The organism is Saccharothrix sp. HUAS TT1, assembly GCF_040744945.1.
Taxonomy (GTDB): domain Bacteria; phylum Actinomycetota; class Actinomycetes; order Mycobacteriales; family Pseudonocardiaceae; genus Actinosynnema.
Genome location: NZ_CP160453.1, coordinates 3,113,847 through 3,168,957, shown reverse-complemented (window position 1 = coordinate 3,168,957; position 55,111 = coordinate 3,113,847). Strand labels below are relative to the sequence as shown.

Here is a 55,111-nt window from a genome sequence, read left to right as displayed (position 1 = left end):
CGGACCCGGGACCGCCGTCGGGCTGTTCGCGCACGATGACCTCGCGGTCGCCCTTCTTCGCGGCGAGCACGAAGTAGACGAGCGCGCCGAGGAACACGACGGCGGACGTGATGACGTTGATCCGCAGCCCGAACACCTCGGTAGCCGGGTCGGTCCGCATCAGCTCGATCCAGAACCGGCCGGCCGTGTAGCCCGCGACGTACAGCGCGAACACCCGGCCGTGGCCCAGCCGGAACTTCCGGTCGGCCCACACGATGAGCAGCGCGACGCCGAGGTTCCACAGCAGTTCGTAGAGGAACGTCGGGTGCACGATCTCGATCGGGGTGTGGTCCAGCGCCACGCCGGCCAGGTCGTCCTTGAAGCCGGTCGCCGGGTCGACGCGCTCGTAGATCTCCAGGCCCCACGGCAGCGTGGTGGGACCGCCGTAGAGCTCCTGGTTGAAGTAGTTGCCGAGGCGGCCGACCGCCTGCGCCGCGACGATGCCGGGCGCCAGGGCGTCCGCCATCGCGGGCAGCGGGATGCCCTTGCGCCGGCACGCGATCCACGCGCCCACGCCGCCCAGCGCGATGGCGCCCCAGATGCCGAGGCCGCCGTTCCAGATGGCGAGCGCTCCGAGAGGGTTGCGGCCCTCCCCGAAGTACTTGTGGTAGTCCGTCGCGACGTGGTAGAGCCGCCCGCCAATCAGGCCGAACGGGACCGCGAAGACGGCGATGTCGGTGACCTCGCCCTTCAGCCCGCCCCGGGCGACCCAGCGGCGCTCGCCCCACCAGATGGCCAGCACGATGCCGAGGATGATGCAGAGCGCGTAGGCGCGGAGCGGGATCGGCCCCAGCTGCCAGACACCCTGGTCCGGGCTCGGGATCGTCGCGAGGTAAGTCGTCACCACGGCCCCCACCGTAGCGGGTGGTCCGATCGGGCCTACCTCGACAGCTCGATTGTTACCGGGAAGGGTCTTTCGAGCTTCAGCACGCCACCTTCACTGCGCTCCACCTCCACGTACTCGCCCGCTGCCAACTCGAACATCGTCGCGGTGACCTCGACCTCCTTCGGGTCCACGACCAGGTAGAACGGGATACCGGCCTCGGCGTAGAGCTTCCGCTTCAGCACCAGGTCGTTGACCCTGTTGCTCGGTGAGAGCACTTCTCCCGCCACCACCAGGTCCGCCGCCGGGAGCAACAAGCCCTCCACGCCGGCCACGCTGACGGTGAAGTCGGGGATGAGCATGCGGCTGCCGGACAACTGGAGGTTGAGCCCCGGCAGCACCTCCAGGCCAGGTGGGCAGGCGTCCCGGAGGACCGTGGCGATGTCGAAGAGCAAGCGCTGGTGGCGGAGGTTGCCGATCGGGCTCATGAGCAGTGCCCCGTCGATGAGCTCGACCCGTTGCAGCGTGTCCTCGGGAAGCGCCATGACGTCTTCCAAGGTCCACGGTCCCTCGTGCGCCAACAACGGTCGCGAGTACTCGTAGTCCGCCGGCAGGGCCATGCGACATCACCTCCGGGGGGAGCCCGACGCGCTCCAGTGTCGCACGCCGGGTCGTGGATGGGCTTGATCACGAGCCCAGGATGCCGACGCGCACCGACGATTTCGGGGCCCGGGAGCCACCGAACGGACTACTTCACTCGAACGTGCGTACTACACGGCCGCTGCCGCCTGGCGCACCCCGTTGGCCAACTCCTCCGTCAGCGCCGCGACCGTGTCGTCCTGCACCGCCGACACGAACGCCGAGCCCACGATGACGCCGTCCGCGAACGCCGCCAGCTCCGCCGCCTGGGCGCCGTTGCGCACGCCCAGCCCGACCCCGATCGGCATGTCCGTGTGCTCGCGCACCCGCTCGACCAGCGCCGGGGCCGCCGACGACACCACGTCGCGCGCGCCCGTCACGCCCATCACGGAAGTCGCGTACAGGAACCCGCGCGACGACCGCGCGGTCAGGTCGATCCGCTCCTCCGTGGACGACGGCGCGACCAGGAAGATCCGGTCCAGGTCGTGCGCGTCAGTCGCCTCGATCCACGCCGAGCCCTCGTCCGGCACCAGGTCGGGCGTGATGACGCCCAGCCCGCCGGCCGCCGCGAGGTCGCGCGCGAACCGGTCCACCCCGTACGCGAGCACCGGGTTCCAGTACGTCATCACGACCGCGCGCCCGCCGGCCGCCGCCACCGACTCGACCACGCCGAACAGGTCCCGCACCCGGAACCCGCCGCGCAGCGCCTGCTCGGCCGCGCGCTGGATCGTCACGCCGTCCATCACCGGGTCGGAGAACGGCAGGCCGACCTCGACCAGGTCACACCCGGACGAGACCATCTCCCGCAGCACGTCCTTCGAGCCCTCGACGGTCGGGTAGCCGGCGGGCAGGTACCCGATCAGGGCCGCCCGCGACTCCGCCCGACAAGCCGAGAAGACCGGATCAAGCCTGCTCACGACTCCACCCCCAGCCCGAACCACTTGATCGCGGTGTCCATGTCCTTGTCGCCGCGCCCGGACAGGTTGACCAGGATCAGCCCCTCCGGCCCCAGCTCGCGGCCCAGCACCAGCGCGCCGGCCAGGGCGTGCGCCGACTCGACCGCCGGGATGATGCCCTCCTCCCGCGACAGCAGCGCGAACGCCTCCATCGCCTGGGCGTCGGTCACCGGCCGGTACTCGGCCCGCCCGCTGTCCTTGAGGAACGCGTGCTCGGGCCCGACGCCGGGGTAGTCCAGACCGGCCGAGATGGAGTGCGCCTCGGCGATCTGCCCGTCGGCGTCCTGGAGCACGTACGACATGGCGCCGTGCAGCGAGCCGGGCGTGCCCGCGGTCAGCGTCGCGCCGTGCCGGTCGGTGTCGATGCCGTCGCCGCCGGGCTCCAGGCCGACCAGCCGCACGGACGGGTCGTCGATGAAGCCGTGGAAGATGCCGATGGCGTTGGACCCGCCGCCGACGCACGCGGCCACCACGTCCGGCAGCCGGCCCGCCTTCTCCAGGATCTGCTCGCGCGCCTCGATGCCGATGATCCGGTGGAAGTCGCGCACGAGCACCGGGAACGGGTGCGGCCCGGCGGCCGTGCCGAGCAGGTAGTGGGTGTCGTCGACGTTGGCGACCCAGTCGCGCAGCGCCTCGTTGATGGCGTCCTTCAGCGTGCGCGAGCCGGTCTTGACCGGGATCACCTTCGCGCCGAGCAGGCGCATCCGGGCCACGTTGAGGGCCTGCCGCTCGGTGTCGACCTCGCCCATGTAGACGACGCAGTCCAGGCCCATCAACGCGCACGCGGTGGCGGTGGCCACGCCGTGCTGGCCCGCGCCGGTCTCGGCGATGACCCGCTTCTTGCCCATCCGCTTGGTGAGCAGCGCCTGGCCCAGCACGTTGTTGATCTTGTGCGAGCCGGTGTGGTTCAGGTCCTCGCGCTTGAGGAACACCCGCGCGCCGCCCGCGTGGGCGGCGAACTTCGGCGCCTCGGTGAGCAGCGACGGCCGCCCGGCGAAGTCGCGCAGCAGCCGGGCGAACTCGTCCAGGAACTCGGGGTCGACCCGCGCCTTCTCGTAGAACGCGGCCAGCTCGTCCACCGCGGCGATGAGCGCTTCCGGCATGAACCGGCCGCCCCACGGCCCGAAGTGGCCCCGCTCGTCCGGGTCGTGGGGTGTCGGAGCCAACTGGCCGCGCGACATGCGCTCTCCTTCTGCCGGGTACCGGGTGGTTCTACCGACTGGGCCGGGGGCACGCCGGGTGGGAACCCGCCGTCACCAGCTTGTTCACCGCGACCTTGGGGTCGCCGCTCGTCACCAGGCTCTCGCCGACCAGCACCGCGTCGGCGCCCGCGCCCGCGTACGCCATCAGGTCACCCGGTCCGGTGACGCCCGACTCAGCGATCTTGATGGTGTCGAAGGGCAGGCCGGGCGCGATCCGCCCGAACACGTCCTTGTCCACTTCCAGCGTGTGCAGGTTGCGCGCGTTCACGCCGATGACGCTCGCGCCGGCCTCCAGCGCGCGGTCGGCCTCCTCGGCCGTGTGCACCTCGACCAGGGCGGTCATGCCCAGCGACTCGACCCGGTCCAGCAAGGAGACCAGGGCGTTCTGCTCCAGCGCCGCCACGATCAGCAGCACCAGGTCCGCGCCGTGCAGGCGCGCCTCGTGCACCTGGTACGGGCTGACGATGAAGTCCTTGCGCAGCAGGGGCACGCCCACCGCCGCGCGCACCGCGTCGAAGTCCTCCAGCGAACCGCCGAAGCGGCGCTGCTCGGTCAGCACGCTGATCGCCCGCGCGCCGCCCAGCTCGTACTGCGCGGCGAGTTCCGCGGGCTCCGGGATGTCGGCCAGCTGCCCCTTGGACGGGCTGCGCCGCTTCACCTCGGCGATGACACCCACACCGGGCCCGCGCAGGATCGCCATCACGTCCTGCGGCGGCGCCACCTTCGCCGTCTTCTCCCTGAGCACGTCGAAGGGCAGTGCCGCCTCGCGCACGGCGAGGTCTTCGCGGACGCCTTCGATGATCGACTCGAGCACGGTCATCCGAGCACCTCGCTCGGTTCCGTCAGACCTTCCGGTTCAGTAGCAAGCTCCCGCACGTCATGCTCCCCTTCCCGCCACGAGGATGCTAACCCCGCCGCGCCCCCCGTCCGGCCACCGGGTAGTCCCGTTCACGCTGCTGATCGAGGCCCTTGCGAGCCGACGTGCGCAAACGTGCGGCACCGGCGCGCCGGCACCCGGTCAGTCCCGTTCCGTGGGATCGTCGCCGCGTTCCAGCGCGTTCCACAGCTCCCGCTCGGGATCGGCGGTCCGCTTGGCCGCGCCGGGCGTCTGGTAGCCGCCGCCCAGGCGGGGCATGGCCGAGCCGCGCAGCACGAGCAGCACGCCCGCCGCGACGACCAGCGCCGCAGCGGCCAGCACCAGGCCGCGGCCGAGCGCGGGCCCCTCCGCGTCCAGCCCCTGGAACGCCGCCGCCACGCCCGCCAGCAGCACGACCACGCCGAGCACCCGCCGCACCCAACCGCTCAGCGCCACCGCGGCGGCGATAGCGGCCAGGCACAGCAGCGCCAGCGGGGTCAGCGCGGGCACGACGTCGGCGCCGCTCCGGTCCGCCGAAGAGTCCCACGTCACCCCCGAGGCGCCCCACAGCGCCACCGCGCCGAGCAGCAGCAGCGCCACCACGATCCACAGTGGACGCCGGTCGGACCGGGCCCGCTCAGACACGGGCCGGGTCCACCGCCGGGGACATGGTCTGCGCGGTCGCGATCGCCGACAGCACCGCGCCCGCCTTATTCAGGGTCTCGTTGTCCTCGGCGACCGGGTCCGAGTCGGCCACGATGCCGCCGCCCGCCTGCACGTACGCCACGCCGTCGCGCACCAGGGCGGTCCGGATGGCGATCGCGGTGTCCGCGTCGCCCGCGAAGTCCAGGTAGCCGACGACGCCGCCGTACAGGCCGCGCCTGGTCGGCTCCAGCTCCTCGATCAGCTCCATCGCGCGCGGCTTCGGCGCGCCGGACAGCGTGCCCGCCGGGAAGCACGCCGCGACCGCGTCGAACGCCGTGCGGCCCTCGTCCAGCTCGCCGCTGACCGTGGACACGATGTGCATGACGTGGCTGTACCGCTCGACCTTGAAGAAGTCGACCACGGTCACCGAGCCGGGCTTGCACACCCGGCCCAGGTCGTTGCGGCCCAGGTCGACCAGCATCAGGTGCTCGGCGCGCTCCTTGTGGTCGGCCAGCAGGTCCTTCTCCAGCAGGGCGTCCTCCTCCTCGTCGACGCCCCTCCAACGGGTGCCCGCGATGGGGTGCGTGGTGGCCTTGCCGTCACGCACGGTCACCAGCGACTCCGGGCTGCACCCGACGATGTCGAAGTCCTCCAGCCGCAGCAGGTACATGTACGGGCTGGGGTTGGACGTGCGCAGCACGCGGTAGATGTCGAGCGGGTCGGCGGTGGTCGGCATCTCGAACCGCTGCGACACCACGACCTGGAACGCCTCGCCGGCGCGGATGGCCTCCTTGGCCTTCTCCACCGCGGCGTGGTGCTCCTGCCGGGTGCGGCGGCGGACGAACTCCGGCTTGGGCCGGGAGAACACCGCGGCCGTCGGCGGCGCGGGGCTCTGGAGGTCGCGCGTCATCGTGTCCAGGCGGGCCACCGCGTCGTCGTACGCCGCGTCGACGCGTTCGGGCGAGTCGTCCCAGTTGATGGCGTTGGCGATGAGCGTGACGGTGCCCTCGTGGTGGTCCAGCGCGGCCAGGTCGGTGGCCAGCAGCATGACCAGCTCCGGCACCTTGAGGTCGTCCTCGGCCAGCGACGGCAGCCGCTCCAGCCGCCGCACGGCGTCGTAGCCGATGTAGCCGACCATCCCGCCGGTCAGCGGCGGCAGGCCGGGCAGCGGGTCGGTGCGCAGCACCTCGATGGTCTCGCGCAGCGCCACCAGCGGGTCGCCGCCCTCGGGCAGGCCGACCGGGCGCGGCCCGAGCCAGAACGCCTCGCCGCCGGTCGCGGTGAGCGCGCCCGCGCTGCGCGCGCCGACGAACGACCAGCGCGACCAGGAGCGGCCGTTCTCGGCCGACTCGAACAGGAACGTGCCCGGCCGGTCGGCCGCGAGCTTGCGGTACAGCCCCACGGGCGTCTCCGCGTCCGCCAGCAGCCGCCGCACCACCGGGATGACCCGCCGCTGGGCGGCCAGCTCGCGGAACTCCTCGCGCGTCGGGCTGACCTCGCCCAGACCCGCACCTGCACCGATGACGCTCACCATGGCGACATTGTGCCGGTAGGGCCCGTGCGGCGGTTCGGCCGGGCTCCATTTCAACGCTTGTTGAAATAATGGGTGGGATCGCCCATCATGGTGACGTGAACCAAGGCCCGCGACAAACCGAACCCAAGCGCCGAGGCCGGCGGGCCGGTGGCGAGGACACCAAGGCCGCCCTGCTGGCCGCGGCGCGCGAGGTCTTCGTCGAGCGCGGCTACGAGGGCGCGACCGTCCGGTCCATCGCCGCGCGGGCCGGGGTCGACGCGGCGATGGTCAACCACTGGTTCGGCGGCAAGGAGGGGCTGTTCGCCAAGGCCGTGCTCCACGTGCCGGTCGACATCAACGCGCTGGTGGACCGGCTGCTCGACGGCCCGGACGAGGAGCTCGGCGAGCGGATCGTGCGCAACTTCATCGGCGTGTGGGACCCCATCGGCGGCGGGCCGTTCGCCGCGATGGTGCGCAGCGTGACGTCGCACGACCAGGTCGCCGACGTGCTGCGCGGCTTCTTCGTGCAGACCCTGCTCAAGCGGCTCGTCACGCACATGGGCTCCGCCGACGCCGAACTGCGGGCCACGCTGCTGGCCAGCCAGATCTTCGGCATGGGCATGGTGCGCTACGTGGTGCGGTTCGAGCCGTTCGCCTCGGCCGACGTCGAGACGATGGTCAAGGCCATCGCCCCCAACCTCCAGCGCTACCTGAGCGGCGACCTCGGCTGAGGCCCCGGGGTCAGCCGGGGTCGGCGGGGCCGAGCAGCACCGTCGAGTCGAAGCAGGTCGCGTCACCGGTGTGGCAGGCGGCGCCGACCTGGTCCACGACCAGCAGCAGGGCGTCGCCGTCGCAGTCCAGCCGCACCTCGTGCACGTGCTGCGCGTGCCCGGACGTCTCGCCCTTCACCCACAGCTGCTGCCTGCTGCGCGAGTAGTACGTGGCGCGGCGGGTGGTGAGCGTGCGGTGCAGCGCCTCGTCGTCCATCCACGCGACCATCAGCACCTCCCCGGTGCCGCGCCGCTGCACCACGGCGCACACCAGGCCGTCGGCCGTGCGCTTGAGCCGGGCGGCGATGGACGGGTCGAGCGCGGCGGTCAACGCTGTCCTCCGAGGAAGTGGACGCGGGCGGGGCGGGTGTTGAGCAGCACGACGGCGAAGACGTGCGCCGCGGAGAGCAGGCCGGACAGCACGCGGATCCACACCGGGCCCTGGTTGAGCACGGTGAGCAGGTGGACCAGCGCCGCCAGGCCGAACACGCAGGCGGCGACCAGCCGGGCCGGGCGCGGGCCGGCGACCAGGCCGACCACGGCCAGCAGCTCCAGCACCGCGATGATCACCGGGAACTTCACGTAGGCCGAGTCGCCGTGGACCTGCCACTGGATCACGCCCATGAGCACGAACGCCAGGGCGCCCGCCGCGCCGATGAGGGTCGCGGTGGACACCTCCACGGGGCTGTTTCCGCGCTTCGGCATCACCGGACCTCCACTCCCGCGTCGCGCAGGCCGGCCTTGACGTCGCCGATGCGCAGCGTGCCGAAGTGGAAGACGCTCGCCGCGAGCACCGCGTCCGCGCCCTCCGCCACGGCCGGCGGGAAGTGCTCGACCGCGCCCGCGCCGCCGCTGGCGATCAGCGGCACGTCCACCACCTCCCGCGTCAGCCGGATCAGCTCCAGGTCGAACCCGGCCTTGGTGCCGTCGGCGTCCATGGAGTTCAGCAGGATCTCGCCGACGCCCAGCTCCTGGCCGCGCACGGCCCACTCGACGGCGTCGATGCCGGTGCCCTTGCGCCCGCCGTGCGTGGTGACCTCGAACCCCGAAGGGGTGGGTTCCTCCCCCTCCGGCACGCGCCGCGCGTCCACCGACAGCACGATGCACTGCGCGCCGAAGCGGCGGGACAGGTCGCCGAGCAGTTCCGGGCGGGCGATCGCGGCTGTGTTCACGCTCACCTTGTCCGCGCCGGCGCGGAGCAGCTTGTCCACGTCCTCCGCGCTGCGCACGCCGCCGCCCACCGTGAGGGGGATGAACACCTGCTCCGCCGTGCGCCTGACCACGTCGAACGTGGTCTCGCGGTCGCTGGACGACGCGGTCACGTCGAGGAACGTCAGCTCGTCCGCGCCCTCCGCGTCGTAGGCCCGCGCCAGCTCGACCGGGTCGCCCGCGTCGACCAGGTTGGTGAAGTTCACGCCCTTCACCACCCGACCCCGGTCGACGTCCAGGCAGGGGATCACGCGCACCGCTACTGACATGGGTAAAAGCCTACGTGGAGGCCCTGAGCGGCCGACTCGCCGGTGCCCGAGCGCTCAACTCGGGTGTTCCAGGCGCAGGACTCTCGCGTGCTGGACGTAGGACTCTCGCGTCCTGAGCGTAGGACTCTCGCGGTAGGGACGTAGGACACGCGGAGTTGGAGGCGACGTGGCGGCGAAAGTGTGGTTCACTGGTGGAGGTCGAAAGTTTTGTGTTCGTGTCATCCACGCTCGCGAAACACGTTTGAGCGTGTGATTCCTCAGGGTCAGCGTTTGGACCGGCCTCAGCGGGTGCGTTCGCCCCGTTGGCAGCGGTATGAGGAGTTAAAAGATGGCGCAGGGCACCGTGAAGTGGTTCAACTCGGAGAAGGGCTTCGGCTTCATCTCCCCCGAGGATGGCGGCGCGGACGTGTTCGTGCACTACTCGGAGATCCAGAGCGGCGGCTACCGCAGCCTGGAGGAGAACCAGCGGGTGAGCTTCGACGTCGGCCAGGGCGCCAAGGGCCCGCAGGCGACGAACGTGACGGTCATCTGACCTGAGCGTGACCGGAAGAGCCCCGTTCCCCCCGTGGGAGCGGGGCTCTTCCGCATCCCGGGCACTAGCCTTGCCGGACATGGACCTCGCAGCCGGCAAGTACCTGTTGTTGACCACGTTCCGCAAGGACGGCACCGCCGTGCCGACGCCCGTCTGGGTGGCGGGCGGTGACGGCACGCTGTACGCGTGGTCGGCCGCCGACGCCGGCAAGGTCAAGCGCATCCGCCGCAGCGGCGACGTGCGGGTCGGGCCGTGCGACATCAAGGGCAAGCCCACCGGCGAGCAGGTCCCGGCCACCGCGCGGCTGCTGGACGCGGCGGGCACCGAGCGGGTCCGGTCGCTGATCGCCCGCAAGTACGGCGTCCTGGGCAGGCTCACGCTGCTCGGCAGCAGGCTCCGGCGCGGTCGCGAGGGCACGATCGGCATCGAGATCGTCCCCGCCTGAACGTCGTCAACCAGAGGTTGACGCACTTCTCCCCGTCAACCTACAGTTGACGGGTGATAGCGCCGCCCGTCCAGCTCACGGACCTCATCGTCACCGTCGCGTCGGAGCACACCGACGTGCTCGGCAGGCTGACCGCCGCCGTCGAGCTGAGCGGTCAGCTCGACGAGCTCGGCGACCACCTCATCGGCCACTTCGTGGACGAGGCGCGCCGCGCGGGCGCGAGCTGGACCGACATCGGCGAGAGCATCGGCGTCACCAAGCAGGCCGCGCAGAAGCGGTTCGTGCCCAAGGAGTCGCCGGAGCTGAAGCCGCGCTTCGACCGCTACACCGACCGGGCCCGCCGGGTCGTCGTGCTGGCCCGGCACCACGCCAGGTTCAGCGAGCGCATCGGCACCGAGCACCTGCTGCTCGGCCTGCTGGACGAGTCGCGCGGCCTGGCCGCCAGGACCATCGCCAAGCTGGAGGCGGCCGAGGGCACCACGCGGCTGGCCGTGCTCAACGAGCTGGACGGCGCGGTCCGGCAGCGGCCCGAGCCGCAACCGTTCACCGCGCACTGCAAGAAGGCGCTGGAGCTGGCCGTGCGGGCGTCGCTGCGCCACGGGCACACCTTCGTCGGCACCGAGCACCTGCTGCTCGGCCTGCTCGCCGAGGGCGAGGGCACCGCGGCCAGGGCCCTCGCCCGCACGGGCGTGACCGAGCAGGCCGCGGAGACCTACATCGTCGAGGAGATCGAGGACGCCATCAACCGCGGACAGCTGCCAGCGCCTCCGGGAGCGTGAACGCGCCCGCGTACAGCGCCTTGCCCACGATCGCGCCCTCGACGCCGTCGCGCGACAGGGCGGCCAGCGCGACCAGGTCGTCCACACTGGACACCCCGCCGGAGGCGATCACCGGCGCGTCCGTGCGGGCGCAGACCTCGCGCAGCAGGTCCGCGTTCGGGCCCTGGAGCGTGCCGTCCTTGCTCACGTCGGTCACCACGTAGCGGGCGCAGCCGTCGCGGTCCAGCCGCTCCAGCACCTCCCACAGGTCGCCGCCGTCCTTCGTCCAGCCGCGCGCGGCCACCCGGTGGCCCTGCTCGGTGATCCGCACGTCCAGGCCGACCGCGACCTTGTCGCCGTGCTCGGCGAGCACCTTCGCGCACCACATCGGGTCCTCCAGCGCGGCCGTGCCCAGGTTCACCCGCGCGCAGCCGGTGGCCAGCGCCGCGGCCAGCGACGCGTCGTCGCGGATGCCGCCGGACAGCTCCACCTTCACGTCCAGCTCGCCGACCACCCGGGCCAGCAGCTCGCGGTTCCCACCGCGGCCGAACGCGGCGTCGAGGTCGACCAGGTGCACCCACTCGGCGCCGTCGCGCTGCCACGCGAGGGCGGCGTCCAGCGGGTCGCCGTAGTTGGTCTCGGTGCCGGCCTCGCCCTGCACGAGCCGAACGGCAAGGCCATCGGCCACGTCAACAGCCGGGAGCAGCGTGAAAGTCACGCGAACAGCCTAGTTGAAGCTCTTGAGCCAGTTCTCCAGCAGGTGCGCGCCCGCGTCGCCGGACTTCTCCGGGTGGAACTGGGTCGCCCACAGAGGACCGTTCTCCACCGCCGCGACGAACTCGTCGCCGCCGTGCTCGGCCCACGTCACCAGTGGCGCCCGGAGCGCGTCCGACGCGTCCAGCTCCCACTCGCGCACGCCGTAGGAGTGGACGAAGTAGAACCGGGCGTCGTCGGCCATGCCCGCGAAGAGCTCGGTCCCCTCGGGCGCGCGGACCGTGTTCCAGCCCATGTGCGGCACGACCGGCGCTTCCAGCCGCTCCACCGTGCCCGGCCACTCACCGCAGCCCTCGGTGAGCACACCGTGCTCGATGCCGCGCTCGAACAGGACCTGCATGCCGACGCAGATGCCCAGGACCGGACGGCCGCCGGCGAGGCGCTGCCCGATCAGCCGACCGCCCCTGATCGAGTCCAGACCGGCCATGCAGGCGGCGAACGCGCCCACACCGGGCACCACCAGGCCGTCCGCGTCGAGCGCTGCCCGGTGGTCGGCGGTCACCTCCACCTCGGCGCCGACGCGCTGGAGGGCGCGCTCGGCGGAGCGGATGTTGCCGAATCCGTAGTCCAGCACGACGACCTTGGGCACCCCACCAGCCTACTAGGCCAACGGGGTGCCGCCCTGCGTCACCGGGATCACCGGCAGGACGGTGTTGATCGCCAGTCCCGCTCCGTCCGGCAGGGCGGTCACCCACGTGTCGGCGCGGCCCTCGTCCACCAGGGCCCGGACCTCGGCGACGTCGTCGGGCAGGTCGACGGGCAGCGGCCGGGCGTCCAGGCGCCACCAGCGGACCAGGCCGACCAGCCGCCGGGCCGAGCCGGTGGAGCCCGCGCGCTCGCCGTCGGTCCACACCTCGCAGCCCGGCCCCCACCGCAGCAGCAGCGCCGACCCGCCGGTCTCGCGGACCCGCTCGGCCAGCCCGGTGGCCGCCGGGAACTCGATCCGCCGGGGCGGCAGCAGCACCGTCCCGGACGTCACCGGCACCAGTGCCGCGGGGCCCGCGGCGGCGCGGTGCAGGTCCAGCTGCAACTGCGCGGTCGGCGCGGGTGTCCAGATCAGGGTTCTCGGCGCGCTCACAGGCGGAGATCATGCCGCAGCGGCCGGGTGGCCGAACATCCGACGCACGGCCGCGGCGACGCCGAGCACGTCGAGGTCGTGCGCCGAATCGTGGTCCTCGACGGTGCCGTAGGCGCGCAGCTCGGCGTCCCGCCGCACGCCGAGCGACCGCAGCCGGTGCGGCACGTCCGCCAGCGCCTCCGCCGCCCGGTGCGCCGACGTGCCCTCCAGGTACGGCTCGACCAGCAGCACGTCGGCCCGGTCGACCCGGCTCACGGCGGCCCGGAGGCAGGCCGCGTCGAACGGCCGCGCGGTCGTCGCGTAGAGGACGGTCACGTCCGCGTCCCCGGTGGCCTCCAGCACCGTGTCGAGCATCGGGCCCACCGCCAGCACCACGCCCCGGCGTCCGCGCCGCACCTCGGTGAACCCCTCGACCACCGGGCGCGGCGCGGCGTTCTGCCGCAGTGACAAGCGGATGTAGACGCGGTCGTCGCGCGCCAGGGCGTCGCGCACGACCGGCTCGACCTCGTCCGGGTGACCGGGCACGCGCACCGTCCAGCCCGGCAGGGTGTCGAACAGCGCCACGTCGCCGGGCGCCTGGTGCGTGCGGCCCCACACCGGGTCGTCGTAGGAGCCGCCGATGCTGACCAGCACGCCGCCGACGTCCTGGTGGCCGAAGTCCAGCTTGACCTGCTCGAACGGCCGCTCCACCAGGAACGGCGCGTAGCTGTGCACCACCGGCCGCAACCCGCTCAGCGCCAGCCCGGCGCCGACGCCGACCATCGCCTGCTCGCGGATGCCGACGTTGATCACCCGCTCCCGCGGTGCGAACGCGTCCCGCGAGATCTCCGCCAGCACGACCACGACCCTCGGGTCGTGCCGCATCACGTCCTCCACGGTGTCCACGAACACCTGGCGCATCGACGTCATCGCTCCCCCTCGTCGGTCTCGTCGGCCTTGTCGACCTCGGCCACCACGGCCAGCGGGCGGCCCGGGTGGTCCTGCGTGAGCGCGGCGTGCAGCGCGCCCTGATCGCGTCCGTCCACAGTGGAGGTCTGCCAGCCCTCGACCTCGAACCGGCGCGCCACGCCGCCGGGCCAGCCGTGCGTGCCGGACGCGTTGTCGACCACCACCGCCACCAGGCGGTCCAGGCCGAACCGGCCGGCCAGCGCGATCGCCTCGTGGTTGCTGCCCTCGTCCAGCTCCGCGTCGCCGACCAGCACGAACGTCCGCGCGGACCGCTGTCGCAGGCGCAGCCCGAGCGCGGTGCCGACGGCGATCGGCAGGCCGTGCCCGAGCGAACCGCTGCCGATCTCCACGCCGTTGACCAGCACGCGGTCCGGGTGCTGGCCCAGCGGCGAGTCCCACGCCGTCCACGTGTCCAATGTGGAGGGATCGAGGTAGCCCTTCGCGGCCAGCACGGCGTAGTACGCCATCGGGCCGTGCCCCTTGGACAGCAGGAACCGGTCGCGGTCCGGGTCGTCCACCCGGTCCGGCGAGACGTCCAGCACCCGGTCGTAGAGCACCCACAGCACGTCGAGCGTGGACGCCGCCGCCCACTCGTGCTTCTCGTCGCCTGTCATCCGCCGGAACAGCGCGGGGATCGCCGCGAATCCCGACTCGTCCGTGACTGCCATGGGTTCACTGAACAACTTCGACTTAGGTCGAGGTCAACCCATAGGATGCGCACGTGAGCAAGTTGCCGGAGATGTTGACCATCGGTCAGGTGGCCGAGCGCAGCGGCGTGCCGCACACCGCGCTGCGGTTCTACGAGGAGCGGGGGCTGATCGCGTCCGAGCGGACGGCGGGCAACCAGCGCCGGTACCCGCGGCACGTGCTGCGGCGGTTGGCGTTCATCCGCACCGCGCAGCGGGTCGGGCTGTCGCTGGAGGACGTGCACGCCGCGCTGGCGACGTTGCCGGACAACCGCACGCCGACCAAGTCCGACTGGAGCAGGCTGTCGGCCACCTGGCAGGTGGAGCTGGACGCCCGGATCGACGCGCTGCGGCGGCTGCGCGACCGGCTCACGTCGTGCATCGGGTGCGGCTGCCTGTCGCTGCGCAGCTGCTTCCTGCACAACTTCGACGACGAGCAGGCCGCCGACGGGCCCGGCGCGCCCAAGCTGAAGCCCGCCGTCGAGGGCGGCACCTGAAATCGGCTTGTGCCGCCGTGGTGCACTGGGGTTCGTGCAGGAGAAGGAAGTGATCCGCTTGTCGAAGCGGATGTCGAAGACGCTGCGCCACGACCCGCAACGGGTGGGGCTGACCCTGGACGCGGCGGGGTGGGTCGACTTCGAGGAGTTCGTGCGCGCCCTCGGCGTGAGCCGGGAGCAGGTGCTGGAAGTCGTGGAGCGCAACGACAAGAAGCGCTACGAGGTCGTCGGGGGACGCATCCGGGCCAGTCAGGGGCACACCGTGGCGGTGGAGCTGGACCTGCCGGTGGCCGAGCCGCCCGCGGTGCTGTTCCACGGGACGGTGGGGCGGGTGCTGCCGGACGTCCTGGCCGAGGGGCTGCGGCCGATGGCCAGGCACGACGTGCACCTGTCCGCGACCGTCGAGACGGCCGTCCGGGTCGGTGCGCGGCGGGGGAAGCCGGTGGTGCTCGCGGTCGACGCCGCGGCGATGGTCGCCGACGGGCACGAGTTCCGGGTGAGCGCGAACGGCGTGTGGCTGGTGGCCGCCGTGCCGCCTAGTTACCTGCGAGAACACGTCTTGTGAGCCAGTCCAGGCCCGCGGTCACCTCGTCCGGGCCGAGGCCGCGCACCTGTCTCTGGTACTGGTAGACCTCCGGCGCCAACGGCGCCATCAGGGCGTCCACGACGGCCGTCGGCGCGCCGTCCACCAGCGCGGCCACGTGCCGCCGCCAGAAGCCGTAGGCGCCGGCCCGGAACCGCGCGCCGCCCGTCTCGGCGCCCAGCACCAGGTGCAGGTGCCGTTCCAGCAGGCCGACCATGGTCCGGTAGAACGCGGCCAGCCGCTCGTCCGGCGGCGCGCCCGGCCCCAGCGGCGGCGGGCCGGTGAGGATGAGCTCCTGGATGCCGGCCTCGTGCTCGTCCAGCAGCGCCTGCGCGATCGACGTCGTGTCCGGGTAGCGCCGGTAGAGCGTCGCCCGACCGACGCCGGCGGCCCGCGCGATGTCCTCCATCGTCACCCCGACCGCCCCGCCGGCGGCGGCGAACACCTCTTCCGCGGCGGCCAGGACGCGCGCCCGGTTGCGGGCGGCATCGGCCCGCTCCCGAGGGCGACCGACGGTGATGGTGGCCTCAGCCGGTGACGACATGTGACCAACCATACGCAGACAGCCAAACCCCCGACCGCAACGCGCCCGAACGCCTGACTCGCCTATGCCGAACGTAGGACACGCGCGTTCCGAACGTAGGACTCTCGCGCGTGTCCTACGTTCGGAACGCGAGAGTCCTACGTTCGGGAGCGGTGAGTTGAACGCTCAGAGGAGCCAGAGGATGGCGGCGGCGACGGCGACGACGGTCAGGACCAGCAGGACGACCGCCAGGCCCTTCGCCGTCTTCCAGGTGCTGTAGACGCCGCCGATCAGGAAGCCGGCCAGGGCGATCAGGCCGATGGCGACGTATTCCTCCGGCATCTACAGGACGCCCTTGGTCGACGGGACGACGCCCGCCACCCGCGGGTCGGGCTCGACCGCAGCGCGCAACGCCCTGGCGATCGCCTTGAACTGCGCCTCGGCGATGTGGTGCGGGTCCCGCCCGTACTCCACCCGCACGTGCAGCGCGATCCCCGCGTGGAACGCCAGCGAGTCGAACACGTGCCGGTTCAGCACGAACGGGTAGTTCCCGCCGATGGTGAACGCGTTGAACTGCTCCGGCTCCCCCACGTGCACGCAGTACGGTCGCCCGGACACGTCCACCGCCGCGTGCGCCAGCGTCTCGTCCATCGGGATCCACGCGTCGCCGAACCGGCGGATGCCCGCCTTGTCGCCCAACGCCTCCCGCAACGCCTGGCCGAGCACGATCGCCACGTCCTCCACGGTGTGGTGCGCGTCGATCTCCACGTCGCCCGTCGCCCGCACGACCAGGTCGAACGACCCGTGCACGCCCAGCGCCGTCAGCATGTGGTCGTAGAACGGCACGCCGGTGCCGATCTCGACCTTCCCGGTGCCGTCGAGGTCCACCTCGACGTGCACCGACGACTCCCTGGTGGTGCGTTCCACCTTGCCGACCCGGCTCACCGACCAACCTCCTTGCTCGCCGCGAGGAACGCGTCGTTCTCCTCCGGAGTGCCGACCGTCACCCGCAGATGTCCGGCGATGCCGACGTCCCTGATCAGCACACCGCGTTCCAAATACGACCGCCACGTGGCGTGCGCGTCCTCGAACCAGCCGAACAGCACGAAGTTCGCGTCGCTCGCCACCACCGAGAACCCGAGGCCGGTCAGCGCGTCGACCACCCGGTCGCGCTCGGCCGCCAACCGGGCCACCGAGCCCAGCGTCTCCGACGCGTGCCGCAGCGACGCCCGCGCCGCCGCCTGGGTCAGCGCCGACAGGTGGTACGGCAGCCGCACCAGCTGCAGCGCGTCCACCACGGCGGGCGCGGCGGCCAGGTAGCCCAGCCGGCCGCCGGCGAAGGCGAACGCCTTGCTCATGGTCCGGCTGACGATCAGCTTGGCCGGGTGGTCCGCCAGCAGCACGACCGCGCTCGGCCGCGACGAGAACTCCGCGTACGCCTCGTCCACCACGACGACGCCCGGCGCGGCCTCGATCAGCACCCGCAGGTCCTCGACCGGCAGGCTCTGCCCGGTCGGGTTGTTCGGGCTGGTCACGAACACCACGTCCGGCGCGCGCGAGGCGATCACCGCCGCCGCCGCGTCGACGTCCAGCGAGAAGTCCGCGCGGCGGGGCGTCGGCGCCCACTCGGTGCGGGTGCCGGCGGCGATGATCGGGTGCATCGAGTACGACGGCTCGAAGCCGAGCGCGGACCGGCCGGGCCCGCCGAACGCCTGCAGGATCTGCTGCAGCACCTCGTTGGACCCGTTGGCCGCCCACACGTTCGCCGAGGTCAGCGGCACGCCCGTGGACGACGCCAGGTAGTCGGCCAGGTCCTCGCGCAGCGCCACCGCGTCCCGGTCCGGGTAGCGGTGCAGCTCGCCCGCGATGGCCGCCACCTCGCGCACCACGTCCTCCACCAGGGCGGGCGTGGGCGGGTAGGGGTTCTCGTTGGTGTTCAACCGCACCGGGACGTCCAGCTGCGGCGCGCCGTACGGCGTCCGGCCGCGCAGGTCCTCGCGCAGGGGGAGGTCGACCAGCTCCACCCGCGATCCGATCGGCTTCACCCGCGGAACCTCGCCGTCACGGCCTGGCCGTGCGCGGGCAGGTCCTCGGCGTTCGCCAGCGCCACGACGTGCGGCGCGACCTCGCGCAGCGCGTCCTCGCTGTAGTCGATCACGTGGATGCCGCGCAGGAACGTCTGCACCGACAGCCCCGACGAGTGCCGCGCGCACCCGCCGGTGGGCAGCACGTGGTTGGAGCCCGCACAGTAGTCGCCGAGCGACACCGGCGAGTGCGGGCCGACGAAGATCGCGCCGGCGGCGCGCACCCGGCCCGCGACCTCGCGGGCGTCGGCGGTCTGCACCTCCAGGTGCTCGGCGGCGTAGACGTCCACCACCCGCAGCCCCTCGTCCACGGTGGACACCAGCACCGCGCCGGACTGCTTGCCCCGCAACGCGGTCCGGACGCGCTCGCTGTGCCGGGTCGCGTCGACCTGGCGCTCCAGCTCCGCGTCGACGGCGTCGGCCAGCTCCTCGGACGTGGTCACCAGCACGCTCGCGGCCAGCGTGTCGTGCTCGGCCTGGCTGATCAGGTCGGCGGCCACGTGCACCGGGTCGGCGGTGTGGTCGGCCAGGACCGCGATCTCGGTCGGCCCGGCCTCGGAGTCGATGCCGACCAGGCCGCGCAGCAGGCGCTTGGCCGCGGTCAGGTAGATGTTGCCGGGACCGGTGACCAGGTCGACCGGCTCCAGCTCGCCGCCGTCGGTGTCCGTGCCGCCGTACGCGAGCAGGGCGACGGCCAGGGCGCCGCCCACGGCCCACACCTCGGTCACGCCGAGCAGCGCCGCCGCGGCCATGATCGTCGGGTGCGGCAGGCCGCCGAACTCCGCCTGCGGCGGCGAGCAGACCACCAGCGACCCGACGCCCGCGAGCTGCGCCGGCACCACGTTCATCACCACGCTGGACGGGTAGACGGCCAGGCCGCCGGGCGCGTACAGGCCGACTCGGGCCACCGGCGCCCAGCGCTCGGTGACCGTGCCGCCGGGCACGACCTGGGTGGTCGTGTCGACCCGGCGCTGGTCGGCGTGCACCTTGCGGGCGCGGGCGACGGACTCCTCCAGGGCCGCGCGGACGGCGGGGGCCAGCTCGGCCAGCGCGCGGTCCAGCTCGGCGGCGGGCACCCGGACGGAGGCCGGGCGGACCCCGTCGAACCTCTCGCCGTGCTCCAGCACGGCCTCCACGCCGCGGGCGCGCACGTCGTCCACCAGCGGCCGGACCTGATGCAGCACCGCGTCCACGTCGACCTCGGCGCGCGGCAGCGCGGCGCGCAGTTCGGCGGCGGACGGGACACGACCTCGCAGGTCGATGCGGCTGAGCATGCCTCAAGGGTAAGGCTTCGCGAATTCCGTCAACTGTCAGCCCGCGCCCGGGTGGCGAACCCGACAAACGGGGGCTACCTCGGAATGTGACCCGAGGGCCACGCTGTGTGAGCTTTCTGTTGGGTACCGCCCATCTCCGTCGCAAACCCTGCTGATGATGGAGGCTTGATGTTCACCAAGCGGCGCGGCCTCATGGCCGCCGCGCTGGTCGCGAGCGTGACCCTGGTGCTCCCCGTGCACCCCGGGTCGGCGCAACCGGCGACCGCGCACTCCCCCGAGCGGACCGTCTTCGAAATCACCGCGACCACCCCTGAGGCGCGGACGAAGGTCGCCCGGACGGGGGTCGACGTCCTCGGCCAGAACGGCGACAAGCTCACCGTGATCGCCGAGCCCCGCCAGCAGCTGCTGCTGCGCGCCACGGGCCTGCCGATGACGAACACCGGTGACGCGGACGCCCAGCTGGCGGGCCTCGGGAAGGTCGACTTCACCGACCCGCAGCTCGGCACGATGGACTTCCCGTCCGGCTACACCGGGTACCACAACTACGCGGAGATGGTCGCCGAGCTGAACCAGACCGTCCAGGACCACCCGAACCTGGTGACGCTGCGCAGCATCGGCAAGTCGTACCAGAACCGCGACCTGTGGATGATCAAGCTCAGCGACAACCCGTCGGTCGACGAGTCCGAGCCCGAGGTGCTGTTCACCTGCAACCAGCACGCGCGCGAGCACCTGACCGTGGAGATGTGCCTGCACATCATCAAGCGGTACACGGACAACTACGCGTCCAACTCGGCCATCAAGAGCGCGGTCGACAGCCGGGAGATCTGGATCATCCCGAGCGTCAACCCGGACGGCGCGGAGTACGACATCGCGACCGGCTCGTTCCGCGCGTGGCGGAAGAACCGGCAGCCGAACTCCACCTCGACCGGCACCGACCCGAACCGCAACTGGGGCTACCAGTGGGGCTGCTGCGGCGGTTCGAGCGGCAGCGGTTCGAGCGAGACCTACCGCGGCCCGTCCGCGTTCTCGGCGCCGGAGACGGCCCGGGTCCGCGACTTCGTCGGCACCCGCGTGGTGGGTGGTGTGCAGCAGATCAAGTCGCACATCGACTGGCACACGTTCTCGGAGCTGATCCTGTGGCCGTACGGCTACACCTACAACGACACGGCCGCGGGCCTGGACGCCACCCAGGCCAACGTGTTCCAGACCATGGGCCGGCGGATGGCCGCGCTGAACGGCTACACGCCGCAGCAGGCCAGCGACCTCTACATCACCGACGGCAGCGTCGACGACTGGATGTGGGCCGCGCACAAGATCTGGAGCTACACCTTCGAGATGTACCCGAAGTCGGCGAGCGGGACCAGCGGGTTCTACCCGCGCGACACGGTGATCGCGGCGCAGACCTCGCGCAACGACTCGGCGGTGCAGCTGTTCCTGGACTACTCCGACTGCGTCCCGCGCATCACCGGGCGGACCTGCTGACGGCCTCGACCGCCGCGACCGCCTGATCGACCTGCGCGGGCTCGACGAAGTAATGCGGTGACGCCCTCACCACCTCGTCGAGCCCGCGCCGGGTCATGTCCAGCAGCGTGGACGACGCGCCGCTGACGGTGACCGTGACGCCCGCGTCGGCCAGCCGGTCGCGCACGTCGCCCGCCGCCACGCCCTCCACGGTGAACGTGACGATGCCCGCCTTGCGCCGGCCCGGGTCGCGCACCTCCACGCCGGGCAGCGCGGCGAGCCCCGCGCGCAACCCGCCCGCCCGCTCGCCGACCTCGCGCTCGATCACGTCCAGCCCCCTGGCCAGCGCGTGCCGGGCCGCCGCGACGAGCCCCAGCCGGTCGGCGGTGCTCGCCTCCCAGAGCTCGAACACCCGCGCGTCGTCGCGCAGCCGGACCTCGTCCGGCGCGACCCACTCGGCGCTGTGCAGGTCGACCAGCCGGGGCCGCATGCGCTCGGCCGCCTCGCGGCGCACCACCAGCACGCCGGTGCCGCGCGGTCCGCGCAGCCACTTGCGGCCGGTGCCGGTGATGATGTCCACGCCCAGCTCGTCGGCCCGCACCGGCAGCTGGCCGATCGACTGGCACGCGTCCAGCAGCACCAGCGCGCCCGCCTCGTGGGCCGCGGCGGCCACCTCGCGGGCCGGGTTGACCAGCCCGCTGTTGGTCGGCACGTGCACCAGCGAGACGAGCTTGACCCGCTCGTCCAGCAAGTCCTTCAACGCGTCCACGTCGAGCTGGCCGAACTCGTCGGACGGCACCGCCTCGGCGCTCGCGCCCACCTCCCGCGCCCGGCGCAGGATCGGGATCGCCGCGCCCGCGTACTCGGCCTCGCCGAACAGCACCCGGTCGCCCGCGGCCAGCGGCACCGCGTCGAACGCCGTCAGCCACGACCGGGTGGCGCTGTCGGTGAACGCGACCTCGTCCGGCGCCGCGCCCAGCAGCTCGGCGAACACCCCGTACCCGGCTTCGAGGTCGTCGGCCCGCTCCCGCGCCGCGACGTACCCGCCGACCTCGGCCTCCCGGCGCAGGTGGCCGACCACCTCGTCCAGCACCTCACGGGGCGGGAGGGAGGAACCGGCCGAGTCGAGGAAGATCGTCACTGCGCCTCCAGGGGCTCGTGGATACCCCCACTATCGCCACCGGGGTGCAGGAAGACCAGCCCTCACCGGGGCGTCCACTTCTCCAGGTTCCACCAGGGGCCCCACGACAGCGCGCCGTGCGCGTGCGGGTCCACGACCTGCTGGTAGCCGTTCCAGTTCTCCCGGACCACGTACGTGTGCTGCACCGAGGCCAGCACCACCATGCCCGGCCCGGCCACGTACGCGCGCTGGAACTGCTTGTACGCCGCCGCCCGCTGCGCCGGGTCCAGCAGCGTGCGCCCGGCGGCCAGGGCGGCGTCCACCTGCGGGTTCGAGTAGCCCCACGGGTTGCCGGTGTGCAGCGGCTGGTAGGTCATCAGGTCCGGGTCGAACGGGGTGCCGCCGCCGTGCAGCAGCGCGTCCACGCCCAGCCTCGGCGCGACGGCCTCCCAGCTGAGCCCGGCCAGCTGCACGTCGACGCCGACCGCCCTGGCGTCGGCGGCGAACGCGGTGGCCAGGTCGGCGCGCACCACGTCGCCGATCGGGTACATCAGGGTGAACCGGGCGGGCACGCCGTCGCGGGCCCGCACGCCGTCCGCGCCGCGCGCCCAGCCGGCCTGGTCCAGCAGCAGCTCGGCCTGCGCCTTGTCGTGCGCGAACCGCGCGCCGGTCTCGACGAACTCCGGCAGCTCGTCCGGGATCGGCGTGCTCGCCACCGCGCCCTTGCCGCCGAGCAGGTTGTCCACCATGCCCTTGCGGTCGACCGCGTGGTTCAACGCCATCCGGATCGCCGGGTCGCCGGTCACCGGGCCGGTCGGCAGCGTCACCGCGCGCAGGTCGGCGCTGCGGTGCGCGATCACCCGCATGCCGCTCGCGCCGTCGAACGACGCGGCCAGCCGGGGCGGCAGCTCGGCGCCGTCGAACTCGCCCGCCCGCAACCGCTGGGCGCGCGTGTTGTCGTCCGGCACGAACACCACGGTCAGCTTGCGGATCTCCGGCTCGCCGCCGAAGTAGCCCGCGTTGGCCTCCAGCACCATCCGGTCGCCCTTGCGCCACTCCACCAGCTTGTACGGGCCGGTGCCGACCGCCGGCACGTCGGCCAGCGGCCTGCCGAGCGCTTCGCTGGGCAGGATGCCGAGCACCAGCATGTGCGGGAACGCCGCCCACGGCCTGGCCAGGGTGAACCGCACGGTGCGCACGTCCAGCTGCTCGACGCCGGTCAGCTCCGCGAACGCGGTCCGCTCGGTGGAGGCCAGCGCCGGGTCGAGCAGCGCCCGGTAGGTGGCCACCACGTCCTCGGGACCGAAGTCGGTGCCGTCGGTGAACCGCACGCCCTCGCGCAGCTCCACCGTCCAGCTCAGCCCGTCCCGGGCGGGCGTGGGGGCGTCCACCGCGAGCTGCGGTCGCACCGAGCCGTCCGCGCGGTGCTCCACCAGGCCGTCGTACAGCTTCGACACGCCCTCGCGGCCGTAGCCGAGCAGCGGGTTCAGCGTGGTCGGCTCCAGCGGGTCGGCCAGCACGAGCGCGCTGCCGTCCGAGGTCCCCTCGGCGCTCGGTGTCGTCGTGCCGGTGCACCCCGCCGCGACGAGGACGGCAGCGACGACGAGCGTGGGGAGGAGGGGGCGCACGAGACCCGACACTACCTAGAGTGGGTGGCATGCGTGTCGCCCTGTGCCAGATCAACTCCTCCACCGACCCGGCGGCGAACCTGGACCTGGTCCGCTCGGGCGTCGAGCGCGCGGCGGCGGCGGGCGCGCGCGTGGTGGTGTTCCCGGAGGCCACGATGTGCCGGTTCGGCGTGCCCCTCGGCCCGGTGGCCGAGCCGCTGGACGGGCCGTGGGCCGACGCGGTGCGCGGCATCGCCGACGAGCACGGCGTGGTCGTCGTGGCGGGCATGTTCACCCCCGCGCCGGACGGCCGGGTGGCCAACACCCTGCTGGTCACCGGCGCGGGTCACCACCTGGGCTACGACAAGATCCACCTGTTCGACGCGTTCGGCTTCGCCGAGTCGCGGACGGTCGCGCCCGGCGCCGAGCCGGTGGTGGTCGAGGTCGACGGGGTCGGGCTCGGCCTGGCCACCTGCTACGACGTGCGGTTCCCGGAGCTGTTCCGGGCGCTGGCCGACCGGGGCGCGACGGCCGTGCTGCTGTGCGCGTCGTGGGGCTCGGGGCCGGGCAAGCGGGAGCAGTGGGAGGTGCTGGTCCGGGCGCGGGCGCTGGACTGCACGTCGTGGGTGCTGGCCTGCGGCCAGGCCGACCCGGGTGTCGACCACGGCGGCGCGCCGACGGGCATCGGTTTCAGCACGGTGGCCTCGCCGCTCGGCGAGGTGGTGGAGCGGCTGGCCGGCGCGCCGGGCATGGTCGTGACCGAGGTGGACGCCGAGGGCGTGGCCGAGGCGCGGCAGGTGTTGCCGGTGCTCGCGAACCGGCGGCTCTGAATTTCTTTCGAGTGGGTGCCTTCACACGAAGAGGTGACGGCCGAATAGGTGCCCCTTCGCGTCGGGAAGCCCTTCCCGGGACGTACACGACACGCGAAGGGGACCCTGGCCATGATCAACCAGGCCGAAGTGGACCGCCTGTACGACTGCGACGTGATCGACGAGCACGGAGAGCGGATCGGCTCGGTGAAGCAGGTCTGGCTCGACGACCGGGACGGCCGGCCGATGTGGGCCTCGGTGCACACCGGCCTGTTCGGCTTGAAGGAGTCGTTCGTGCCGATCCAGGACGCCACCCTGGGCGAGGGCGTCGTCCGGGTGCACGTCGACAAGGAGCAGGTGAAGGACGCGCCCAAGATCGACGTGTCCGACGAGCACATGTCCGACCGCCAGCAGGACGAGCTGTACGAGCACTACGGCCTGATCCCGGCCCACCGCAGCGGCGACCACGACCGCCTGCCGGGCCGCGACCGCGCCGACACCACGCCCATCCCGACCGCAGGCCAGACCCGGGACGAGATCCGCGGCGAGACGCGTGCCGAAGCACGCGGCGAGACGCGTGGCGACGTGCGCGGGCAGACCGCCGCGCCGATGCCGACCTCGGGCCAGCACGCCCGTCACGGGACCGGCGACTCGGTCACCCGCTTCGAGGAGGACCTGCACGTCGGCACCCGCGAGGTGGACGCCGGCCGGGTGCGCCTGGTCAAGCACACCGTGACCGAGCACAAGGACGTCTCGGTGCCGGTGAGCCACGAGGAGGTCCGCGTGGTGCGCGAGCCGGCCGAGGGCACGGCCACCGAGGGCGCGTTCGCCGACGAGGAGGCCGAGGTCACCCTGCGCCGCCAGGAGCCGGTGGTCGACAAGACGACCAGGCCGGTGGAGCAGGTGCGGCTGGAGAAGCAGACCGTGACCGAGCAGCAGCACGTGCGCGACGACGTGCGCAGCGAGCAGGTGGACGTGGAGCGCGACGACCGGACCGGGCGGCGCGACTCCTGATCGGTGCGCACCCGCGCCGCCGCCCCTGGCGCGGGTGCGCCCCACCTCCGACGACTAGCGCAGGTCGAGCCCCAGGTCGAGCGCCGGGGCCGAGTGCGTGAGGCCGCCGACGGCCAGGTAGTCGACGCCGGTCCCGGCGTAGGCCCTGGCCACGTCCAGCGTCAGCCCGCCGGACGCCTCCAGCCGGACCGCGCCCGCCACCCGGCGCACCGCCTCGGCGCAGTCGGCGACGGTGAAGTTGTCCAACAGCACCAGTTCCGCGCCCTCGGCGACGGCCTCGTCCAGCTGGTCGAGCGAGTCCACCTCGACCTCGCACTCCAGGTGCGGCGCGTGGGCGCGCACGGCGGCCATCGCCGCCCGCACCGAACCGGCGGCCCGCACGTGGTTGTCCTTGATCAGCACCGCGTCGCCGAGCCCGAGCCGGTGGTTGACGCCGCCGCCGCAGCGGACCGCGTACTTCTCCAGCAGCCGCAGGCCCGGCAGGGTCTTGCGGGAGTCCCGCACGGCCGCGCCGGTGCCCTCGACCTCGGCCACCCAGGCCGCGGTCAACGTGGCCACGCCGGACAGGTGGCACAGCAGGTTCAACGCGGTGCGCTCGGCGGTGAGCAGGCCGCGCACCGGTCCGCGCAGGACCAGCGCGGGCTCGCCGGGGACGGCCTTGTCGCCGTCCTCCCGCTGTTCGAGCACCTCCACGTCGGTGACCTGCCGGAACGCCTCCAGCGCCACCGGGATGCCGGCCAGCGCGCCGGCCACGCGCGGGGTCAGCTCGGCCACCGCGACCGCGTCCGCGGCCACCGTCGCCTCGGTCGTCGCGTCCGCGCCGTAGCGCAGGTCCTCCGCCAACGCCGCCGCGATCACGCGACGCGCGTCCTCCAGGTCGAGTCCGTGCTTCACGCCACTCCCCTCGCCACCACGGGGTCCGCCAGCACCGGCTGGCCGGACGGGTTGAGCCGGACCACCTGGCCGCGCTGCCACGCCACGTCGTCCCGCTCGGTGAAATCGGTGCGCACGTGGCAGCCGCGCGACTCCTCGCGCCGCGCCGCCGCCGCGATCAACGCCCGCGCCGCCACGGTGAGCGCCGCGTCCTCCACCAGCTCCCGGCTGGTCAGCCGCCGGTCCGCGGTGGACAGGTCGAGCACCGAGCCGACCACGGCCAGGCCCTCGGCGTCCCGGCCGATCGCCGCGTACCGCGACATCACCCGCTGCAGCGAGTCCCGGTCGGCGACCGGCGCCGTCGGCAGCTCGATCGCGACCGACGCCGAGGCCGAGGCGGGCGCCAGCACGCCCAGCGCCAGGTCCGCGGCCACCGCCTCGGCGGCCCGCGTGCCGACGACCAGGCCCTCCAGCAGGCTGTTGGACGCCAGCCGGTTCGCGCCGTGCAGCCCGGTGCGGGCCACCTCGCCCGCCGCGTACAGGCCGGTCACACCGGTTCGACCGGCCACGTCGGACACGACGCCGCCGCACGCGAAGTGCGCCGCGGGCGCGACCGGGATCGGCTCGCCCGCCGGGTCCACCCCCGCCGCGAGGCAGGCCGCGTGCACGGTCGGGAACCGGCGCGCGAAGTCGGCGATGCCGGTGGCGTCCAGGAACACGTGGTCGTCCACGCCGCCCGGCGCGCCCGCCACGTGCCGGGTGATCGCCGCCGCCACCACGTCGCGCGGCGCCAGGTCCTCCAGCGGGTGCACGCCGCGCATGACGCGCGCGCCGGTCGCGTCGAGCAGCACCGCGCCCTCGCCGCGCACCGCCTCCGTCACCAGCGGGCAGCGGCCACGCGCGCCGCGCCCGGTGTAGAGCACGGTCGGGTGGAACTGCACGAACTCGACGTCCGCCGCCACCGCGCCCGCGCGCAGCGCCAGCGCCAGGCCGTCGCCGGTGGCCACCTCCGGGTTGGACGTGGCCTGGTAGAGCTGGCCGAGGCCGCCGCTGGCCAGCAGCACGGCGGGCGCGCCGAGCACGCCGGGCACGCCGTTGCCGTCCAGCACCAGCAGGCCGCACACCTGGCCGAGCGGCGTGCGCACCGCGTCCACCGCGACGTGGTTCTCCAGCACCGGCACCCGACCGTCGGACGCCGCCGCCAGCAACGCGCGCTCGACCTCCGCGCCGGTCGCGTCGCCGCCCGCGTGCACCACCCGGAACGCGCTGTGCCCGCCCTCCCGCGTGCGGGCCAGCCCACCGGTCGGCGCGGCGTCGAACACCGCGCCGCGCTCGCGCAGCCGGGCCACCGCCGCCGGACCGCCCGCGATGATCGCCGCGACGGCGGCCTCGTCGCACAGCCCGGCGCCCGCCACCAGCGTGTCGCGCACGTGCGCGTCGACCGTGTCGCCCTCGTCGTGCTCGCCGGGCAGCACGACGGCCACGCCGCCCTGCGCCCACCGGGTGTTGCCGTCCTCGCCGGCGGCCTTGGTCACCACCAGGACCCGCAGCCCCAGCTCACGCGCGCGCAGCGCCGCCGTCAGCCCGGCCACCCCCGTGCCGACGACCAGCAGGTCGGCACGGGCCTCCCACAGCGGGGTGGTCACCAGCGGGGTGCTCATTCCCCGCCGCCGGGCTGCCCGATCTCGATCATGCGCTGCACCGCGCCCTGCGCCCGCTTCGCGGTCTCCAGGTCCACGTGCACCTCGTCCCGGTTCTCGCGCAGGCCGCGCAGCAGGGCCGCCGGGGTGATCATCTTCATGTACCGGCACGACGCCCGGTCGTTCACCGCCCGGAAGTCGATCTCCGGCGCGGCCCGGCGCAGCTGGTGCAGCATGCCGATCTCGGTGGCCACCAGCACCGACTTCGCGCTGGTCCGCCGGGCGGCGGTGATCATGTCGCCGGTCGACAGGATCTTCACCTTGTCGGCGGGCACGGTGCCCTCCCCCGCGAGGTAGAGCGCCGACGTGGCGCACCCGCACTCGGGGTGGATGAACAGGTCGGCGTCCGGGTTCGCCGCCGCGCGCTCGGCCAGCTCCGGGCCGTTGATGCCCGCGTGCACGTGGCACTCGCCCGCCCAGACGCGCAGGTTCTCCCGGCCCGTCTCGCGCTTGACGTGCGCGCCGAGGAACTGGTCCGGCAGGAACAGCACCTCCCGGTCGGCCGGGATGGACCGCACCACGTCCACCGCGTTCGACGAGGTGCAGCAGATGTCGGTCTCCGCCTTCACCTCGGCCGTGGTGTTGACGTAGGAGACGACGACCGCGCCGGGGTGCTCGGCCTTCCACTCGCGCAGCTGCTCGCCGGTGATCGAGTCGGCCAGCGAGCAGCCCGCCCGCTCGTCCGGGATCAGCACGGTCTTGTGCGGCGCCAGGATCTTCGCGGTCTCGGCCATGAAGTGCACGCCGCAGAAGACGATGGTGGACGCGTCGCTCGCGGCGGCGATGCGGCTCAGCGCCAGCGAGTCGCCGGTGTGGTGGGCGATGTCCTGGATCTCGGGGAGCTGGTAGTTGTGCGCCAGGATCACCGCGTCCCGCTGGCGGGCCAGCTCCAGCACCTCGTCCCGCCAGGCGGCGTCCGGCGCGATGCCGTCGTAGGCGCCGTCGGAGGCGCGCTCCACGTAGGCGGTGGCGACCATGGGTTCCTCCCTTGGACCAGGTTTTCGCCTATCGGTCGAAAACAGGGCCGATAGTATCAGCCGAGTGGGACTGGCGGGACATGAGGTTTTGGCCGCGGTGCTCCAGGTGAGAGCCGGATCACTCCAGGTCATGCTGTGGGAGCGCGCTCGGGAACCGCACGCTCACCGCTGGTCACTGCCCGGTGGCGGGCTGGGCGACGACGAGGACGTCGAGGCCTCGATCCGCCGCCAGCTGGCCGAGAAGGTCGACGTGCGACAGTTGTCACACGTCGAGCAGCTGGCGGTGTTCAGCAACCCAGCGCGGGTGCCCGGACCCCGGGTCGTCGCGACCGCGTTCCTCGGCCTGGTGCCCTCGCACATGGACCCGGTGGTGCCGTCCGACACCGCCTGGCACCCGGTGGACGCCCTGCCCGCGACGGCGTTCGACCACGAGCTGATCTGCCGCCGCGCCCGCAACCGGCTCGCGTCCAAGCTGTCCTACACCAACCTCGGGTTCGCGCTGGCGCCGCCGGAGTTCACCATCTCCGCGCTGCGCTCGCTGTACTCGGCGGCCCTGGGGTACAAGGTGTCGGCGACCAACCTGCAGCGCGTGCTGTCGCGGCGGGGGCTGCTGGAGCCGACGGGCGGGACCGTGCAACCCGGGCCGTCCGGCGGTCGCCCCGCCGCGCTGTTCCGGTTCGTGTCCGGCGAGATGCGGGTGACGGACCCGTTCGCCGTGCTGAGGCCACCATCCACCCGTAGCTTGGGTTCGTGACCACGACGCTCCCCCTGTTCCCGCTGGGCACCGTGCTGCTGCCCGGGGCGTCCCTGCCGCTGCACGTGTTCGAGCCGCGGTACCGCCAGCTGACCGTCGACCTGGTGACCGAGGCGGTGCCGGACCGGGCGTTCGGCGTCGTGTCGATCAAGCAGGGCTGGGAGGTCGGCGCGGAGAACGTCGAGGCGCTGTGCGAGGTCGGCTGCTCGGCGATCCTCCAGGAGGCGCGCCGGCTGCCCGACGGGCGGTTCGACCTGACCACGACCGGCGGTCGGCGGTTCCGGCTGCTCGACGTGGACGAGGACAGCGCGCCGTACCTGGTCGGCACGGTGCAATGGCTGCCGGACACCGCCGCGCCGCCGGAGGTCGAGGCGGTGCTGCCGCTGCTGGCGGAGAGCGCGCGGGCCGCGCACGGGCGGTACCGGCAGGCGGCGCGGGTCGACGGCGCCCGGCCGCCGGGCCCGGACACGCCGCTGGCCGACCTGGCGTACGCGTTGGCCGACGACTGCCTGCTCACGGTGGAGGACCGGCAGCGGCTGCTGGAGGAGACGTCGCCCGCCCGGCGGCTGCGGCTGGTGCGGAAGGTGCTGCACCGCGAGGCGGGCATCCTCGGGGCGTTGAGCGCCGTGCCCGCGCCGCTGTCCGAGTGGGGCGGCCTGCCCCACCGCAACTGACGCCCGCTGTAGGATCACGCGGGTGAACGGCCTGCGCGCGTTGCTGGACGAGGGTGTTCCGCTGGTCGCCGTCAGCTTCGACGACACCGACAGCGAGCAGGCGGCCGAACAGGCCCGTTCCGCCGGTGTCGACGTCGCCGAGCTGCGCGTCGACCGGTTCTCCCGCACCGATGCCGCGCACGTCCGGGACCAGGTGCGCGCGTTCCGCGGCCTGCCGGTGCTGGCGACCGTGCGCTCGGCCGCCGAGGGCGGCGGGTGGACCGGCTCCGAGCAGGAGCGGCTCGACCTGTTCCGCGAACTCGCGCCGCTGGTGGACGCCGTCGACGTGGAGCTGTCGGCGGAGTCGATCGCGGCCGACGTGGTCGGCGCCGCGCACGCGGCCGGTTCGCTGGCGATCGTGTCGTACCACAACTTCGACCACACGCCGGGGATCGGCGAGCTGACCGAAATCGCCGCTGCGGCGAAGGGCGTCGGCGCGGACGTCGTGAAGATCTCCACGATGGCGACGACCGGCGCGGACCTGAAGGTCCTGGCGTCGTTGCTGCTGGCCGAGGGCGCCGATTCGGACGTGGTCGTGATCGCCATGGGCGCGATCGGCACGGTGTCCCGGATCTTCTTCCCGGCGCTCGGCTCCCGGTTGACCTACACGTTCATCGGCCACCAGCCGACGTCCGGCCAGCTCGACTTCGCCGAGACGACCCGCCTGATGCGCCTCTTCCACCCGACCTACGACCGCCTCAAGGCCACCACCGCCTGAGCGTTCGCCCCACACGGACGACTCTCCCACCCCGAACGCACGACTCTCGCGCGAGTCGTACACCCAGGTCGCGAGAGTCGTACGTTCGCGACCCCTGAATTCAACGTTCAGAGCGGGATGACAGCGGAGTGGGAGCGCTCTCACAGGGCGAGTGGAAGCATGTTGGTTCGTCCTATTGCTCTCTAGTGGGATTGTTCAACAATCCTCTACGGTGTGCTCCACGGCACACCCCTGAGGCTGCGAGGTGATCTTCGTGAGCACCACGGACATCGGCACCACCAAGGACGGACGAGGACCGTTCGCCTGGTTCCACACGTTGGGCCGCAACGGCAAGCGGGCCTTCGTCGGGGCGTTCGGCGGCTACGGCCTGGACGCCTACGACTTCCAGGTCCTGCCCCTCGGCCTGTTCGCCATCAGCGCCTACTTCGGCCTCAGCACCGGCCAGGCGGGCCTGCTCAACACCGTCACGCTCGTCGTCTCCGCCCTCGGCGGCGCGATCGCGGGCATCCTCGCGGACCGCGTCGGCCGGGTCCGCACCCTCATGATCACGGTCATCACGTACGCCGTCTTCACCGTCCTGTGCGGCTTCGCCACCAGCTACGAGATGCTGATGGTCTTCCGCGCCCTGCAGGGCCTCGGCTTCGGCGGCGAGTGGGCGGCGGGCGCGATCCTGGTCGCCGAGTACTGCAAGCCGCAGTACCGGGGCCGCACGGTCGCGTTCATCCAGAGCTCGTGGGCCGTCGGCTGGGGCCTGAGCGTGATCGTCTACACCGCCGTGTTCAGCTTCCTGCCCCAGGACGTCGCCTGGCGCGTGCTGTTCTGGACCGGCGCGATCCCCGCCGTCCTCGTCTTCTACGTGCGCCGCAACGTCAAGGACGCGCCGCGCGCCGAGCGGGCGCTCCGGACCAGCGAGCGCAGGGGCAGCTTCCGGGACGTCTTCCGGGGCGGGCTCGGCCGCACCACGTTCTTCGCCGCGCTCCTCGCCACCGGCGTCCAGGGCGGCTACTACACCCTGGCGAGCTGGGTGCCGACGTTCCTCAAGACCGAACGGGGCCTCAGCGTCGTCGGCACCGGCGGGTACCTGGCCCTGCTCATCAGCGGCGCGTTCGCGGGCTACGTCACCGGCGGCTACCTGACCGACCTGCTCGGCCGCAAGCGCACGTTCACCCTGTTCGCCGTGCTCAGCGCGATCCTCATCGTCGTGTTCACCCAGATCCCGGCGGGCGCGAACGGCCTGATCCTGCTGGTCACGTTCCCGCTCGGGTTCGCCACGTCGGCGATCTTCAGCGGGTTCGGCTCGTTCCTGGCCGAGCTGTACCCGACGGAGCTGCGCGGCACCGGCCAGGGCTTCACCTACAACTTCGGCCGCGCGGTCGGCGCGTTCTTCCCGGCCGCCGTGGGCTTCCTGGCCGGCAGCGCGGGCGTCGGCGGCGCGATGACCTTCGGCGCCATCGCCTACGGCATCGCCGTGCTGGCCCTGCTCGGCCTCCCCGAGACGAAAGGCGTCGAACTGCGATGACCACGATGACACCGGCCGAAGTGCGCGCCCGCCACACCGGACAGACCGCCGGGCTCGCCGAGGGCTTCGCCCAGGCCAACCTGATCGCCGTGCCGCACGACTGGGCCTACGACGTGCTGCTGTTCGCCCTGCGCAACCCCGAGGCGTGCCCGGTCCTGGACGTCACCGACAAGGGCGGCACGACCACGGTCCTCGCGGAGGGCGCCGACTTGACGCGCGACGTGCCGCGCTACCGGGTCTGGGAGCACGGCGTGCTGGTGGACGAGCCCACCGACGCGTCCGGGCACTGGCGCGACGACCTGGTCGCGTTCCTGATCGGGTGCAGCTTCACGTTCGAGTCGGCCCTGACGCGGGCGGACGTGCCGCTGCGGTACGTCGAGCAGCGCCGCAACGTGCCGATGTACGTGACGGACCGCGAGTGCCGCCCGGCCGGTCGGCTGCACGGCCCGATGGTGGTGTCGATGCGGTACGTCCCGGCCGACCTGGTCGAGGTCGCCACGGAGGTCACCGCCCGGATGCCGGCCGTCCACGGCGCGCCGGTCCACGTCGGCGACCCGCGCGCGCTGGGCATCGAGGACCTGGACCGACCGGACTTCGGCGACCGCACCGAGCCGCACGCCGGCGACGTGCCGGTCTTCTGGGCCTGCGGCGTGACACCGCAGGCGGCGGTGATGGCGTCGAAGCCGCCGTTCGCGATCACCCACGCGCCGGGGCACATGTTCGTCACCGACGTGCCCGACTTGGCGTACCGGCTCTAGCCGAGACGCCGACCCAGGTCGTCCAAGCCGTTCCACGCGGCCAGGCAGCCGTACGCCAGCGCCGTGCCCAAGGGCCACGCCAGCAAGCCCCACCACGTCTCCAGCACCGGAGCCAGGGCTATGACGTCACCCACCGCAGGCGCGGCGCCGACGGCGTAGTCGCCGCTCGCCGTCCCGGCGCCGGTCAGCTGGCCCAGGTAGGCGGCCAGGACCGAGCCGAGCACGGCCGCGACCATCACCACCGGGCCGCGCCGCTCCCGCAGCAACCACACCGCGATGCCGGTGATCAGACCGGCGCCCAGTCCCATCAGCACGAACAGCATCAGCCCGTCGAGCCGGTGGTAGCTCTCGCCGGTGACCGGGATCATCGACCCGTCCTGCTGCGCCACCACGTTCTGCGGCGGCGCGAGCCACGCCCACAACCACCCCAGCGGCAACCCGAACAGCGAGGTCCCGGACAGCACGGAGAACGCGGGCAGCAGGTCGCGCTTCACCACGACGCGCGGCCGCTGCGCCACGTAGTAGTACTCGAACGCCGGCGCGGGTGGCACCCGAACGGGCGTCGCCCGCTCGTCCACCGGTTGCTCCGCCACCCGACGACCTCCCTGCCCCGTGACCAGATGCAGGGCAGGTTACCGCGCGGAGGTGATCTCGCCGTGACGGCTGCACGTGGCCGTCCACCCGGCGGGCGTCACCTGGACGACCATCCGGCGCGCGCACTCGGCGCAGAACCGCGGCGGGTCGATCACGCCCAGCCGCGAGGCGCACGCGGAGTGGTCGGCCTCCGCGCGCGCCTTGCCGCAGTAACCGCAGTACGTCACAGCGTCTTGCTCAGTTCCTTGATCGGCATGGACAGCTCGGTCAGCATGTCGAGGTCCTGCTGCGCCGGGCGGCCGAGGTTGGTCAGGTAGTTGCCGACGATGATCGCGTTGACGCCGCCGAGCATGCCCTGCTTGGCGCCGAGGTCGCCGAAGGTCAGCTCACGGCCGCCGGCGAAGCGCAGGATCGTGCGCGGCAGGGCGAGCCGGAACGCGCCGACCGCCCGCAGCGCGTCGGGGCCCTCGACCACCGGGTAGTTCTCGTACGGGGTGCCGGGGTTGGGGATCAGGAAGTTCAGCGGCACCTCGTCGGGCTCCAGCGCGGCCAGCTGCACGGCGAACTCGGCGCGCTGCGCCAGCGTCTCGCCCATGCCGATGATGCCGCCGCAGCAGACCTCCATGCCCGCGTCGCGGATCATCTTCAGCGTGTCCCACCGCTCCTCCCACGAGTGCGTGGTGACCACGTTCGGGAAGTGGGAGCGGGCCGTCTCCAGGTTGTGGTTGTAGCGGTGGACGCCCATGTCCACCAGCTCGTCCACCTGCTCCTGGGTGAGCATGCCGAGCGAGCACGCGATCTGGATGTCGTTGCCGTCGTCGCGGATGGCCTTGATGCCGTCGCGCACCTGCGACAGCAGCCGCTTGTCCGGCCCGCGCACGGCGGCGACGATGCAGAACTCGGTCGCGCCGGTCTCGGCGGTCTGCCGGGCCGCCTTCACCAGGCCGGGGACGTCCAGCCACGCCGACCGCACCGGCGACGGGAACTGCCCGGACTGGGAGCAGAAGTGGCAGTCCTCGGGGCAGCCGCCGGTCTTGAGCGACACGATGCCCTCGACCTCGACCTCCGGGCCGCACCAGCGCATCCGCACGGCGTGCGCCAGCTCCAGCAGGTCCGGGATCCGCTCGTCGGGCAGTCGGAGGACTTCGAGCACCTGCTCCTCGGACAACCCGACGCCCTGCTCCAGCACCTGCTCGCGGGCAACGCTGAGGACATCGACCTGTTCAGGGGCTGCGGTCACGACTTCTCCTCGGGAACTCCGGCGGTGGTCCGCCGTGCAGTCTGCCGCACCGACCCGGACCAGCCCCAGCGACGTGCGTCACTGATTCGGTCGACTTCGCCGGCCGAACGGCGTCAGCAGGAGTGCGGCGCGGCGAACTTGTCCGGGTCGAACGTGCCGCCGAACCACGGCGACAGGCCCTCCCGGGCCAGCTCCACGAACTCCGGCCGGCCCAGCGCCGCCGCGCCGTCGGGCAGCACGCCGAGCAGCGGCGCGCCCGCGGCCTCCGGCAGGTCGACCAGGTTGGTCCGGGCGGCCAGGTCGGGCGCGGCGGGCCAGCGGCCCACCACGACGCCGACCGACTCCAGCCCGCGGCGGAGCAGGGCCTCGGCGGTCAGCGCGGTCATGTTCAGCGTGCCCAGGCCCGGGTGGGCGACGACCAGCACGGGCGCGTTGAGCGCCCACGCCGCGTCGGCGATGGTCGAGCCCGCGTCGTCGAACCGGACCAGCAGCCCGCCCGCGCCCTCGACCAGCACCAGGTCGTGCGTCTCGTCCAGCGCCACGGCCGCCGAGGCGATGTGGCTGGGGTGCAGGGTGGGCAGCCCGGACCGGCGCGCGGCCGTCGCGGGCGCCAGCGGTTCGGGGTACCGGCGCAGCTCACGGGTGGTGACGGGGCCCGCGAGGCGGACCACCTCGGCCAGGTCGCCCGGTTCGCCGTCGGCGACGCCGGTCTGCGCGGGCTTGAGCACGGCGACCCGCCGACCGTCGGCCGCGGCCAGCGCCGCCAGGGCGGCGACGACGACCGTCTTGCCGACCTCGGTGCCCGTGCCGGTGATCACGAGGACGCTCACGGCCCCTCACCGTAGACCTGTGCGGAGCGTGGTGGTCGACCGCGTTCTACAGTCACCGCTATGAGTGAGATCGTTCTCTACGGCGCGGACTGGTGCGGCGACTGCCGGCGGGCCAAGGCATGGCTGCGGGAGCACGAAGTCCCGTTCACCGAGGTCGACGTCGAGCACGACGACGCGGCCCGCGACCGGGCGATCGAGCACGCGGGCGGGCGCAAGAACATCCCGGTCGTGGTGCTGCCCGACGGCCGCGTGCTGGTCGAGCCGACGAACACCGAGCTGGCCGCCGCGGTCCAGGGCTGACGTGGGCAAGGCGGGCAGGCGCAAGCGGCGCCAGGCGACCTCCCAGGTCAGGCGGGACCAGGCGTGGCTGGAGGAGCGGTCCCGGCACGCCGGGGCGACGGCCACCGCGGCGAAGAAGCCGTCGAACTGGTTCATGGCGCAGAAGGGCGGCACGCAGACCCTCGTCGTCCTCGGCGTCATCGCGCTCGTGGTCGGCGGGCACTTCTTCCTGTGGGGGACGGTGTACCCGGCCCTGGGCGACGCGGTCGGCCTCGTGCCGGTCGTGTCCACCGCGACGGGCTGGCTGTTCGGCGGCGGCGCGTTCATGGCCTGGGGCGTGCTGGCGATCAACCACGAGACCGCCGAGCCGGCGACGGCGCAGCGGCTGCGGGTCCTCGCCTGGTCGTGGACGGCCATCGCGACGATGGCCATCCCGACCAGCTACGCCAACGGCATCCGGCTGCCGGTCGACTTCTGGGCCGGCGCGTACGCGAGCGCGTACGGCGTGATCCTGGCGCCGGTCGCGGCGGGCGTCGTCGCGCTCGGGTGGTGGCTGCTGGTCGACAAGCTGTTCCGGCACAAGGGGGGCGCGACCCCCAAGGCCATCGGCTGGATCTGCGTCGGTTACGCGACGCTGCTGCTGATCTGGGGCTCAACCCTGCTGCGCGCGTGACGCCTCGGCCGCCGCGACGACGGCCGAGGTGATCGCGGCCACGTCGTCGTCGGTGCTGATGAACGGCGGCATGGTGTAGATCAGGTCGCGGAACGGCCGCAGCCACACCCCGCGGTCGACGGCCGCGGCGGTGGCGGCGGCCACGTCCACCTGGTGGTCCAGCTGCACGACGCCGATCGCGCCGAGCACCCGCACGTCACCGGGGGCCTGCGCGAGCCCGGACCGCAGCCCGGCCTCGATCCGCCGCACCGACGACCGCCAGTCCTGCGCCAGCAGCAGGTCGGTGGACGCCAGCGCCACCGCCGAGGCCAGCGGGTTGCCCATGAACGTCGGCCCGTGCGCCAGCACCGGCACCTCGCCGCGCGAGATCCCGTCGGCCACCCGCGACGTGCACAGGGTCGCCGCCATCGACAGGTAGCCGCCGGTCAGCGCCTTGCCGAGGCACAGGACGTCCGGGCTGATCCCGGCGTGGTCGGCGGCGAACAGCTCGCCGGTGCGGCCGAAGCCGGTGGCGATCTCGTCGAAGATCAGCAGCACGTCGTTGGCCAGCGTCAGCTCGCGCAGCACGTGCAGGTAGCGCGGGTCGTGGAAGCGCATGCCGCCCGCGCCCTGCACCACCGGCTCCACGATGACCGCGGCCAGCTCGCCCGCGTGCCGCTCGACGGTGTCCGCCAGCTCCTGCACGTACGCGGTGTCCAGGTCGCGCGGCGGCGCGGACGCGAACACCTGCTCCGGCAGCACGCCCCGCCACAGCGCGTGCATCCCGCCGTCCGGGTCGCACACGGCCATGGGCTGGAACGTGTCGCCGTGGTACCCGCCGCGCCAGGTCATCAGCCGCCGCTTCTCCGGCCGCCCCTGGGAGCGCCAGTGCTGCAACGCCATCTTGACCGCGACCTCGACCGACACCGAGCCCGAGTCGGACAGGAACACGTGCTGCAACGGCTCGGGCGTGATCTCCACCAGCCGCGCCGCCAGCGCCACCGCGGGCTCGTGGGTCAGGCCGCCGAACATGACGTGGCTCATCCGGCCGAGCTGGTCGCGCACCGCCGCGTCGAGCACCGGGTGCCGGTAGCCGTGGATCGCGGCCCACCACGACGACATGCCGTCGACCAGCTCGCGCCCGTCGTCCAGCCGGAGCCGGACACCCTCGGCCGAGGCGACGACCAGCGGCTCGTGGGTGCCCGGCATCGGGCCGTACGGGTGCCAGACGTGCGCCTGGTCCAGCTTCAGCAGCTCATCGCGCTCCACGGGGAGTCAGGCTAACCGGCAGCGCTTCCAGCCCGCGGATGAGCGTCCCGTCCCGCCAGCGCAGCGAGTCCGGGTCGGCGGCGGGGACGACGTCGAACCGGTCGAGCAGCGCCCCGATGGCGATCTCGCCCTCCATCCGGGCCAGCGGCGCGCCCAGGCAGTAGTGGATGCCGTGGCCGAACGCCAGGTGCCCGGTGGCCTGCCTGGTGATGTCGAGCCGGTCCGGGTCCGGGAACCGGGAGCCGTCGCGGTTGCCCGCGCTGAGCGACACCACCACCACGCTGTCCTTCGGGATGACCGCGTCACCCAACCGGACGTCCTCGTTGGTGTAGCGGAACGTCGCGTGGTTGACCGGGCTCTCGAAGCGCAGCACCTCCTCCACCGCGCCGGGCAGCAGCGACCGGTCGGCGCGCAGCGCCTCCAGCTGCGCGGGGTCGCGCATCAGGTGGTGCACGCCGTTGGCGATCAGGTTGACCGTCGTCTCGTGCCCGGCGACCAGCAGCAGGAACGCCATGGCGATCAGCTCCACCCGGTCGAGCCGATCACCGTCCTCGTCGGCGTGCACGAGCGCGGAGAAGAAGTCGTCACCGGGCTCGGCCTGCTTGTGCTCCACCAGCTTCTGCAGGTAGGCGGCCATGTTGCCGCCCGCCTCCTGGAGCACCCGCGGGTCGCTGCCACCACCGCTGACGAGCACGTTGGACCAGACGCGGAACTCGTCGCGCTCGTCCATCGGCACGTCGAGCATTTCGCAGATGACCGTGATGGGCAGCGGGAACGCCAGCGCGTCGATCAGGTCGACGTCGCCCTTCTCCCCCGCCTCGTCCAGCAGCCGGTCGGTGATCTCCCGGATGCGCGGCCGCAGCTGCTCGACCCGGCGGGCGGTGAACGCCTTGGTGACGAGCTTGCGCAACCGGGTGTGGTGCGGCGGGTCCATGTTCAGCATGTGCTGCACCAGGGACTCGTCGAACGAGGCCGGCTCGTGACCGCCGATCTGGTTGTGCGCCATGACCTCCGGGAAGCGCTCGAAGTGCTTGCTGAACCGGGGATCGGCCAGCGCCAGCCGTGCCTCGTCGTACCGGGTGACCATCCACGCCCTCGTGCCGCGCGGCAGCACGATCGGCGTCGCCGCCGCCTGCTCGCGCAGGCGGGCGTGATAGGCGTGCGGATCGGCGAAGTAGTCCTCGCCGAGCACGTCGAGACCGGCGATCTGCTCCCCCAAAGGAACCCCTCCTCGTTTGAGTTAACCCTGTTCACTCAAACGATCCGAGACTCCCTCGTGTCCCCGGTTGCCCGGTTTGTCACCCGATCAGCCCAAGCAGCCCGGTCCCAGGAGTGCCTTCAAATCACCCATAAGGGACGGCGTGGGCGTAACCCGGAGCGCGTCGTCCAGCTTCAGCAACGTGTTGCGGCTGCTGTTGATGATGAGGTTCAGGTGCACCTCGGTGGTGCCGGGGTGCGCGGACAGCACTTCCTTCAGCGACGTCACCAGCTTCGGGTCGCAGCGCGCCGCCGACACCTTCAGCTTCAACGCCTGCGCGCCGAGTTCGGACAGGTCCGGCACGACCAGGTCGTTGGCGATCAGCGAGATCCGGTCCTCCCGCTTGGCCACCCGCGCCTTGACCAGCACGATCGCGTCCTCGGCCACCGACATGCCGTGCACCGTGTAGCTCTTGGGGAAGAACAGCACCTCGATGCCACCGGCCAGGTCCTCCAGCTGCGCCGACGCCCACGGCTCGCCGTTCTTGTTCACCCGGCGGGTGACCGACGCGAGGATGCCGCCCAGCGTGACCTGCGTGCCGTCCGGCACGTCGCCTTCCAGGATGCGCGGGATCGTGGTGTCCGAGTAGGAGCTGAGCACCTGCTCCACGCCGTTGAGCGGGTGACCGGACACGTACAGGCCCAGCATCTCCCGCTCCAGCGTGAGCTGGTGCTTGGACTCCCAGTGCTCCTCCGGGATCTTCACGTCGAACACCGAGGCGCCGTCGCCGTCACCGCCGCCGTCGCCGAACAGGTCGAACTGGCCGCGCGCCTCTTCCTTCTTCGTCAGCATGATCGCGTCGACCGCCTCGACGTGCACCATGTGCAGGCCCTTGCGCGGGTGGCCGAGCGAGTCGAACGCGCCCGCCTTGATCAGCGACTCGACGACCTTCTTGTTGCAAGCCTGGACGTCGACCTTGCGCAGGAAGTCGGAGAAGTCGGAGAACTTGCCCTTCTCCTTGCGGGTCTTGATGATCGCGTCGACCACGTTCGCGCCGACGTTGCGGATCGCGCCGAGGCCGAACCGGATGTCGTCGCCGACCGCGACGAACTCGCGCTCCGACTCGTTGACGTCCGGCGGCAGCACGGTGATGCCCATCCGGCGGCACTCGGCCAGGTAGACGGCCGACTTGTCCTTGTTGTCCGAGTTCGTGGTCAACAGGGCGGCCATGTACTCGCCGGGGTAGTTGGCCTTGAGGTACGCGGTCCAGTACGCGATCAGGCCGTACGCGGCCGAGTGCGCCTTGTTGAACGCGTAGTCGGCGAACGGGACCAGGATGTCCCACAGCGTCTTGATCGCCTCGGGCGAGTACCCGTTGGCGATCATGCCCGCCTCGAAGCCCTCGTACTCCTTGTCGAGGATCTCCTTCTTCTTCTTGCCCATCGCGCGGCGGAGCAGGTCCGCCTGTGCCAGCGAGTAGCCCGCCACCTTCCGCGCGATCGCCATGACCTGCTCCTGGTACACGATCAGGCCGTAGGTCGTGTCCAGGATCTCGGCGAGCGGTTCGCGCAGCTCCTCGTGGATCGGCACGATCTCCTGCTGCTTGTTCTTGCGCAGCGCGTAGTTCGTGTGCGAGTTCGCGCCCATCGGACCGGGCCGGTAGAGCGCGATGACGGCCGAGACGTCCTCGAAGTTGTCCGGCCGCATCAGCCGCAGCAGGTCGCGCAGGGCGCCGCCGTCGAGCTGGAACACGCCCAGGGTGTCGCCGCGGCCCAGCAGCTCGTAGGTCTTGCGGTCGTCCAGGGGCACGGTCGCGATGTCGACGTCGCCCTTGCCGTTCAGCGCGATGTTCTTCAGCGCGTCGTCGATCGTGGTCAGGTTGCTCAGGCCGAGGAAGTCCATCTTCAGCAGGCCGAGCGTTTCGCACGTCGGGTAGTCGAACTGGGTGATGATCGAACCGTCCTGGGGCCGCATCCAGACCGGGATGTGGTCCGTCAGCGGCTCCGCGGACATGATCACCGCGCAGGCGTGCACGCCCGCGTTGCGGATCAGGCCCTCCAGGCCGCGGCCGGTGTCGATGATCTCCTTGACCTGCGGGTCGGTCTCGTACAGCGCGCGCACCTCGGCGGCCTCGGAGTACCGCTTGTGCGCCGGGTCGAACACGCCGGCCAGCGGGATGTCCTTGCCCATCACGGCGGGCGGCATGGCCTTGGAGATCCGGTCGGCCACCGCGTAGCCCGGCTGCCCGTACAGCACGCGGGCGGAATCCTTGATCGCCGCCTTCGCCTTGATCGTGCCGAACGTGATCACCTGGGCGACCTTGTCGACGCCCCACTTCTCGGTGACGTACCGGATCACGTCGCCGCGCCGGCGCTCGTCGAAGTCGATGTCGATGTCGGGCGGGCTGACCCGGTCCGGGTTGAGGAACCGCTCGAAGATCAGGCCGTGCGCCAGCGGGTCCAGGTCGGTGATGCCCATGGCGTACGCGATCAGCGCGCCCGCGGCCGAACCTCGGCCGGGACCGACGCGGATGCCGTTCGCCTTGGCCCAGTTGATGAAGTCGGCGACCACCAGGAAGTAGGACGGGAAGCCCATCTGGAGGATGACGTCGATCTCGAACTCGACCTGCTTCTCGTGCACCTCGTCCACGCCGTCGGGGAACCGGCGGCGCATGCCCGCCCAGACCTCCTCGCGGAAGTACTCGGCCTCGGACTGGCCGCCGGGGGTCGGGTAGCGCGGCATCAGGTTCTGGAAGGTGAACATGCCGGTGGTGTCGACCTTCTCGGCCACCAGCAGGGTGTTGCGGCACCCCTCCTGCCAGGCGTCGGAGGAGTCGATCGCGCGCATCTCGTCCGGCGACTTCAGGTGGTAGCCGGTGCCGTCGAACTTGAACCGGGTCGGGTCCTGCAGCGTCTTGCCGGTCTGCACGCACAGCAGCGCCGCGTGCGCGTCGCGGTCCTCGGCGTAGGTGTAGTGCGAGTCGTTGGTCACCACGAACGGGATGCTGAGCTTCCTCGCGATGTCCACCAGCCCGCCGCGGACCCGGCTCTCGATCTCGATGCCGTGGTCCATCAGCTCGACGAAGAAGTTGTCCGCGCCGTAGATGTCGCGGTACTTCGCGGCGGCCTCCAGGGCCTCCTTCTCGTGGCCCAGGCGCAGCCTGGTCTGCACCTCGCCGGACGGGCAGCCGGTGGTCGCCATCAGCCCGGCCGAGTGCTCGGCGATCAGGTCGACGTCCATCCGGGGCCACTTGCCGAGCTGGCCCTCGGTGGAGGCCCGGCTCGACATCTTCATCAGGTTGTGCAGGCCCTCGTTGTTCCGGGCCCAGATCGTCTGGTGCGTGTAAGCGCCGCTGGCCGAGACGTCGTCGGACTTCTGGCCCGGGTCGCCCCACAGCACGCGCTTCTTGTTGAAGCGCGACTCGGGGGCCAGGTACGCCTCGATGCCGATCACCGGCTTGACGCCCGCGGCGGTCGCCTGCTTGTAGAAGTCGTAGGCGCCGTACATGTTGCCGTGGTCGGTGATCGCGGCGGCGGGCATGCCCATCCGCTCGCACTCGGCGAACATGTCCTTCAACTTGGCCGCGCCGTCGAGCATCGAGTACTCGGTGTGCACGTGGAGGTGCACAAACGAGTCAGCCACGCCAAAACCCCCTTGTATACCACGCACACCAAGCAGATGGCGAAGCCCAGCAAAGCCGCCCGACGCACACTAGTCCGGTCGTGTCAGCCCGATCCAGTCGGCAGGCCGATGGCGCGCAGATCCGCCTTCACGGGTAGCGTTCAAGGTGTGGTAGCGCCGGACCCCGTCGACGCCCGTCTCCTGGCCATGATCGCCGAGATGGGCCGCGCCGCCGTGCACGAGGTGGCCGCGCGCCTGGGCATGGACCCGCGGGAGGCCGCCACCCGGTTGATCACGTTGTCCGGCAGCGGGTTGCCGCTGCTCGTCGGCGTGGAGTGCGACCCGAACGGCATCCGCAAGGCGCTGGCCAACAGCGTGGCGTGGGGCAACTACTCGGGCCCCGGCGGCCAGGCCGTCCGCGGCACGCCGAGCGGCCCGTACCCGCCCGCCCCGGGCACGGTGCAGGGCACGCCGTCCGGCTCCTACCCCGGCCACCCCGTCCCGCAGGGCCCGCCCAGCACGCCGTTCCCGGCGCAGCAGCCGGTGTCGTCCGGTCCGGCGCGCGTGCCGGAGCCGATGAGCACCTGGGGCGTGCCCGGCACGTCCGGCTGGGCGCGCGGCGACCAGGCGCCCGCGCCGCGCTCGCGCACCGGCAAGATCGGCAGCACGCTGGAGACCGAGGGCCTGGAGGGCGCCCGGTTCACCATCCAGCTGGTCGAGGTGGTCGACCCGGCGGACTTCCTGTTCACCGCGGCCGGCTACAAGCTGGCGCCCGGCGAGCGGGCCGTGGTGGTGCACACGGAGCTGGCGAACACCGGTCAGGTGCCGTTCAACGCCCTGCCCGACATGTACCTGGTGCTGATGACCAACAAGGGCGAGACGGTCGGCAAGGCGCCCGTGTCGCTGTCGTCCAGGCCGCCGCACAAGATCGGCGTGCAGCCGGGCGAGACGGCCGGCGGGCACACCGTCTACGTGCTGCCGGAGGACACGGTGATCTTCTCGGTGCGCTGGAGCTCGCGCCCGGAGACCGACCTCAACACGCTGGTCTGGACGATCGACGACTGAGCGGCCGTCAGTCCGCGAGGACGGCGGCCACCGCGTCGACCACGACCCGGCGGCGGCGTTCGCGCGGGATGCCGGCGGCGTGCCCGGCCACCTCCGGGGTCGTCGAGCCCCACAGCGCGGACCTCGACCGCCGCGCGGCCGTCGCCCTCCAGGCGGTGCCACTTGGCCAGCCGCTCCTTGACCGGGTCGTCGGTGAAGCGGTCGAACAGCCGGCCCGCGTACTCCGGCAGGTTCGCCGGGTCGAGCGGCGCGCCCGCGATGCCGACCGCCGGGCACTCCCTGGTCGCCACCGCTCGCAGGCCCGAGCAGCCGGCCGACCTGATCGAGCGGCACGGCGTCCGGGTGACCGTGCTGGGGCCGGGCGGGATGCGGACCGACTGGGCGGGCTCGTCCATGACCGTGCACCCGGTCTCGCCGGCCTACGAGCAGACGGTCGGCGCGGTGAACGCGCTGCGGACCACGCTGATGGCCCGGGCGGCGAGCGACCCGGCGAAGGTCGCGGACGTCGTGCTCCGGGTGGCCGGGATGGACGAGCCGCCGGTCCGCCTGCTGCCGGGCAGCGACGCGGTCCGGTTCGCCGGGCGGGTGGAGCGGACCCGCGCCGAGTCGGACGCGCGGTGGCACGGGCTGTCGGTGTCCACGGACCACGCCGACCTCACCGACGACAACCTCCACCCGCTCGTCACGCTCCGGAGCCGACCGGGGTCGCGGGCCTACCGGATCACGGCCGCCGGGGCTCAGGCAGGCGCGGACTCGGTTTCCCGGGTGATCCCCACGTCGCCCCTGGTCATCGTGGCGAACAGCAGCACCGCCAGGGTCGTCGCGCCCGCCATCACGGTCACCATCGGCAGCACGCTCGCCGACCCGCCCGCGCCGACCAGCGGCGCCATCAGGCCGCCCACCAGGAACGTCGTCACGCCCAGCACGGCCGACGCGCTGCCCGCCGCCTCCGGGTGGCGGGCCATCGCCAGCGCGCCGGCGTTCGGCATGAGCAGGCCGACGCTCATCGTGAGCACGAACAGCGGCGGCAGGAACGTCGCCAGCCCACCACCCACCAGCCCGCCGGCCAGCAGCCCGAACCCGCCGACCGCCGCACCCGCCAGCCCGGCCTTGAGCAGCGACCGGGGCATGATCCGGCCGGTCAGCCTGGTGTTGAGCAGGCCGGCCAGCACGATCGCCACCGAGTTCGCCCCGAACACCAGGCTGAACTGCTGCGGCGTCAGCCCGTACACCCCCTGCAGCACGAACGACGCCCCGGCGACGTAGCCGAACAGCGAGCCGAGGGCCAGCGCCGACGCCAGGGCGTAGCCGAGGAACTTGCGGTCGGCCAGCAACCCGCCGAACACCTTCAGCGTGAGCAGCAGGTTCGCCGGCCGCCGCTTGTCGCGCGGCAGCGTCTCCGGCAGGCCGACGGCCAGGGTCACCAGCAGGACCAGCCCGATCACGGCGAGCACGACGAACGTGCCGCGCCAGCTGGTGAACCGCAGCAGCTGGCCGCCCAGCACCGGCGCCACCACCGGGCCCAGGCTGTTGACCAGCATCATCATCGACATGAACCGCGCCATCGCCAGGCCCTCGAACCGGTCGCGCGCCACCGCCATCGCCACCACGAACCCGGCCGCCACGCCGATCCCCTGCAGCAGCCGCAGCCCGGAGAGCGCCAACGCGCTGGGCGCGACCGCGCAGAAGACCGACATCACGACGTAGCAGCCGATGCCGACCAGCAGCGGCCGGCGCCTGCCCCACGAGTCGGACAGCGGGCCGACCAGCAGCTGGCCGACCGACAGGCCGATGATGAACGTGGTCAGCGACAGCTGGATCTGCGACTCGGTCGAGCCGAAGTCCCGGGCGATGCCGGGGAACGCGGGCAGGTACGTGTCGATCGAGAGCGGTCCGAGCAGGCACAGGGCGCCGAGGAGCGCCACCAGTCGGGACCTGTTGTCCATGTCGCCATCCCCCAGGCTCGTCCGACAGAGCTTCGCAAGCCGGACGGACCGGGGAAAGGGATATGGCCCACATCACGCCCGAGGCGAAAGTCTTGCGCCTCGGGCGGTCAGTAACCCTCTGCGCGCAACGACTCCAGGGCGTCCGCCAGGTCGGCGGGGTACTCGCTGGTGAACGACACCCACTGGCCGTCGGCCGGGTGGTGGAAGCCCAGCGTCCGGGCGTGCAGCCACTGCCGGGTCACGCCGAGGCGCTTGGCCAGCACCGGGTCGGCGCCGTAGGTCAGGTCGCCGACGCACGGGTGCCGCAGCGCGGAGAAGTGCACCCGGATCTGGTGGGTGCGGCCGGTCTCCAGGTGCACGTCGAGCAGCGACGCGGCCCGGAACGCCTCCACCACCTCGTAGTGCGTGATGCTCGGCTTGCCGTTGGCCATCACGGCGAACTTGTAGTCGTGCTTGGGGTGCCGGTCGATCGGGGCGTCGATGGTGCCCTTGATCGGGTCCGGGTGGCCCTGCACGAGCGCGTGGTAGAGCTTGTCGACCGTGCGCTCCTTGAACGCGTGCTTCAACGCCGAGTAGGCGCCCTCGCTCTTGGCCACCACCATCACGCCGGTGGTGCCGACGTCCAGCCGGTGCACGACGCCCTGGCGCTCGGCCGCGCCCGACGTGGCGATCCGGATGCCCGCCGCCGCGAGGCCGCCGACCACGGTCGGACCGGTCCAGCCGGGGCTGGGGTGCACGGCCACGCCGACCGGCTTGTCCACCACGATGATGTCGTCGTCCTCGTGCAGGACCACCAGGCCCTCCACGGGCACGGCCTGCACCTGGACCGGGCGCTCGGGCTCGGGGAGGGTGACCTCCAGCACGGCGCCCGCGACCAGCCGGTCCGACTTGCCCGCGGGCTGCCCGTCGAGCACGACGTCACCCGACTCGGTCAGCGCGGCGACCACCGTGCGGGACAGGCCGAGGAGCTTGGCCAGGCCCGCGTCGACCCGCATCCCGTCCAGGCCGTCCGGGACCGGGAGGGTTCGATAACCGCTCATGCGCCCGCCTTCTTCCCGCTGGGCTTCTTCTCCACGCGGGTGCCGTCGTAGTCCCGCTGGAGCAGCGCCATCAGCACGATCACGCCGCCGCCCACGCAGATGGCCGAGTCGGCCAGGTTGAACACCGGGAAGAAGTTGCCCCACGGGTCGAGCACCGAGATGAAGTCGACCACGCCGCCGCGCAGCGGGCCGGGCGCGCGGAAGATGCGGTCCACCAGGTTGCCCGTCGCGCCGCCGAGCACCAGGCCGAGGCCGATGGCCCAGCCGACCGACCGCAGCCGGCGCGCGATCCACAGGATGAACACGACCACGCCGAACGCGATCAGGGCGAGGATCACCGTCCAGCCCTCGGCCAGCCCGAACGCGGCGCCGGTGTTGCGGATCAGCGGCAGGTAGAGCAGGCCGCCGAGCAGTTCGACCGGCTCACGCCCCTCCAGCTCCTCCACCGCGATGATCTTGGTGACCAGGTCGAGGGCCAACACCAGCGGCGCGATGACGGCCAGCAGGAGGACCCGGCGCTTCGGCAGCGGTGCGTCCGGCTGGTCCGGCGTGTCCGGCTCGGTGTTGGGATCGGTGCTCACCGGGCCATTGTCCAGCATCCCGATCAGCGCAGGAACGGCGGGAGCGCGCGCTCGTCGTCCACCGGCGTCCAGCGGCCTTCCCGGACCTCGTACTCCCACCGCGAACCCTCGGTGACGAGCGTGCGCAGCGCGGCCACGAAGCGGTCCACGTGCTCCTCGGTCGTGCCCAGGCCGATGGACGCGCGCAGCGCGCGCTCACCGTGCGCGAGCCGGTGCACGGCCACGTGAGCGCAGAACGCGCCGTCGCGCACGCCGATGCCGTGTTCCGCCGACAGGGCGGCGGCCAGGTAGCCCGCGTCCTGACCGCCGACGGTGAAGCTCACCACGCCGACCCGGTCCTGGTCGGGGCCGAACAGCGCCAGTTCGCGCGCGCCCGGCACGGTCGCCAGCCCCGCGCGCAACCTGGCCAGCAGCACGCGCTCGTGCTCGGTGGTCTGCTCCCAGTGCCGTCCCAGCACGTCGCACGCCACGGCCAGGGCGTGCACGCCGACCACGTTCGGCGTGCCCGCCTCGTGCCGCTCGGGCACCGCCGACCAGGCCACGCCCAGCCGGTCGCCGTGGTCGGTGACGCGGGCCGTCGCGCCGCCGCCGACCAGGTACGGCTCGGCCGCCTGCAACCAGTCGGACCTGCCGACCAGCACACCCGCCCCGAACGGCGCGTAGACCTTGTGCCCGGACAGCACGGTGTAGTCGACGTCGAGCGCGCGCACGTCCACCGGCCGGTGCGGCGCGAGCTGGGCCGCGTCCAGGGCGATCCGGGCGCCGTGCCGGCGCGCCACCCGGGACAGCTCGGCCACCGGCCACACCTCGCCGGTCACGTTGGACGCGCCGGTCACCACGACCAGCCGGGGCCCGACCGGGGCCTCGCGCAGCGCCCGGTCCAGCTCCAGCACCGCCTGGGCGGGCGAGCCGGGGGTGCGCAGGCGGCGGACGTCCGGGCCGCGCCACGGCAGCAGCGCGGCGTGGTGGTCGGTGTCGAACAGGATCACGGCCGTGCGCTTCGGCAGGCTCCTGGCCAGCAGGTTCAGCGCGTCGGTCGTGTTGCGGGCGAACACGACGGCGTCGGTCGCGCGGGCGTTGAGGAACCGCCGGACCGACGTGCGCGCCTGCTCGTAGACCTTGGTGCTGACCTGGGAGGCGAAGCCCGCGCCCCGGTGCACGCTGGCGTACCAGGGCAGCACCTCGTCGACGGCGTCGCGGACCTGCTCCAGGCACGGCGCGCTGGCCGCGTGGTCGAGGTTGGCGTACTCGACGCGCTCGCCGGTCACCAGCGGGACGCGCAGCGAGGAGCCGACGACGCGGGGCAGCGCCGGCTTCTCCGGTCGGGCGACGAACGCGGGTCGGGGAACTGCGATGGTCATGACGCCTCCGGGGGTCCGGGACCCCGCCGGAGGGAGCCCGCGCTTGCCGGACGCCCTGCGCGCCGGCCAGGTCCTCACCAGGGGCACCCCACCGCGGTAGGAGGGTTGCCGGCCAGCGAGCCTGGGCTTCGCGCTGGCACTCATGACCTTCGCCTCGAAGCTAACCCAGGCCGCACCCGGCCGTCGAGGGGCGTTCACATCCTGGGAGCGCCCCCGGGGGCGTCACGGCAGGCCGACGTCGCCCTTCCAGCGCGCGAACCGACCCGCCCGGTCCACGGCCCGGATGCGCTGCTCGGTGGCCGTGCGCATGGCCTCCGTGCACACCACCAGCAGCTGGTCGTGCTCCTGGAGCCGGGTCGTCGGCTGCGGCGTGAAGCCCTTCTCCTCGCGCACCACCAGGCTCACCGACGAACCCGGTGGCAGCCGCAGCTCGGACAGGTACACGCCGTGCAGCTTGGAGCCGGGCTGGATGCGGACCTGGAGCAGTTCCGCGCCGAGGTCGTCCAGCGCCGACGAGTCCACCTGCACCTCGTGCGCCTCGCCGGACTTGACCAGGCCGAGCCACTTGGCCAGCCACGGCAGGCTCGTGCCCTGCACCAGGGTCAGCACCACGACCAGCACGAACACCGCGTCGACCAGGCGTTGCGCGCCGGGCACCTGCTGGATCAGCGGGATCAGGGCGAACACGATCGGCACCGCGCCGCGCAGCCCGGACCACGAGATGAACACCTGCTCCCGCCAGGGCACTCGGAACGGCAGCGACGCGCACAGCACCGACAGCGGCCGGGCGAACAGCACCAGCACCGCGCCCGCGACCAGCGCGGGCACCAGCACGTCGAGCAGCCGCCCGGGCGACGCGTACAGGCCGAGCAGCACGAACAGGCCGATCTGCGCGATCCAGCCCAGGCCCTCGGCGAACGACAGGGTGTCGGCCCGGTGCGGCAGGCGGGCGTTGCCGAGCACCAGCGCGGCGATGTAGACGGCGAGGAAGCCGGACGCGTGCGCGAGGTCGCCGACGGTGTAGGCGAGCAGGCACACCGCGACCGTGGCCAGCGGGTACAGGCCGGTGGCGGGCAGCGCGGCCCGGCGCAGCGCGATGCCGCCGACCCAGCCCAGCACGACGCCGACGATCGCGCCCGCGACCAGCTCGTAGCCCATCAGCAGCGGCGCGGTCCAGGTGATCGGGTCGGGCGCGGCGAGCAGCACGACGGCGATGTACACCGGCGCGTCGTTGATGCCGGACTCCAGCTCCAGCGCGCCGATCAGCCGCTTGCCCACGCCCACCCCGCGCAGCACGCTGAACACGGCGGCGGCGTCGGTGGACGACAGCACCGCGCCCCACAGCAGGGCGGTGCGCCAGTCCATGTCCAGCAGGAGGTGCAGCGCGAGCCCGGTGACCGCGATGCTCACGCCGACGGCCACCGTGGACAGCGCGATGCCCAGGCCCAGCGCCGGTCTGACCGCGCTCCACCGGGTGGTGAGACCGCCCTCGGTGAGGATCAGCACGAGCGCGACCGTGCCCAGCGAGCGGGTGAGGCCGGCGTCCTCGAACTGGATGCCCAGCACCGCTTCACCGAGCAGCAACCCGATCCCGAGGTAGAGCAGCAGGGACGGCAGGCCCAGCCGGATCGACACGCGGACCGCGAGCACCGAGAGCAGGAGTACCGCGGCGGCGATGCCCAGGTAGCCCGTCACATCGCCCACTCGACCTCCACGCCCTTGCCCGATCACCCGACAGGGTCATTCTCCCCGGTGATACCGAAATGGACGAATCCGGCACCGCACAGCGTCACCAGCCGAACGCCGGTAGCGCGACCCGAGCCCGACCGTGCACGTTGGCGAACGGGTCCGCCGCCCCGGTCACTCCCTGTCCTCCGAGCGACACCACCCCCTGCGGGAGACACCGTGAAGTTGCGAACGATCACCACCGCGCTGGTCACCACCGGCGCGCTCCTCGGCTCCGGCCTCGGCTCGGCCACCGCCGCGCCGCCCCCCGCCGCGCCGCCCGCCACCCTGGCCGCGCCGGACATCCCGGTCTCCGCCGTCCAGGCCGACCTCAACCAGCTCCAGAGCATCGCCTCCGCCAACGGCGGCAACCGGGCGCACGGCCGTCCCGGCTACCTGGCCTCGGTGAACTGGATCAAGTCCAGGTTGGACGCGGCCGGCTTCACCACCAGGGTGCAGTCGTTCACCAGCAGCGGCGCCACCGGCTACAACCTGATCGCCGACTGGCCCGGCGGCGACCTGAACAACGTGGTCATGGTCGGCGGGCACCTCGACAGCGTGTCGGCCGGTCCGGGCATCAACGACAACGGCACCGGCTCGGCCGGGCTGCTGGAGGTCGCGCTGGCCGTGCGGTCCAGCGGGTTCCAGCCGACCAAGCACCTGCGCTTCGCCTGGTGGGGCGCGGAGGAGCTGGGCCTGGTGGGCTCCACGTACTACGTGAACTCGCTGTCCTCGACGGACCGCTCGCGGATCGACGCCTACCTCAACTTCGACATGATCGGCTCGCCGAACCCCGGCTACTTCGTCTACAGCGCGTCCGGGCAGCCGTCCGGCTCGCTGGCGCTGCAGCAGGCGCTGCAGGGCTACTTCACCTCGATCGGGGTGCAGACCGAGCTGACCAGCGTGGGCGGGCGGTCCGACCACGCGGCGTTCGCGCGGGCGGGCATCCCGGTCGGCGGCACGTTCACCGGCGCGGAGGGCATCAAGACCTCGGCGCAGGCGCAGAAGTGGGGCGGCACGGCGGGCGTCGCGTACGACCGCTGCTACCACCGGTCGTGCGACACCACGTCGAACGTGAACGCGACCGCGTTGAACCGCAACGCCGACGCCATCGCGAGCGTCCTGTGGGGGCTGGCGGCCTAGCCGGCCAGCAACCGCGCCAGCACCTCGGGAGCACCGGCCGGGGCGGGGTCGACCTGCACGACCTTGTCCCGGCCGCGCTCGCCCGCGACCACCTCGACGTCCTGCCGGCGCACGCCGAACGCCCTGGCCAGCGCCTTGCGCACGGCCTCGTTCGCCTTGCCCTCCACGGCGGGCGCGGCCACCGCGACGACCAGCGCGCCCTCGCCCCACCGGCCGCCGACGGCCTCGCGCCTCGCGCCCGGCTTGACCCGGATCGCGAACCGGAACGCGTCAGGCACGGGACATCACCACGGCCAGCGTCTCCTCCAGCAGGGCGCGCCGCGCCTTGACCACGTGCGGGGTGGACGACAGCAGCTGCGCCTGCCCCAGGTACACCGAGTACGCCAGCACGGCCCGCTGGTGGGCCGCGTCGGCGGCGAAGCCGAGTTCGCCGAACAGCTCCTCCAGGTAGCCGATGCGGCGGCCGGTGACGCGGTCGAGCACCGGCGCGACCACCGGGTCGCTCCCGGCCGCGAGCAGGGCCAGCTCGACCGCGCTGTCCCCGACCCCCTCCAGCACGGTGGCGAACAGCAGCCGCAGCTTCGCCAGTGGCTCGGCCGCCGACTCCACCAGCTCGATCACGGCCTCGGTGCGCTCCCGCTCCCAGCGTTCGAGGGTTGCCCTGAGCAGGGCTTCCCGGTTGGGGAAGTGCCAGTAGGCGCTGCCCTTGGTCGCGCCGAGCCTGGTCGCGAGCGGTTCGACCGCGACGGCGGCCACCCCGCCCTCGGCCAGCGCCAGCAGGGCCACCCCGGTCCAGTCGTCGCGCGTCCGCCGTGCCATGCGTCCATACGCTACCGTATGGTCACGGACCGCACGGTTCCGCACGGAGGAGGACTGATGATCCGGAACGTGCACACCCGGCTGATCCCCGACAGCGCGGACCTGGTCGACCGGGTGGTGGAGCTGTGGCCCTCGGACCGGTGGCCGGCGCTGGTGCTGGACCGGCCGCTGGGCGCCGGGGCGGACGGCGGGCACGGGTTCGTCCGCTACCGCTGCACCGGGCACGAGCCCGGCCGACGCGTGGAGTTCACCTTCGCGCCGAGCCTCGGCCTGGTCGGCGCGCACGCCTTCGAAGCGGTGCCGGGCGGGCTGCGGCACACCCTGACCGGCCGGCCGCGCGGCCTGATGCGGCTGTGGTGGCCGCTGGCCGTCCGGTGGTTGCACGACGCGCTCGTCGAGGACCTGCTCGACAACGCGGCCCGCGCGGCCGGGCACCCGCCCGCGCGGCCGGCCAGGTGGTCGGCGTGGGTCCGGCTGCTGCGCTCGGCGGTCCGGAGGGCGACCCGGGGAGCGGCCCGGCGACCCGCCTGACCGACCTCCCGCCACCGGGCCGGGAGGAGGACGCTCGACGCGGGGGCGCGCGGCGGGCCGGCCGGTGACCACCCCCGGGCCGGGACGTGCTTGGCTGCTCGACACGGGCGGAGGCCGGGAAGGGGACGTCATGACCGACGAGCAGGACCCTCGGCTGGACCACCCGCGCGCGGAACCGGTCGAGGCCGTCCCGGAGGACCCGGAGGCCGACGAACCCGGCGCGGCGGCGACCGCGTCGCGAACCACCCACGAGCGGCAGGCCGCCCTGGTCGTGGCCGCGCGGGAGGGCTCGCGGGCCGCGCTGGCCTCGCTGGTCGCCGAGCTGACCCCGCTGGTCTGGCACGTGGCCAGGGGCAACGGCCTGGACCAGGCCACCGCCGAGGACGTGGTGCAGACCGTCTGGCTCAACCTGCTGCGCAACCTGGACCGGCTGGTCGAGCCGCGGGCGGTGGCCGGCTGGCTGATCGTGACCACCCGCCGCGAGGCGCAGCGGGCGTGGCGCGACCGCGACGGCCGGCCCTCGCTGTCCACCGACTCGGCCGTGGACGTGCCGGACGACCGCTGGCTCCCGGAGCCCGAGGCGTTGCGCGACGACCGCGACCGCAGGCTCTGGCACGCGTTCGGCGCCATGCCGCGCCGCTGCCAGGAACTGCTGCGGCTGACCGTGCTGGCGGGCCGGGCCGAGTACCGCGCCGTGGCCGAAGCCCTCTCGATGCCGCGCGGTTCCATCGGACCGACCCGCGGCCGGTGCCTGAACCAGCTCAAGGCCCGCCTCGAACAGGACGACGTGCGCTGACGTCCGGACAATCCCGGCATCGCCACCCAACCCGGGCGCGCTGGTCACGCTGCGGAAGCGGCTCTAGGCCAAGGCGGTAGGTGAATTACTGGCCGAATCAACCGAATGACCGGCGATGGTTTGCGGGAGCGCTCCCTACGTTGAACACGAGCCTCGCGGCTTCCCCTGCAAGTCCCCTGTGTGCGAGGAGTCCATCGTGTTGAGGAAAGCACTTCTCTCGTTAGCCGTCGCCGCCGCGGCGGTCGTGGTCCCGCTCAGCGGCCAGGCGTCGGCCGAACAGGCGTCGCCGCCCACCGCGGCGGCGGCCACCGTCTACTACGACACCTCCAGCGCCCCCACCTACCGCAGCGCCATCCGCCAGGGCGCCGCCAACTGGAACTCCCGGGTGACCAACGTCAAGCTGGTCGAGAACGCCGCCGCGGCCACCCTGCGGTACCGCGAGGGCAACGACCCGCGCGGCTCGTGGGCGAGCACCAACGGCCACGGCAGCGGCACGATCTTCATCGACCACACCCAGGCGCGACAGTACTACGTCACCCGCATCACCGCGCACGAGACCGGCCACGCGCTCGGCCTGCCCGACCACTACTCCGGCCCCTGCTCGGAGCTGATGTCCGGCGGCGGCCCCGGCACGTCCTGCACCAACGCCTACCCGAACTCCGCCGAGGCGAGCCGGGTCAACAGCCTGTGGGCCAACGGGTTCGCGGGCGCCTACGAGTGGAAGACGATCTACGAGCAGCTTCCCGCCACGGTCGGCTGACCGGGTCGGAGGGGGTGGCGGGCCGAACCCGCCACCCCCTCCGGGGTCCGCCTCAGACCTTGGCCACCGCGACCCGGACCTGCTGCCCGTCGCCGACCACGCCGGCCGAGCCCTCGGCGACCTCGCCGTGCTCGACCGACTCGGCCAGCGTCTCCGCCTTCACGAACGCCTCGAACCGGCGCACCGCCTCCTCGACCCCGGCCGGCAGCCGCAGCGTCAGCGCGATCCGGTCGGACACGTCGAGCCCGGCGTCCTTGCGGGCCTGCTGCACCACCCGCACCAGGTCGCGGGCGACGCCCTCGGCGGCCAGCTCCTCGGTCACGACCGTGTCCAGCACGACCAGCCCGCCGCTGTTCGGCAGCGCCGCCGTCGCGCCCTGGTCGGTGGCGACCAGCCGCTGCTCGTACTCCTCCGGGAACAGCTCGATCCCGGCGGCCACGACCTTGCCGCCCACCTCGGCCCAGTCACCGGCCTTCACGGCCCTGATGACCTTCTGCACGTCCGGCCCGAGCCGCGGCCCGGCGGCCCGCGCGTT

The 55,111-nt window shown here is 72.8% G+C and carries 63 protein-coding genes and 1 riboswitch (2 of these 64 only partly in view); of the genes, 21 read left to right on the top strand and 42 right to left on the bottom strand.

The features are described from left to right. The 7 genes from lgt to AB0F89_RS15755 form a co-directional block, all read right to left on the bottom strand. Positions 1-883 carry the 5' portion of a prolipoprotein diacylglyceryl transferase gene (gene lgt, locus AB0F89_RS15785; protein WP_367138878.1) on the bottom strand. Its footprint begins 137 nt before the window's first position, so only the first 883 of its 1,020 coding nucleotides appear in the window; its start codon is at positions 881-883; its stop codon lies off the left edge, out of view. A gap of 35 nt (positions 884-918) precedes the next feature. Continuing rightward, positions 919-1,482, bottom strand: a complete 564-nt coding sequence (locus tag AB0F89_RS15780; RefSeq protein ID WP_367136846.1) for a Uma2 family endonuclease — start codon at positions 1,480-1,482, stop codon at positions 919-921. A 150-nt stretch (positions 1,483-1,632) separates the two neighbouring features. Further along, the gene (gene trpA / locus AB0F89_RS15775; RefSeq protein WP_367136844.1) at positions 1,633-2,418 is read right to left on the bottom strand and encodes a tryptophan synthase subunit alpha; all 786 of its coding nucleotides are present in this window, start codon (positions 2,416-2,418) and stop codon (positions 1,633-1,635) included. Beyond that, positions 2,415-3,638 (bottom strand): tryptophan synthase subunit beta, encoded by a 1,224-nt coding sequence (gene trpB, locus AB0F89_RS15770; RefSeq protein WP_367136842.1) that lies wholly within the window; start codon positions 3,636-3,638, stop codon positions 2,415-2,417. The genes trpA and trpB overlap by 4 nt, the downstream gene beginning before the upstream one ends. A 31-nt stretch (positions 3,639-3,669) precedes the next feature. Continuing rightward, positions 3,670-4,479: an indole-3-glycerol phosphate synthase TrpC gene (trpC, locus tag AB0F89_RS15765; RefSeq protein WP_367136840.1), complete on the bottom strand. Its 810-nt coding sequence runs from the start codon at positions 4,477-4,479 to the stop codon at positions 3,670-3,672. 198 nt (positions 4,480-4,677) lie between these two features. After that, positions 4,678-5,160 carry a Trp biosynthesis-associated membrane protein gene (locus AB0F89_RS15760; RefSeq protein WP_367136838.1) on the bottom strand — a complete coding sequence of 161 codons (483 nt, stop codon included), beginning with the start codon at positions 5,158-5,160 and terminating at the stop codon, positions 4,678-4,680. Beyond that, positions 5,153-6,694 (bottom strand): anthranilate synthase component I, encoded by a 1,542-nt coding sequence (locus AB0F89_RS15755; RefSeq protein ID WP_367136836.1) that lies wholly within the window; start codon positions 6,692-6,694, stop codon positions 5,153-5,155. Before AB0F89_RS15755 ends, AB0F89_RS15760 begins: the two co-directional genes overlap by 8 nt. A gap of 95 nt (positions 6,695-6,789) precedes the next feature. Between AB0F89_RS15755 and AB0F89_RS15750 the strand changes: the two genes are divergently transcribed. Then, positions 6,790-7,404, top strand: a complete 615-nt coding sequence (locus AB0F89_RS15750) for a TetR family transcriptional regulator (RefSeq protein WP_367136834.1) — start codon at positions 6,790-6,792, stop codon at positions 7,402-7,404. Positions 7,405-7,414: 10 nt separating this feature from the next. Here the strand turns inward: AB0F89_RS15750 and hisI are convergent, their stop codons facing one another. The 3 genes from hisI to hisF are packed head-to-tail and all read right to left on the bottom strand — an operon-like array spanning position 7,415 to position 8,921. Further along, on the bottom strand, positions 7,415-7,774 hold the full coding sequence (gene hisI, locus AB0F89_RS15745) for a phosphoribosyl-AMP cyclohydrolase (RefSeq protein ID WP_367136832.1): 360 nt from the start codon (positions 7,772-7,774) through the stop codon (positions 7,415-7,417). Further along, the gene (locus tag AB0F89_RS15740) at positions 7,771-8,148 is read right to left on the bottom strand and encodes a hypothetical protein (protein ID WP_367136830.1); all 378 of its coding nucleotides are present in this window, start codon (positions 8,146-8,148) and stop codon (positions 7,771-7,773) included. The genes hisI and AB0F89_RS15740 overlap by 4 nt, the downstream gene beginning before the upstream one ends. Further along, positions 8,148-8,921 carry an imidazole glycerol phosphate synthase subunit HisF gene (gene hisF, locus AB0F89_RS15735; protein ID WP_367136828.1) on the bottom strand — a complete coding sequence of 258 codons (774 nt, stop codon included), beginning with the start codon at positions 8,919-8,921 and terminating at the stop codon, positions 8,148-8,150. Before hisF ends, AB0F89_RS15740 begins: the two co-directional genes overlap by 1 nt. Before the next feature lie 328 nt (positions 8,922-9,249). Between hisF and AB0F89_RS15730 the strand changes: the two genes are divergently transcribed. The 3 genes from AB0F89_RS15730 (at position 9,250) to AB0F89_RS15720 (ending at position 10,677) form a co-directional block, all read left to right on the top strand. Further along, positions 9,250-9,453, top strand: coding sequence for a cold-shock protein (locus tag AB0F89_RS15730; RefSeq protein WP_033437808.1), 204 nt, complete (start codon positions 9,250-9,252; stop codon positions 9,451-9,453). Between the two features lie 79 nt (positions 9,454-9,532). Further along, the gene (locus AB0F89_RS15725; protein WP_367136826.1) at positions 9,533-9,898 is read left to right on the top strand and encodes a PPOX class F420-dependent oxidoreductase; all 366 of its coding nucleotides are present in this window, start codon (positions 9,533-9,535) and stop codon (positions 9,896-9,898) included. Positions 9,899-9,951: 53 nt separating this feature from the next. After that, entirely contained in the window at positions 9,952-10,677 is a 726-nt protein-coding gene (locus tag AB0F89_RS15720) for a Clp protease N-terminal domain-containing protein (RefSeq protein ID WP_367136824.1), read from the top strand. Here AB0F89_RS15720 and priA read toward each other — a convergent pair. Genes priA through AB0F89_RS15695 form a run of 5 tightly spaced genes read right to left on the bottom strand, consistent with a single transcriptional unit; the run spans position 10,640 to position 14,124 of the window. Further along, positions 10,640-11,374: a bifunctional 1-(5-phosphoribosyl)-5-((5-phosphoribosylamino)methylideneamino)imidazole-4-carboxamide isomerase/phosphoribosylanthranilate isomerase PriA gene (gene priA / locus AB0F89_RS15715; RefSeq protein ID WP_367136822.1), complete on the bottom strand. Its 735-nt coding sequence runs from the start codon at positions 11,372-11,374 to the stop codon at positions 10,640-10,642. The genes AB0F89_RS15720 and priA overlap by 38 nt on opposite strands. 9 nt (positions 11,375-11,383) lie before the next feature. Beyond that, on the bottom strand, positions 11,384-12,019 hold the full coding sequence (gene hisH, locus AB0F89_RS15710) for an imidazole glycerol phosphate synthase subunit HisH (RefSeq protein ID WP_367136820.1): 636 nt from the start codon (positions 12,017-12,019) through the stop codon (positions 11,384-11,386). Between the two features lie 12 nt (positions 12,020-12,031). Then, complete coding sequence (locus tag AB0F89_RS15705; RefSeq protein ID WP_367136818.1) at positions 12,032-12,508, bottom strand: hypothetical protein; 477 nt, start codon at positions 12,506-12,508, stop codon at positions 12,032-12,034. A 9-nt stretch (positions 12,509-12,517) separates the two neighbouring features. Continuing rightward, on the bottom strand, positions 12,518-13,417 hold the full coding sequence (locus AB0F89_RS15700; RefSeq protein WP_367136816.1) for a transketolase family protein: 900 nt from the start codon (positions 13,415-13,417) through the stop codon (positions 12,518-12,520). Further along, positions 13,414-14,124, bottom strand: a complete 711-nt coding sequence (locus tag AB0F89_RS15695; protein WP_367136814.1) for a transketolase — start codon at positions 14,122-14,124, stop codon at positions 13,414-13,416. Before AB0F89_RS15695 ends, AB0F89_RS15700 begins: the two co-directional genes overlap by 4 nt. Before the next feature lie 53 nt (positions 14,125-14,177). On the opposite strand from AB0F89_RS15695, the gene soxR reads away from it, so the two are divergent. Both soxR and AB0F89_RS15685 read left to right on the top strand, forming a co-directional pair. Next, positions 14,178-14,639 (top strand): redox-sensitive transcriptional activator SoxR, encoded by a 462-nt coding sequence (gene soxR, locus AB0F89_RS15690; protein ID WP_367136812.1) that lies wholly within the window; start codon positions 14,178-14,180, stop codon positions 14,637-14,639. Positions 14,640-14,673: 34 nt separating this feature from the next. After that, on the top strand, positions 14,674-15,204 hold the full coding sequence (locus AB0F89_RS15685) for an RNA 2'-phosphotransferase (protein WP_367136810.1): 531 nt from the start codon (positions 14,674-14,676) through the stop codon (positions 15,202-15,204). Here the strand turns inward: AB0F89_RS15685 and AB0F89_RS15680 are convergent. The 5 genes from AB0F89_RS15680 to hisD form a co-directional block, all read right to left on the bottom strand. Beyond that, entirely contained in the window at positions 15,176-15,766 is a 591-nt protein-coding gene (locus AB0F89_RS15680) for a TetR/AcrR family transcriptional regulator (RefSeq protein ID WP_367136808.1), read from the bottom strand. The genes AB0F89_RS15685 and AB0F89_RS15680 overlap by 29 nt on opposite strands. A 165-nt stretch (positions 15,767-15,931) precedes the next feature. Continuing rightward, positions 15,932-16,087 carry a hypothetical protein gene (locus AB0F89_RS15675; protein ID WP_367136806.1) on the bottom strand — a complete coding sequence of 52 codons (156 nt, stop codon included), beginning with the start codon at positions 16,085-16,087 and terminating at the stop codon, positions 15,932-15,934. After that, on the bottom strand, positions 16,088-16,690 hold the full coding sequence (gene hisB / locus AB0F89_RS15670; RefSeq protein ID WP_367136804.1) for an imidazoleglycerol-phosphate dehydratase HisB: 603 nt from the start codon (positions 16,688-16,690) through the stop codon (positions 16,088-16,090). Beyond that, a complete protein-coding gene (locus AB0F89_RS15665; RefSeq protein ID WP_367136802.1) occupies positions 16,687-17,790 on the bottom strand; it encodes a histidinol-phosphate transaminase in 1,104 nt (367 codons plus the stop codon). The genes hisB and AB0F89_RS15665 overlap by 4 nt, the downstream gene beginning before the upstream one ends. Then, complete coding sequence (gene hisD / locus AB0F89_RS15660) at positions 17,787-19,103, bottom strand: histidinol dehydrogenase (protein WP_367136800.1); 1,317 nt, start codon at positions 19,101-19,103, stop codon at positions 17,787-17,789. The genes AB0F89_RS15665 and hisD overlap by 4 nt, the downstream gene beginning before the upstream one ends. Positions 19,104-19,271: 168 nt before the next feature. Between hisD and AB0F89_RS15655 the strand changes: the two genes are divergently transcribed. After that, positions 19,272-20,585: a M14 family metallopeptidase gene (locus tag AB0F89_RS15655; RefSeq protein ID WP_367136798.1), complete on the top strand. Its 1,314-nt coding sequence runs from the start codon at positions 19,272-19,274 to the stop codon at positions 20,583-20,585. Here the strand turns inward: AB0F89_RS15655 and AB0F89_RS15650 are convergent. Further along, a complete protein-coding gene (locus AB0F89_RS15650) occupies positions 20,566-21,705 on the bottom strand; it encodes an aminotransferase class V-fold PLP-dependent enzyme (RefSeq protein WP_367136796.1) in 1,140 nt (379 codons plus the stop codon). The two genes, AB0F89_RS15655 and AB0F89_RS15650, sit on opposite strands and share 20 nt — an antisense overlap. A 62-nt stretch (positions 21,706-21,767) precedes the next feature. After that, the gene (locus AB0F89_RS15645; protein ID WP_367136794.1) at positions 21,768-23,312 is read right to left on the bottom strand and encodes an ABC transporter substrate-binding protein; all 1,545 of its coding nucleotides are present in this window, start codon (positions 23,310-23,312) and stop codon (positions 21,768-21,770) included. A 29-nt stretch (positions 23,313-23,341) separates the two neighbouring features. Between AB0F89_RS15645 and AB0F89_RS15640 the strand changes: the two genes are divergently transcribed. Both AB0F89_RS15640 and AB0F89_RS15635 read left to right on the top strand, forming a co-directional pair. Next, positions 23,342-24,121 (top strand): carbon-nitrogen hydrolase family protein, encoded by a 780-nt coding sequence (locus AB0F89_RS15640; protein ID WP_367136792.1) that lies wholly within the window; start codon positions 23,342-23,344, stop codon positions 24,119-24,121. Positions 24,122-24,232: 111 nt separating this feature from the next. Further along, on the top strand, positions 24,233-25,114 hold the full coding sequence (locus AB0F89_RS15635; protein ID WP_367136790.1) for a DUF2382 domain-containing protein: 882 nt from the start codon (positions 24,233-24,235) through the stop codon (positions 25,112-25,114). A 54-nt stretch (positions 25,115-25,168) separates the two neighbouring features. On the opposite strand, the gene nadC is transcribed toward AB0F89_RS15635, so the two are convergent. From nadC to nadA, 3 genes are read right to left on the bottom strand one after another with little or no spacing between them, the layout of a single operon-like run. Then, on the bottom strand, positions 25,169-26,008 hold the full coding sequence (nadC, locus tag AB0F89_RS15630) for a carboxylating nicotinate-nucleotide diphosphorylase (protein WP_367136788.1): 840 nt from the start codon (positions 26,006-26,008) through the stop codon (positions 25,169-25,171). Beyond that, on the bottom strand, positions 26,005-27,648 hold the full coding sequence (locus AB0F89_RS15625; protein ID WP_367136786.1) for an L-aspartate oxidase: 1,644 nt from the start codon (positions 27,646-27,648) through the stop codon (positions 26,005-26,007). The genes nadC and AB0F89_RS15625 overlap by 4 nt, the downstream gene beginning before the upstream one ends. Next, positions 27,645-28,664 (bottom strand): quinolinate synthase NadA, encoded by a 1,020-nt coding sequence (nadA, locus tag AB0F89_RS15620; protein WP_367136784.1) that lies wholly within the window; start codon positions 28,662-28,664, stop codon positions 27,645-27,647. The genes AB0F89_RS15625 and nadA overlap by 4 nt, the downstream gene beginning before the upstream one ends. A gap of 64 nt (positions 28,665-28,728) precedes the next feature. Here nadA and AB0F89_RS15615 point away from each other — a divergent pair, with 64 nt between their 5' ends. The 5 genes from AB0F89_RS15615 to AB0F89_RS15595 all read left to right on the top strand — a co-directional run bounded on the left by AB0F89_RS15615 (position 28,729) and on the right by AB0F89_RS15595 (position 33,126). Next, positions 28,729-29,418, top strand: coding sequence for an NUDIX domain-containing protein (locus AB0F89_RS15615; protein WP_367136782.1), 690 nt, complete (start codon positions 28,729-28,731; stop codon positions 29,416-29,418). Then, on the top strand, positions 29,415-30,092 hold the full coding sequence (locus AB0F89_RS15610) for an LON peptidase substrate-binding domain-containing protein (protein WP_367136780.1): 678 nt from the start codon (positions 29,415-29,417) through the stop codon (positions 30,090-30,092). Before AB0F89_RS15615 ends, AB0F89_RS15610 begins: the two co-directional genes overlap by 4 nt. 22 nt (positions 30,093-30,114) lie before the next feature. Continuing rightward, entirely contained in the window at positions 30,115-30,849 is a 735-nt protein-coding gene (locus tag AB0F89_RS15605) for a type I 3-dehydroquinate dehydratase (RefSeq protein ID WP_367136778.1), read from the top strand. A gap of 253 nt (positions 30,850-31,102) precedes the next feature. Next, on the top strand, positions 31,103-32,368 hold the full coding sequence (locus tag AB0F89_RS15600) for an MFS transporter (RefSeq protein WP_367136776.1): 1,266 nt from the start codon (positions 31,103-31,105) through the stop codon (positions 32,366-32,368). After that, entirely contained in the window at positions 32,365-33,126 is a 762-nt protein-coding gene (locus AB0F89_RS15595) for a putative hydro-lyase (RefSeq protein WP_367136774.1), read from the top strand. The genes AB0F89_RS15600 and AB0F89_RS15595 overlap by 4 nt, the downstream gene beginning before the upstream one ends. On the opposite strand, the gene AB0F89_RS15590 is transcribed toward AB0F89_RS15595, so the two are convergent. The 4 genes from AB0F89_RS15590 to bioD form a co-directional block, all read right to left on the bottom strand. After that, the gene (locus AB0F89_RS15590) at positions 33,123-33,719 is read right to left on the bottom strand and encodes a DUF2567 domain-containing protein (protein ID WP_367136772.1); all 597 of its coding nucleotides are present in this window, start codon (positions 33,717-33,719) and stop codon (positions 33,123-33,125) included. The genes AB0F89_RS15595 and AB0F89_RS15590 overlap by 4 nt on opposite strands. A 39-nt stretch (positions 33,720-33,758) precedes the next feature. Further along, positions 33,759-33,947, bottom strand: coding sequence for a hypothetical protein (locus AB0F89_RS15585; RefSeq protein ID WP_367136770.1), 189 nt, complete (start codon positions 33,945-33,947; stop codon positions 33,759-33,761). Then, complete coding sequence (bioB, locus tag AB0F89_RS15580; RefSeq protein WP_367136768.1) at positions 33,944-34,960, bottom strand: biotin synthase BioB; 1,017 nt, start codon at positions 34,958-34,960, stop codon at positions 33,944-33,946. Before bioB ends, AB0F89_RS15585 begins: the two co-directional genes overlap by 4 nt. A gap of 113 nt (positions 34,961-35,073) precedes the next feature. Further along, positions 35,074-35,790: a dethiobiotin synthase gene (gene bioD, locus AB0F89_RS15575; protein ID WP_367136766.1), complete on the bottom strand. Its 717-nt coding sequence runs from the start codon at positions 35,788-35,790 to the stop codon at positions 35,074-35,076. A 60-nt stretch (positions 35,791-35,850) separates the two neighbouring features. Between bioD and AB0F89_RS15570 the strand changes: the two genes are divergently transcribed. Together AB0F89_RS15570 and AB0F89_RS15565 are read left to right on the top strand one after the other, a co-directional pair. Beyond that, a complete protein-coding gene (locus tag AB0F89_RS15570; RefSeq protein WP_367136764.1) occupies positions 35,851-36,090 on the top strand; it encodes a glutaredoxin family protein in 240 nt (79 codons plus the stop codon). A 1-nt stretch (position 36,091) separates the two neighbouring features. Continuing rightward, positions 36,092-36,742, top strand: a complete 651-nt coding sequence (locus tag AB0F89_RS15565; protein WP_367136762.1) for a hypothetical protein — start codon at positions 36,092-36,094, stop codon at positions 36,740-36,742. Here the strand turns inward: AB0F89_RS15565 and AB0F89_RS15560 are convergent. The 3 genes from AB0F89_RS15560 to dnaE form a co-directional block, all read right to left on the bottom strand. Then, on the bottom strand, positions 36,722-37,990 hold the full coding sequence (locus tag AB0F89_RS15560) for an adenosylmethionine--8-amino-7-oxononanoate transaminase (RefSeq protein ID WP_367136760.1): 1,269 nt from the start codon (positions 37,988-37,990) through the stop codon (positions 36,722-36,724). The two genes, AB0F89_RS15565 and AB0F89_RS15560, sit on opposite strands and share 21 nt — an antisense overlap. Continuing rightward, a complete protein-coding gene (locus AB0F89_RS15555) occupies positions 37,977-39,209 on the bottom strand; it encodes a cytochrome P450 (RefSeq protein ID WP_367136758.1) in 1,233 nt (410 codons plus the stop codon). Before AB0F89_RS15555 ends, AB0F89_RS15560 begins: the two co-directional genes overlap by 14 nt. 87 nt (positions 39,210-39,296) lie before the next feature. Next, positions 39,297-42,830: a DNA polymerase III subunit alpha gene (gene dnaE / locus AB0F89_RS15550; protein ID WP_367136756.1), complete on the bottom strand. Its 3,534-nt coding sequence runs from the start codon at positions 42,828-42,830 to the stop codon at positions 39,297-39,299. A gap of 147 nt (positions 42,831-42,977) precedes the next feature. Between dnaE and AB0F89_RS15545 the strand changes: the two genes are divergently transcribed. Then, the gene (locus tag AB0F89_RS15545) at positions 42,978-43,874 is read left to right on the top strand and encodes an AsnC family protein (protein WP_367136754.1); all 897 of its coding nucleotides are present in this window, start codon (positions 42,978-42,980) and stop codon (positions 43,872-43,874) included. Here AB0F89_RS15545 and AB0F89_RS15540 read toward each other — a convergent pair. From AB0F89_RS15540 to AB0F89_RS15510, 7 genes are all read right to left on the bottom strand, one after another. Further along, positions 43,778-44,269: a hypothetical protein gene (locus AB0F89_RS15540; RefSeq protein ID WP_367136753.1), complete on the bottom strand. Its 492-nt coding sequence runs from the start codon at positions 44,267-44,269 to the stop codon at positions 43,778-43,780. The genes AB0F89_RS15545 and AB0F89_RS15540 overlap by 97 nt on opposite strands. Before the next feature lie 24 nt (positions 44,270-44,293). Continuing rightward, a complete protein-coding gene (locus tag AB0F89_RS15535; protein ID WP_367136751.1) occupies positions 44,294-44,533 on the bottom strand; it encodes a hypothetical protein in 240 nt (79 codons plus the stop codon). A 78-nt stretch (positions 44,534-44,611) separates the two neighbouring features. Continuing rightward, the gene (locus tag AB0F89_RS15530; RefSeq protein ID WP_367136749.1) at positions 44,612-45,820 is read right to left on the bottom strand and encodes a multidrug effflux MFS transporter; all 1,209 of its coding nucleotides are present in this window, start codon (positions 45,818-45,820) and stop codon (positions 44,612-44,614) included. Between the two features lie 107 nt (positions 45,821-45,927). Continuing rightward, a complete protein-coding gene (locus AB0F89_RS15525; RefSeq protein ID WP_367136747.1) occupies positions 45,928-46,860 on the bottom strand; it encodes an RluA family pseudouridine synthase in 933 nt (310 codons plus the stop codon). Beyond that, the gene (gene lspA, locus AB0F89_RS15520) at positions 46,857-47,441 is read right to left on the bottom strand and encodes a signal peptidase II (protein ID WP_367136745.1); all 585 of its coding nucleotides are present in this window, start codon (positions 47,439-47,441) and stop codon (positions 46,857-46,859) included. Before lspA ends, AB0F89_RS15525 begins: the two co-directional genes overlap by 4 nt. A gap of 23 nt (positions 47,442-47,464) precedes the next feature. Next, positions 47,465-48,802 carry an aminotransferase class V-fold PLP-dependent enzyme gene (locus tag AB0F89_RS15515; RefSeq protein WP_367136743.1) on the bottom strand — a complete coding sequence of 446 codons (1,338 nt, stop codon included), beginning with the start codon at positions 48,800-48,802 and terminating at the stop codon, positions 47,465-47,467. Positions 48,803-48,836: 34 nt separating this feature from the next. Then, a riboswitch (SAM riboswitch) is annotated at positions 48,837-48,950 on the bottom strand. Between the two features lie 74 nt (positions 48,951-49,024). After that, the gene (locus AB0F89_RS15510; protein WP_367136741.1) at positions 49,025-50,506 is read right to left on the bottom strand and encodes a potassium/proton antiporter; all 1,482 of its coding nucleotides are present in this window, start codon (positions 50,504-50,506) and stop codon (positions 49,025-49,027) included. Positions 50,507-50,707: 201 nt separating this feature from the next. Here AB0F89_RS15510 and AB0F89_RS15505 point away from each other — a divergent pair, with 201 nt between their 5' ends. Further along, positions 50,708-51,670 (top strand): M28 family metallopeptidase, encoded by a 963-nt coding sequence (locus tag AB0F89_RS15505; RefSeq protein WP_367136740.1) that lies wholly within the window; start codon positions 50,708-50,710, stop codon positions 51,668-51,670. Here AB0F89_RS15505 and AB0F89_RS15500 read toward each other — a convergent pair. Together AB0F89_RS15500 and AB0F89_RS15495 are read right to left on the bottom strand one after the other, a co-directional pair. Further along, positions 51,667-51,948 (bottom strand): DUF167 domain-containing protein, encoded by a 282-nt coding sequence (locus AB0F89_RS15500; protein ID WP_367136739.1) that lies wholly within the window; start codon positions 51,946-51,948, stop codon positions 51,667-51,669. The two genes, AB0F89_RS15505 and AB0F89_RS15500, sit on opposite strands and share 4 nt — an antisense overlap. Next, positions 51,941-52,489, bottom strand: a complete 549-nt coding sequence (locus AB0F89_RS15495) for a TetR/AcrR family transcriptional regulator (RefSeq protein WP_367136738.1) — start codon at positions 52,487-52,489, stop codon at positions 51,941-51,943. Before AB0F89_RS15495 ends, AB0F89_RS15500 begins: the two co-directional genes overlap by 8 nt. Positions 52,490-52,546: 57 nt before the next feature. Between AB0F89_RS15495 and AB0F89_RS15490 the strand changes: the two genes are divergently transcribed. From AB0F89_RS15490 to AB0F89_RS15480, 3 genes are all read left to right on the top strand, one after another. Next, entirely contained in the window at positions 52,547-53,020 is a 474-nt protein-coding gene (locus AB0F89_RS15490; RefSeq protein ID WP_367136736.1) for an SRPBCC family protein, read from the top strand. Between the two features lie 130 nt (positions 53,021-53,150). Then, on the top strand, positions 53,151-53,816 hold the full coding sequence (locus AB0F89_RS15485) for an RNA polymerase sigma factor (protein ID WP_367136735.1): 666 nt from the start codon (positions 53,151-53,153) through the stop codon (positions 53,814-53,816). 196 nt (positions 53,817-54,012) lie between these two features. Then, complete coding sequence (locus AB0F89_RS15480) at positions 54,013-54,576, top strand: snapalysin family zinc-dependent metalloprotease (protein ID WP_367136733.1); 564 nt, start codon at positions 54,013-54,015, stop codon at positions 54,574-54,576. Positions 54,577-54,628: 52 nt separating this feature from the next. On the opposite strand, the gene ileS is transcribed toward AB0F89_RS15480, so the two are convergent. After that, on the bottom strand, positions 54,629-55,111 hold the end of the coding sequence (gene ileS / locus AB0F89_RS15475) for an isoleucine--tRNA ligase (protein WP_367136731.1). 2,625 nt of this gene lie beyond the right edge of the window; 483 of the gene's 3,108 nt are visible here — the last part of the coding sequence; its start codon lies beyond the right edge, outside the window; its stop codon occupies positions 54,629-54,631.

Excerpts from the sequence above, each read along its gene's own strand:
- AB0F89_RS15680 (WP_367136808.1), bottom strand. The coding sequence starts at position 15,766 with ATGTCGTCACCGGCTGAGGCCACCATCACCGTCGGTCGCCCTCGGGAG.
- AB0F89_RS15655 (WP_367136798.1), top strand. The coding sequence starts at position 19,272 with ATGTTCACCAAGCGGCGCGGCCTCATGGCCGCCGCGCTGGTCGCGAGC.
- AB0F89_RS15530 (WP_367136749.1), bottom strand. The coding sequence starts at position 45,820 with ATGGACAACAGGTCCCGACTGGTGGCGCTCCTCGGCGCCCTGTGCCTG.
- AB0F89_RS15635 (WP_367136790.1), top strand. The coding sequence starts at position 24,233 with ATGATCAACCAGGCCGAAGTGGACCGCCTGTACGACTGCGACGTGATC.
- nadA (WP_367136784.1), bottom strand. The coding sequence starts at position 28,664 with ATGGTCGCCACCGCCTACGTGGAGCGCGCCTCCGACGGCGCCTACGAC.
- AB0F89_RS15485 (WP_367136735.1), top strand. The coding sequence starts at position 53,151 with ATGACCGACGAGCAGGACCCTCGGCTGGACCACCCGCGCGCGGAACCG.
- AB0F89_RS15595 (WP_367136774.1), top strand. The coding sequence starts at position 32,365 with ATGACCACGATGACACCGGCCGAAGTGCGCGCCCGCCACACCGGACAG.
- AB0F89_RS15540 (WP_367136753.1), bottom strand. The coding sequence starts at position 44,269 with ATGGACGAGCCCGCCCAGTCGGTCCGCATCCCGCCCGGCCCCAGCACG.
- AB0F89_RS15515 (WP_367136743.1), bottom strand. The coding sequence starts at position 48,802 with ATGACCATCGCAGTTCCCCGACCCGCGTTCGTCGCCCGACCGGAGAAG.
- AB0F89_RS15740 (WP_367136830.1), bottom strand. The coding sequence starts at position 8,148 with ATGCCGAAGCGCGGAAACAGCCCCGTGGAGGTGTCCACCGCGACCCTC.
- hisD (WP_367136800.1), bottom strand. The coding sequence starts at position 19,103 with ATGCTCAGCCGCATCGACCTGCGAGGTCGTGTCCCGTCCGCCGCCGAA.
- trpC (WP_367136840.1), bottom strand. The coding sequence starts at position 4,479 with ATGACCGTGCTCGAGTCGATCATCGAAGGCGTCCGCGAAGACCTCGCC.
- AB0F89_RS15730 (WP_033437808.1), top strand. The coding sequence starts at position 9,250 with ATGGCGCAGGGCACCGTGAAGTGGTTCAACTCGGAGAAGGGCTTCGGC.
- hisF (WP_367136828.1), bottom strand. The coding sequence starts at position 8,921 with ATGTCAGTAGCGGTGCGCGTGATCCCCTGCCTGGACGTCGACCGGGGT.
- AB0F89_RS15640 (WP_367136792.1), top strand. The coding sequence starts at position 23,342 with ATGCGTGTCGCCCTGTGCCAGATCAACTCCTCCACCGACCCGGCGGCG.
- trpB (WP_367136842.1), bottom strand. The coding sequence starts at position 3,638 with ATGTCGCGCGGCCAGTTGGCTCCGACACCCCACGACCCGGACGAGCGG.
- AB0F89_RS15700 (WP_367136816.1), bottom strand. The coding sequence starts at position 13,417 with ATGACGTCGATGCGCCAGGTGTTCGTGGACACCGTGGAGGACGTGATG.
- AB0F89_RS15755 (WP_367136836.1), bottom strand. The coding sequence starts at position 6,694 with ATGGTGAGCGTCATCGGTGCAGGTGCGGGTCTGGGCGAGGTCAGCCCG.
- AB0F89_RS15780 (WP_367136846.1), bottom strand. The coding sequence starts at position 1,482 with ATGGCCCTGCCGGCGGACTACGAGTACTCGCGACCGTTGTTGGCGCAC.
- AB0F89_RS15495 (WP_367136738.1), bottom strand. The coding sequence starts at position 52,489 with ATGGCACGGCGGACGCGCGACGACTGGACCGGGGTGGCCCTGCTGGCG.
- AB0F89_RS15490 (WP_367136736.1), top strand. The coding sequence starts at position 52,547 with ATGATCCGGAACGTGCACACCCGGCTGATCCCCGACAGCGCGGACCTG.
- AB0F89_RS15525 (WP_367136747.1), bottom strand. The coding sequence starts at position 46,860 with ATGAGCGGTTATCGAACCCTCCCGGTCCCGGACGGCCTGGACGGGATG.
- AB0F89_RS15695 (WP_367136814.1), bottom strand. The coding sequence starts at position 14,124 with ATGGCAGTCACGGACGAGTCGGGATTCGCGGCGATCCCCGCGCTGTTC.
- AB0F89_RS15625 (WP_367136786.1), bottom strand. The coding sequence starts at position 27,648 with ATGAGCACCCCGCTGGTGACCACCCCGCTGTGGGAGGCCCGTGCCGAC.
- AB0F89_RS15725 (WP_367136826.1), top strand. The coding sequence starts at position 9,533 with ATGGACCTCGCAGCCGGCAAGTACCTGTTGTTGACCACGTTCCGCAAG.
- AB0F89_RS15570 (WP_367136764.1), top strand. The coding sequence starts at position 35,851 with ATGAGTGAGATCGTTCTCTACGGCGCGGACTGGTGCGGCGACTGCCGG.
- AB0F89_RS15675 (WP_367136806.1), bottom strand. The coding sequence starts at position 16,087 with ATGCCGGAGGAATACGTCGCCATCGGCCTGATCGCCCTGGCCGGCTTC.